The following is a 56,992-nucleotide window of genomic DNA, read 5'->3' on the forward strand; positions in this document are numbered from 1 at the left end:
CCGGAGAGGCGCGAGGGAAACTCGTGGGCCTTCTGCGCGATACCGACCTTCTCCAGCAGCGCGCGGGCCTTTGCCTCGCTGTCTGCGCGGCTCAGTTTGCGCACCACTTGCTGGGCCAGGCAGAGGTTTTCCAGCACGCTCATATGCGGGAACAGGTTGAAATGCTGAAACACCATGCCGACTTCACGGCGGTAGGCGTTGACGTCGGTTTTCGGATTGCTCAGGTCCAGGCCATCGATGCTGACCGAGCCACTATCGAGGATTTCCAGACCATTCAGGCAACGCAGGAAAGTCGATTTACCCGAGCCGGACGGGCCTATCACCACCAGCACTTCGCCCTTGGCCACCTGGGTGCTGACGTCATCCACCGCGCGCACCACTTGCCCGCGGGCATCGAAGACTTTGACCAACTGACGAACTTCAATCACTTTGCGCGAGCCTCCGCTCCAGCCGTCGGGCGATTTGCGACAGCGGCAAATTAATCAGCAGATACAACGCCGCCACACAGAACCAGATCTCGAAAGTCGAGAACGAAGTGGTGATGGCTTCGCGGCCGCTTTTGGTCAGCTCGGTGATGGCGATCACCGAGACCAAGGAGGTGTCCTTAACCAGGCTAATAAACTGCCCGGCCAGCGCCGGCAGCACCCGCTTGAAGGCTTGCGGCAGCACCACATAACGCATCGCCTGCAGGCCATTCAAGCCCAGCGAGCGAGCCGCCTCGGCCTGACCTTTAACCACCGACTGCACGCCGGCGCGGACAATTTCGGCCACATAGGCGCCGGTAAACAGCGCCAGCGCTGCCACTCCGGCGAACTCGCGAGACAGATTGAGCACTGTGCCGATAAAGAAGTAGAAGATGAAAATCTGCACCAGCAGCGGCGTGCCACGCACCAACTCGACATACACGGTCGACAGGTCGCGCAGGGTCGGATTACTCGACAATCGGCACAGGCCGGTGAGCAAGCCAATCACCAGCGCCAGGCCACCGGCGGCCAGGGAAATCCATAGGGTCGTCAGCAAACCCCAGACCAGCGGGCCGGCGGCCCAGTGGCGGGTCACGCCCAATACATCGCCTTCGGCCACGTCATCGCCAACCGCCAGCCGCAGGCTATCGCTGTCCACGGTCAGCAACTGCTCGACAGCAGCGCTGCTGCGCAGGGTCACCTCGGTGAGCGAGCCGTGTGCCGTCAGTGCGGCCACTTGCCCATAATCATCGGCGCGCTGCTGGACTTCGGCCTGGTAGGCGAAGTACTGCGGCAGCCGATTCCAGTGCCACTCGTAAGAAATCAAGGAGGCGGCAAACCAAAGGCTGCCGGCCAACACCAGCAGGATCACTCCAGTCAGCACATGCCAAGGCCATTGGGCTTTATTCTGTTTAGCCACGCCCCGTATCCACCATTAAAAAAACCATAAATTAATCAGCCATAAACGCGAACGCGCAAGCGTCGAGCCTGTTCAAGATCGTTACGAGCGCAGGTCAGGCAAGGCGAAAACAGGCGAGGACGCGGAGTTTACGAGTTGTAAATGAGCAGTCCGAACCTGTTTTCAACACAGCATGGCCAAGCGCAGTAGATATTGAGCAGACTCGCAGCCTGCGCGTCGGGTCAGCAGTCTAGCTAGAGGCAGCCTGCGGCTTACTCCATGTCCTTCAACCAGCTGGTGTCTTTAAACCACTTGGCGTGCAGGCGATCATAGGTGCCGTCGTGGCGGATCTGCTGCAGGTAGTTATTAATCCAGTTAATGCTGTCGTAGTCGCCCTTCTTCAAACCAAAGGCCAGCGGCTCATAGGTGAAGGGTTCTGCGAGATACAGCAGCTTGCCGGCGCCGGCCTTGTTGACCGCCACTACGTTGTAGGGGGCGTCATAGACAAAGGCATCGGCCTTGCCGTTGACCACGTCCATCACTGCTTCTTGCTCGTTGTCATAACCGTGGTACTCGGCCTTGCTGATCAGCTTCTTGGCGATCATTTCGCCGGTGGTGCCGATCTTCGAGGTCAGGCGGTACTTGGGGTCATTGAGGTCTTTATAGGTCTTGATCTGGCCTTGTAGATCCTTGCGAATCAGCAAGGTCTGGCCAACCACGATAAAGGGTTCCGAGAAGTTCAGGCGCAGATTGCGCTCCTGGGTCAGGGTCATGCCGCTGCCGATCATGTCGAACTTGTTGGTCAGCAGTGCCGGGATGATGCCGTCATAACTGGTGGACACCAGCTCCAGCTTGACGCCCATGGCCTTAGCCATGTCTTTGAGCAGATCGACTTCAAAGCCGATGATCTCGCCGCGTTTGTTGGTCATTTCGAACGGCATATAGGTGGGGTCCATACCGACCCGCAGGGTGCCACTTTTAACCGCGTCTTCAATGGCGCCGGCCTGCGCCGCAGCGCCACCGAGGGTGGTGGCTGCCAACAATAATGTGGCGAGAAACTTTTTCATTTTCGCTCCAAACAGGGAATAAATTCAGGGTCGACCGTCAGGCCCAGCAATGACGCTCGTTTAATGTCGCGCATGTTACCCGCTGAGGGCCGCGCTGACGACCGCGACAACAGCTTAAACGTCAGTTTGCCGCGGCCGGGCGGCGATCTGCGGGCTTTAGCTGTGCAGCAAAAAGGTCACCGGGCCGTCGTTGACCAGATGCACCTGCATGTCCGCGCCGAATTCGCCGCAGGCCACCACAGGATGCGCAAGCTGCGCCTGACTAAGCAGATAATCGAACAGTTGCGCGCTCAAGGCAGGCGGCGCGGCGCTGGAGAAGCTTGGCCGCAGGCCGCTGTTGGTGTCGGCCACCAAGGTGAATTGCGAGACCAGCAATAAACCGCCGCCGACATCCCGCAGCGACAGGTTCATCTTGCCGGCGGCATCGCTAAACACCCGGTAGTTGAGCAGTTTCTGCAGCAGTTTGTCGGCGCTGGCGCGGCTGTCGTGCGGCTCGACGCCGACCAGCACCAGCAGGCCTTGCTCGATGGCGCCGACCACCTGGCCGGCAACCTCAACCCGCGCCTGGCTGACGCGTTGTAACAGCGCCTTCATGCCTCGTCGGGGGCCAGGTCGAGCAAACGATGGGCCAGCTGATCGGCGGCGCGCACCAAAGCATCGGTGATACCGACTTCGGAGGCGGCGTGACCGGCATCGCGGATAATCTGCAGCTCGCTGTTGGGCCAGGCCTGGTGCAGCGCATGGGCGTTATCCAGCGGGCAGACCACATCGTAGCGACCGTGAACGATGACGCCCGGCAGGTGGGCAATTTTCGGCATGTCGCGAATCAGCTGATCGGGTTCGAGAAAGGCCTCGTTAACGAAGTAATGACACTCGATCCGCGCAATCGACAGCGCCCGATGGGCATCACTGAACCGCTCGACCACCTGCGGGTTGGGGCGCAAGGTGGCGGTGCGGCCTTCCCAGGTCGACCAGGCCTTGGCCGCATGCATCTGGGCAATCTGGTCTTGGCCAGTCAGCCGCTTGTAAAAGGCCTGCATCAGGTCGCCGCGCTCCTCCGGCGGGATAGGTGCCAGGTAGTCCTCCCAGTAATCGGGGAACATCCGGCTGGCGCCTTCCTGATAGAACCACTGAAAGTCCTGCGGCCGGCAAAGGAAGATGCCGCGCAAGATCAACCCATGCACGCGTTCAGGATGGGTTTGCGCGTAAGCCAGGGCCAGGGTTGAACCCCAGGAGCCACCAAACAGCACCCATTTCTCGATGCCCAGCTGCTGGCGAATATGCTCAAGGTCGTCGACCAGGTCCCAGGTGCTGTTGCTTTCCAAGCTCGCATGGGGCGTCGAGCGACCACAACCGCGCTGATCGAAGGTAACGATGCGATACAGGTTTGGGTCAAAGAAACGCCGACTCAGGGCGTCGCAGCCAGCGCCCGGCCCGCCATGGATAAACACCACCGGCAAACCATCCGCCGAACCGCTCTCGTCAACGTACAACACGTGCGGCTGCGCCACCGGCAACTCATGGCGGGCGTAGGGTTTAATTTCCGGATATAGCGTCTGCATGCTGCACTCCCGAATCTGCGCGCACGGGCCCAGCTGGGCGCCGCTCTGGTACTCTGTCGGTCATCATAACCACGAAAAGGAACTTCGGCATGCCAGTACGGCGATTTACCCTGGCGCTACTGTTAATTGTCCCCCTGCTCAGCAGTTGCGGCCGCAACGATCCGCAGGCAGCGCTCGAGGCGGCGGTGCAACAACTGCAGGACAATATCGAAGCCAAACGCAGCAGCGCGGTGCTGGAACAACTGCATGCGCAGTTCAGCGGCCAACAACAGTACGATCGCGAATGGGCCAAGCGCACCATGCTCCTGCTGTTTATGCGCCACCAGAACGTCAGCGTGATTGCCTTCAGCAAGCGCAGCCAAATCGACCCGACCTACGCAGAGAAAGGCCACACCGAAGCCGAAATCGCCCTCACCGGTGCCGTCGGGTTAGTCCCCGACAACGCCGCGCATTACCGGCTGAAATTAGAGTGGTGGCTGGAAGATGGCGAATGGCAGCTGGCGCGCCTGAACTGGCAGTAGCTCAGGGCAGGAGTATGGCGGGCGTACCGAGCAGTCAGCTGGAGCGCAAACGCTGCCTACTTCAGGCCTTGGCCGGAGAACAACAGCACCTTGTCGCCGGCAAACTGCACGCTGATGGAGGACTTGTCATCACCCCAGGTGCAACTGCTCATGCCCAAGGCGCCGGCGCATTCCGTCGGCGCGCCGAGCAAGGCCTGAACCTCGGCCTTGTCCATGCTGACATTCAGCTTGGCGTAGTTTTCTTCGCTGACCTTACTGCAAGCACCCAGCAGCAAGACCAAGGACAACAGGGCGAATTGACCAGCACGCATGGCTTAACTCCTGATCGATAGTTACCCGCATGCCCGCCATGCCGACGGGCACATGACAGCCGTTTTACCCTTGGTGATAAGCGGTAACGCGCTCGACTTCTTCCTTCGAGCCGAGGAACACCGCCACCCGCTGGTGCAACGAAGTCGGTTGAATATCGAGAATACGCTGGTAACCATTGGTCGCGGCGCCGCCCGCCTGTTCGATGATAAACGACATCGGATTGGCTTCGTACATCAGGCGCAGCTTGCCTGGTTTCTCTGGCTCACGGGAATCGCGCGGGTACATAAACATGCCGCCACGGGTCAGAATCCGGTGCACATCAGCCACCATCGCCGCCACCCAACGCATGTTGTAATCCTTCTCCAGCGGGCCACTTTTACCGGCCAGCAACTCGTCGACATAGCGGGTCACCGGCGCCTCCCAGTGGCGCTGATTGGACATATTGACGGCGAACTCTTTGGTTTGCTCCGGCACCTGGATATTGTCGTGGGTCATGACGAAACTGCCCAACTCACGATCCAGGGTGAAGCCTTTGACGCCATTACCCAAGGTCAACATCAGCATGGTTTGCGGGCCGTAAATCGCGTAGCCGGCAGCCACTTGTTCGGTGCCTGGCTGCAAGAATGCCTCTTCGCCCAGGTCGCCCTCGTCACCGTTACGGTCCGGGCAACGCAGCACCGAGAAGATGGTGCCGACTGAGACGTTTACATCGATATTGGATGAGCCATCCAGCGGATCAAACACCAGCAGATAGGCACCTTTGGGGTACTTGCCGGGGATCTGGTAAGCGTTGTCCATTTCCTCGGAGGCCATGCCGGCCAGGTGACCGCCCCACTCGTTGGCTTCCAGCAGAATGTCGTTGGACAGTACATCGAGCTTTTTCTGCACTTCGCCCTGAATGTTCTCAGTCTCCATGCTGCCCAGTACGCCGCCAAGCGCACCCTTGGAAACCTCGTAGCTGATTTCCTTACAGGCGCGTGCCACTACTTCGATAAGAAAACGTAAATCCGCCGGTGTATTGTTGCTGCGGGTCTGTTCAATCAGATAGCGGCTCAAGGTAATGCGGGACATGGGAGGCACCGAGGTTGGATAAATTGCACGCAGTTTACCCTTTAACGACCGGCAGTGCCTCCCACTGCCGCTGACCGGCGTTACAGCTCCAGCGACAAGGACAGACCAACGCCCTGCTGATCAACACTGGAGGCATGGCTATAACTGTAGGCCGCACGCAGTGAGAGGTCTGCGGTCAATTTCTGGCTCACACCCAAGCTGGCCTGAACCAGGCTGTCATCCGGCGTGTAGCCCTGCAGCGTGAAGTCGATACCCGGCAAGCTGTTGAGCTCGATGCGCACGTCACTGCTGTCATCGGCATACTCGCGATTGCGCACCACCTCGGCAAACAACAGGGTCTGCGGGCTTAGCTGAAAACGTCCCTGCACGCCGGCGCCCAACTGCCGAGACTTACGCACCTGATCGGCATAGTTGAGCGCAGTCGAGGTGCTGCCATTCTCGCTATAGCCATCGACTTCAACCCGAGCATATTCGGCACTCATAAAGGGACTCAGATGCCACTGGCTGCCAGGTTGCGCAATGTCATAGCCAAGGCGGCCACTCAGCGACCACAACTCACCGGTAGTGTCGCCCTTCTCACCCCGAGTGGCCTGACCAATATCGAACTTGCGCTTGAGGTCGTTGTAATCGAGGTAACCGCCGGTTAACGCCAGATCGGCCCACCAGCGATTTTGCTGGTATTGCGCAAAGGCGCTGGCCAAGGTGCTCTGCACTTGATAGTTGGAGCTTTCTTCGTCGGCCTGCAACTTTTGCTCATACAAGCCCAGCGCCAGACCCACTCGCCAGGCGTCGTCAAGCCGGTAGCTGCCGCCCAGGCTCAGACTGTAGCCGTTACCGTCGGCGCGGGCGCCAGCTTCTTGCTTATCGATATCCAACTGTTGCCCGGCGCCCGCCACGAAGCTGCGCCATTGCCCCTCAGACTGCCAAGCATCGGCATCCGCTTGCCATTGGTTGCGCAATTGCCCCTCATGCGCGCGCAGAGTGTCATAGGCCATTTCTGGCAGCAGGGTGATTTCCCAAGGTGCCGCCAGCAAGGATGCCGCATAGTCTGCGAAGGCTTGCTGACCGGCAATGGTCGGGTGCACCGAGTCGTTGAAGAGCAACTTGCTCGGGTCTGGCGTGGTGCCGCTAATGCCATACACCGGGTTGACGTTGGCACAACCGCTGAAGCAGGTGAGTGACAGATCCTGGCCGGAAGCCAGGCCATAAGAAGCCGGACTGGCCAGCACCTCGCGCACCAACAGCGGCACGTTCAGCGGAATGATTTCAGCGTTAACATTAGCCAGCTGGCGAACCAGTTCGGTGTTGAAGGCGCTCGTCAGTGGCGCGATAAAATCCGACAGGCCCGCACCCAAGGCGAAGGGTGTCTGACTGAGATCACCCAACAGTGGCACCATGATGTAGCGCGCCCCCGCCTGCTGCAGCGCGTTGACGCTGTCCATCAGGCGACCCGCCGAGGCGGTGGCGGCGGGAACATTCAGTACCAAAAAATCGAGAAAGTCGTTACCGCCACCGTTGACGTAATACAGGGCATTCGCATCGAGCGCCTGGCCACGGCTGGCCAAATCCACCAGAAAGGCGTCCCGCTGGCGTAGGTTGGTGCCATCAACCAGTTCGACCACCGAACCTTCACCGCTGCCGGTGATCGAGTCCAATACCTGTGAGGTGGTATTACCGCCCACTGCCCAGTTGTTGCCATCCGGCAGCCCGAGCGCGGCATTGACCGGCGAGGTTGAGGCCGTTAGCGAGCCGAGTCCAAGTTTGAGGCTAAGTATCTGCGTGGCATTGAGGGCAAAAACTTCGCCATTGCCACTCAGGTAGGTGGGACCCACTCTGTTGGTAAAACGTCGTGTGGCGCCGTCTGGACCGCCTGGATCCGGAAACTGCCCGGCATCGCTGAGACTATCGCCGAACACATAAAGCCCGCTGTAGGGCGCGGCGACCAAGGAAGGAGCTACAGCCGCCAACAGACAGGCGGCCGCCAACGGAGTGAGCAGACGTTTCATAAGCAGTCCTTATTATTGTATTTGTGACTTACTGCCGGGACTGTAACGCGCTTTTAAAACTTTGACTGCAAGCAAAACTGTTATTCACAGCAACTGACAGACAGCATTCATAGGATTTATTGACCGGCTGATTTGCTCACTATTCAGCCGACCAAAATACTCGGCTCAACCCGATTACGCCCACCACGCTTGGCTTGATAGAGCGCGGTATCGGCGACCTGCAAGAGCTCGTCGAGACTCTGCCCCTGGCTCGGCCACAAGGCCAGACCGATAGACACCGTGAGCAGTTCTGGGTCGTTGCGGGTGGCCAGCGGGGTGCTGGCCAGTTCGCGGCAAATCGACTGCAGGCGACTGAGCGCCACGGCGCCATCCGCACCTGGCATGATCAGTACAAACTCCTCACCACCAATGCGAAACAGCGCATCGGAGCTGCGCAGATGGCTCGACAACTGCGCAGCCAACGCCTTGAGCACGTCATCCCCGACCAAATGGCCGCACCTATCATTCAGCTCCTTGAAGTGATCGAGGTCGAGCATGGCCAAAGCCAAACTCTGCTTTTCCCGTTGCGCACGGGCCTGCTCATAGTGGAAAAACTCACCCAGATAACGGCGGTTATACAGGCCGGTCAAAGGATCACGCAGCGCCTGCTCACGCAATTGCTCATGCAGCGCCGAGATGGTCTGCAGCCGCTCCTCACTCAAGCTCAAGGCCTCGACCAGCTTCAACGCGCTGAGGTGCGACTCGCTGACATCGCGCAAGTAGAGCATCTCGCCGAGTAACATATTGCCGCTACGACGCACTCGTTCAATGCTGCGCCGGCGCACTTCGAGATAACGCGGCGGGTTGCTCAACGTCAGCAACTGCGCCGCACCCAGAGCACTGGGCAGCAACCACAAGTCGCGCAAGGCGCCGCCAAACACCGGCCAATCTTGCAGCTCGCGGCCCTGCCAGTCAGCACTCAAACCGGCCAGTTGCAACGCCGCCGGATTGGCTTCGAGCACGCGCTGCTGCTGATCAATCACCAACACTGGATCAAGCAAGGCCTCGAGCAATAGATGCCGCGCCACCGGCAATAGATCAAACAGCCGCACGCCGACAATCAGCCAGCCGAACGCCAGCAAGGTAAAGGCAAAACTAAAGGGCGTCGGGTCAAAGCCAAACAACATCCAACCAAAACCGACATAGCTTAAATTGGCCGCCCAAGGCACCGCAGTCACCACCACAAAGGCCAGATAGTGCCGTCGATAAAGGCCTTGGCTGTGCAGCGCCGCGCGCAGTACCACCACCAGGCAGAACGCCATAAACAGGTAGACATACGCGGCGGCGGCAAAAAACAACGGGCCGTGCACATAGCGTATCGGCGCACCAACCGCAGCGGAGATTGGCGCACTGCCGGCCGCGTAAAACAAACCATGCCAAGGGTTGCTCAGCGCCAGTAACCAGCTCAGCAGCGTCATCACCGCCAGGCCCAAAACATAACGTCGCGGCAAGGGCTGCCGCTCACTGTTGACGTACTGCCAGAGAAAGATGGCCCAGAAAGTCGGCACGCCAATAATCCCCGGCCAGGCCATCTGGGCCCAAAACATCTTGCCACTGGCGTCCTGCGTCGCCATCTCCAGCCCGGCCACTAACAGCCACCAGAGAATGCCCAGATGCATGACGAAAAAGCTGCTACGACCGGGAAAATAGCGCTGGCGCAAAACCCAGCGCGACAACCAGAGCACACCCAGCCACACCAGCAAGGTCAGCAACACCGGCGCCGACAGGCTCCAGTCTGCGCTAAAGACAGTCATCGACAGCACACCTGCGCCGTCTTTGGCCGCCGTCCTAGCGCTACCGGCTGATTAGAGATTGATCTAGACACAGGCCATCCTGACCGCAAAACACTTAACTTAACTAAGCAGCGTAAAGCGCTGCCGTTACCGTTTGAGCATAATTCAAGGCTTGGCCGGTGCCGCCCGTAGCAGACTCAGCGCCATCAGCACCAAGAGGCCAACCCCCAGCAGCAACACCGCCCACAACCCCAGACGTTTCCAGTCGGGGCCGCTAGCAGCAACCGGCCCGGCAAGCGCCTCTAGCGGCGTCGAGACGGCTACGGCAACTGTCGCCACACCCAGCGTACTCAGACGCGCCGGCTCATAGCCCGGAATCAAAGTGCTCAGCGGCAAATTGACCGCCTTGGCGCCGGTATTACCAAGCGCCAAGGTATAGGGCGGCGTACCGCGAGCGAGAAACACCAACTCGGTGGCGCGCAGGCCGACTTGCAGCTGCGGCGCCTCGGTGCCCAAACCACCGCCGCGCTGATCGACCACCAACTTGAGTTGCTGCACCGGCGCACCGTACAACTCGATTTGTTCCTGCAGCGACTCCTTGCCCGCCTGCGGCAACCGATACAGCAGGCTGCGGCTGAGCAATTGCCACTGCACCTTGCCATCGCGCCGACCATAGAGCTGCACCGGCGCCAGAGTATTGGCCTGCGGCAGACCGATTTTGATCCGCTCCAGCGGCAACGCCAGAGGCAAGTCCCAGGTATATTCGCCCGCCTTAACGCTGCTCGGCGCCATGGCCGCCGACCACGCCATGGGGGCCGGCAGCGTGTCGCTGGCACTGCTGAACAACTCCGCCGCCGTCAGCGCCGGTGCCTGCTGCGGCGCCAACCAGAGCAGGCGCAAATAACGCGCACGCTCGCCAGGCAAGCTGATGCTGCGTTGCTCCAGTTGCTCATCGGCAAACGACAAGCGGGCGATCTGCCCCTCGCCCCAGCTTTGCCAATGCTGCAGATCATCGCTGGCCTCGATGGAGAAGCGCTGAAAGCCCTCGGCATCGCCGCTCCAATTGAGCTGTAGTTTTTCCAGTGGCGCGTCTATCGCGCTGGCGTCCAGCAGCCAGCCGCGCAGTTGTTCCTCGGCCGGCGCGGCACCGGCGGGTGCCGTCACCTCGACCAAGGTGCCGGTGCTGCTGCGTTGCACACGAATGCCCGACGCATCGAGCGGGGCGTCTTTAGGCCCGCGCAAAGGGAACCATTTGACTGCGGTTTGCTGGATGTTTTCCCGCTGCGAGGCACGCCCCAGAGTCAGCGCATAGGCCTGCGGTTGGCCTTCGGCGTTAAACACTCGGGCATCGCGCAAGTCGGCAAACTGCGCGGCAAGGTGCAGCGCCATGGGCAACTCCAGCCGATACCAGGGTCCCTCGCCACTGAGGGTCAGCGGCGCCTGGGTGCGAAAATCCTCCGGCAGATCCTGCGCCAGCGTAACGGGCGCCAGCAGACTGACTGCCAGGCCCAATGCGACGCTCAAGCGTGCCGCCAAACCCTGCTTATTCATAATTTGACCTGCTCTAATTCGGGCTCCGCCCGCCGTGGCGGTAACGGAGCAAAATAGCCAACGATCAGCAGCAATACGCCGACCCCGATAAAGGAAACGATGCGGGCCAGGCCGCCCTGATTGCCCAGTTCGATAAAGAACAGTTTGGCCACCACCAGCGCAATCAACCCCGCGCCGATTAGCCACAGTTCGCGCCGGCCACGCAGATGACCGACGATCATCAACGGCAGTGCAATCAAGGTCCAGACAATCGACAGCCCGGCTTGCACCAGCATCGAGTCGAGCAGCACCGGCAGCTCATAAGGCACCGCGCCCCAGTGATGGGCCGCGCGAAACACCGCCGCGGTAAACAAAGCAAATAGCGAGGTCCCAGCGATTAGCTGCGCCAACCAATCGGCGCGCTGGCCAGTCCAACCGAACTGCGGCAAGCCGCTGCGCAACCACTGACAGGTGCCGAACAAGGCGAACAGCAGGCCCATCTCCAAGGGATTAATCAGCGGCAAATAGGGCAGCGGTTCGGCGGCGCCATCACTGGCGATATTCGCCAGCCAGAACCAGCCGAGCATCAACACTGCCAGCGGTGCCGCCGCCCATAGCCGGTACTCACGCGGGTAGGCGCGCAGCGGCCAAGGCAGTCGATCCAGAGTCGCCGACGGCTGCGCCATGAGTATGAGATAGGCGCTCGGCAGCAGCGCCCAACCCAACCAGCGCCAGGCGTTGTAGTGCTCGGCCAGCAACGCCAGCAAATAACGCAACTCCAGCGCCAACAGGCCAATCAACAGCCAGCAGCCGAGCACATGCATGGCGCTCAGGGCGTTCTTGGGCAGCAACCCCGGCAATTTGCGCAGCACGCCAAAATGCACGGCAAACAGCAGCAGCCAGGCGAGCCAGCCAAAGTTTGCCGCCGGATGCCACTCGCCGGTCCAGGCCAGGGCCAGCAGCAGCCCGGCCACGGGGATCAGCAAGGTCGACAGGCGCGCCAGCGCACGCCAATCGCAGCGCAGCGCCCAGAGCGCCGACAGACCAACAGTGACGGCCGCTGCCAACAGCAGCAAGCTGGTTTGCAGCGCCGCCGGCGCGAAGCGCAGCACTTCGCTGACCCAGGCCAACGTCCACCAACCCGTGCCCCAGACCAGCAGCAATTGCGACAAGCGCTCCAGGCTCAAACGGCCCAAGTCCCCGGCGGCTTCGCGGCGCACCACCTGGTGCAAGCGCCAAGCGCCAACCAGCGCCGCCACGCCCAGCACCAGCGGCGTCCAGAAGCCGGCATGCGCCAACGGCCGCAAACCTTCGCTGGGCAGCGGCCCGAGCAGCAACGGGCTGGCCAGCAGAAAGGCCGCACCGCCAACCACTTGCAACAGCAAGCCGAAGACAAAACTGGCGCGCTGCTGCAGGTGCAAGCTCAGCCAGATGATCAGCAAACCGCTGCCGCCCCAGACCGCGCTAGCCGTCTGCCAGGGCAACACGAACAACACCGCCAGATTGATAAACACCAGACCCACTAGCAGCACCAGTGACAGCCCACGCAGCAATCGGGCATCACTGCGCACCAGCTGATCGCGCGCCGCGAGCAGCATGCCGCCGATTAGCGCCAAGCCAATCAAGGACGCCGTCATCAGCCCGCGCCAGCCAGCGCTGAACACTCCTGCGCCGGAGCCCGCCGAACCCTCCAATTGCGCCAGGAACACCGCACCACCCAGCAGCTGCACGGCGAATGCGGTGAACAGGAAACTGCGTTCCTGCAGGCGCAAGCCAGCAAACAGCGTCGCCAGACCGGCCAGCGACCAGATGATGGCGGTTGCTTCTGCGCCGAAGCACAGTGGCGCGATCAGGTAGAGGGCCGATAGACCCGTGCAGGCCAGCACCGGCAAGAGCCGGCGCTCCCAGGCAGCCGTGGTCCCCACCGGTGCCTGGCGCAACTGCCAGTAGCTGAACAGCAGAGAGCCGAGCATCAAGGCGCCCAGCGGCGGACCGGCTAAAAGACTCTCCCGGCCATGACTCAGCTCGGTGAAGAAGGCCAAGACCGCCGCCGTTTGTAGCAACAAGGCGAAAATCCGCGCCAAGGGCCGCCGCTGATGCAGGCCCAGCCAGTAGATACCCGCACCCTCCACCGCCCAGGCGGCGGAGGTCCAGCCAGCGTTCAGGCCGAGCGGAATGGCCAGGGTGCCGAACACCACGCCCAAGGCGATACAGGTTTCCACCAGCAGCAAGGCACGATCGGCGGTACGCCCAGCCAACAGCCGTGCCAGCCCCATATAGAACAACCCCAGGGCCAGCGCGCTGAAGGCGGCAGCAAATTCCAGGTGCTGAATGACGGCGTACTGCAAAGCAAAACCAATCAACGGCGGGCCGAACAGAACTGTTCCATCGACATAATCGCCCTGACGCGCCGACCAGCGCAGCAGCTCGTCACGCTCGGCTGGCGCGGCCGCCGCCTCGCGCAACTTGCGCCGGGCGAACAGCAGGCCGATGCCGACATACATCAAGAAAAACAACACCAAGAACGGCTCGGTACTCCACAACAGCTCAGGCTTGTAGGAGCGCAGGCCCCAGGCGAAGCCGATGCCGAAGGTGCCGAGAAAACCAATCAGGTTGAGCAGGCGCCAGGCCTTGAACCAGGCGATGGCGAAGATCCCGGTATTCAGCAAGGCAAAATAGCTGAACAACGCCACATGGTTGCCGGCACCGGTGGAGGTCAGAATCGGTGCGGCAAAACCGCCCAACGCCGCCGCTGCCGCCAAGCCCAGGGCATCCTGCGCCACCGCGAGAATCGCCGAACAGAGGGTGATCACCACCAGCAGACTCAGCGCCTCAGTCGACGACAACAGCGGATGCAAACGCATCGCCGCAAACACCGTCAGGTACAGCACCGCGATGCCGGTGCCTTGCAGCATCAGGCCGTAATTGGCGTTGCGCAGGCGCAGCCACCAGCCCAGCCCAAGCAGTGCCACCGCCGTGGCCGCCACGCCGGCGTAACGCACCTGCACCGGCACCACCATGCCTTCGGTGGCGTAGCGCAGCAAAAAGGCCAAGCCGAGAAACAGCAACAGCACACCGACCCGCAGCACGGTATTGCCGCCAAACAGCCAGTTGCGGGCCAGCGCAAAAGCCCGTTCAAACCAGCTGGGCTCAGCGGGTGTAATTATCCGCGGCGCTGGGCGGGCGGCAGCTGCAGGCGCGACTACAGGCGCGGGCTGACGCGACACCGTCGGCGGTAACTCCCAGACCAGCTCGCTGTCATCCGCCGTCGCATTGACCTGCGGCTGCAGCTCAGGCAACTCCCAGACCAGACCATCATCAACTTCAGCGACGCTGCTGGCCGCTGCGGCAACCTTGACCTCAGCCGGCGCTGGCTGCGGCGCTGTTGGGGCAGCAGCCGAGCCGAGACCCGCCTCGACCTTGAGCAAGCGCTGATGAATGGCGCTGGTGCCCTGCTCGAAGCGCTCGGCAAAGGCCTGCAGCTCCTTGCGCAAGACGCTGTTCTGCCACTCGAGTCCGTGCACCTTGATGGCCTGGCCGATGGCCAAGCCGATCAGCCCGCCAAATATCGCGCCGCTGAGCGACTCGTCGGACGCGGCGCCAAGCACCAAGCCTGCCAGCATGAAGATCCATTGCATGCGCTGAGTTCCAAAATCAATGATTGAGAGAAACACCTGCTTCCCTGCTAAGCGGCTCGGTAGCCCGACTGCCCCTAGCAAAACGGCTTGCGAGTATAGGGCCCGTGCGCTTTTGCTGACAAAGACGAATGCACAGTCTGCGCGTGGCACATAAATAAGCTTTTCTGCCTAATTAACCAACAAACCGGCCAGATGGTCATTCACAAAGTCGCAGACATCGTTATCATCGCGCGCCCAGAATGCTCACATCCCGAGCCGCCAACACAGGTGCACAGCGTCATGAGTAAGTTGTTGATCGTCGGTGCCGACCTGGATCGGACGGATACCTGGATCAAATACGAAAGAACCATGTGCAGCAGCTGCGTTTCCAGCTGCTGCACCATGCCGGTGGAAGTGCGCTTCAACGACCTGCTACGCATTGGCCTGGTGCAAGAGTTCGAGCGCAGCGAGCCGCGCAAGAACATTGCCAAGCGCCTGCAAAAGGAAGGCATAGTCGAACGCTACAACCAGAAGCAGGAAATCTTCACCCTGGTGCGCATGGCCAACAACGACTGCCTGTACCTGGACCGTAAAAGCCGCCTGTGCACCATCTACGAGCTGCGCCCGGAAACCTGCCGCAATCACCCCAAAATCGGCCCACGCCCCGGTTTCTGCGCATTTAAGCCCAAGCTTTAAGCGATTGTCGATTTAACCCCGCAGCACAAAAAAAAGCCCCAACCATTTATTGGCCGGGGCTTTTTGCTTTTAGCTGACCACTAGGCTTACTTCAGCGCCAGCTCCGCAGGTTTGGCCGGAGCCGCGACCTTAGGTTTGATCAAACTAAAGTCGATCAAGGATTTCGGCTGATAGGGGTCACCAATCAGCAGTGGCCGCACTTTGAAGTCGGCGCTCACCAGGCTCTTGCTGCGGTCCAGCTCGGCAAAGCTTAAGCCCGCCAAGTCGGCCCAGGTGTGAATCAGATTGGCGCTGCTATAAGGCCGGCTGAGCTGCGCTGAATAATCGGTCGGGCTGCTCCCTGGGTTAGCGGTCTGCCATTGCGCGGAAGTCCAGAGCATAAAGGGAATGGTGTACATCGGCGCCGTCGGCTTGCCTTCGTTGCGCCCCAGCACGCTGCCCTCGGGCGAGTCGAACACCGCCTCGCCATGGTCGGACAAATACAACAAGAAGCCATTGGGCTTAGTCGCGGCAAACTGCTCGATCAGGCTCGACACCACAAAGTCGTTATAGAGCACCGCATTGTCGTAGCTGTTGTAGGTCGGCAGCTGGTCATCGGTGACCCACTCAGGCACGCCCTGGCGATCAGTAAACTGATCAAACTCCGCCGGATAGCGGTACTTGTAGCTCATGTGCGTGCCAAGCAGGTGAATGATGATCAGCTTGCGCGGCGCCGCCTCGGCCAAGACCTTAGTGAAAGGCGCCAACACATCGCCATCGTACTGGCGGGCATCCTGGTTGAGGTTGTTATTCAGGTAGACCTGCTCATCGGCCTGCTTGGAGAAGGTCGTCAGCATGGTGTTGCGCTTGGTCATGGTCTGCTGATTGGTGATCCAGTAGGTCTTGTAACCGGCCTGTTTCATCATGTTCATGATCGACGGCGTGGTCAGGTAGGCGTCTGGATTTTGCTCATCGGCAAAGGTCAGCACCTGCTGCAACGCCTCGATGGTGTAAGGCCGCGGCGTGACCACGTTATCGAACACCGCCAACTGCTCACGCAACTTATCGAGCTTGGGCGTGGTGGTCCGCGGGTAGCCGTAGAGGCTCATGCGCTGACGGTTGGTCGACTCGCCAAGGACCAACACCAGAGTGCTGGGCAGGCCCGCGTGCTGATCACGCATGTTTTGCAGCGGGGGGATTTTGGCGTTGTCGGCCAGCAGCGACTGCATGTCGTTGAGCTGCTCAAGGTATTTGCGATAACCCACCACCAGCTGCCAGGGCACTGCCGGCTCAACCCGCGCCTCGAACTTCTCGAACGCTTGCGCCAAGGTCGGACGCTTGTGAATTTGCTTGGCCAACGGATAAACCAGCACCCCAACAAACAGCGCCAAACTCAACACCAGGGCTTGCTTGCGGCTAAAGCGCAGCGGCCGCACGCGCTTCCACAGCAGCCAGGCGCCGAGGCTGTAAACCAGGTACACCGGCACCATCCACCAGGCAAAGTACTGAGCGAAGTACTCGCTGCTCTCGGCCATGTTGGATTCGAACATGATAAAAATCACGCTCTGGGAGAACTGCTGGCCATAGATGCAGAAGTAACCCAGGCCGATCAGCGAGCACAGCCACAACACCACGCCGATAGTGCCGGCAATCGCCCGCGCTTTGGCCGGGAACAGCAACACCGGAATCAGCCAGATGGCGCTCATCAGCAAGGCTTGGCGGAAATTCTCAAAACCACTGGTGCCGGTCAGCTGGATCAATAAATGGGTGACGCCGGAGAAGTACCAAAAAAACAGAAACAACCAACCGAGTCCCGCCCAATCCATACCTTGTCGGCCTTGGGCCTGTGCTGCTACTTGCATCTACTCAGTCTCCAACCACTAGCCGGGCGCCCCTCTACAGCAGGTAGACGGGCGCGAAACCCAAATAAAACGGGCAATAAAGCCGGCCATATTAACCGCTTGGATGTGAAAACGTCGTCATTCGCCCGGCCAGCGGCAAATCCACGCGCCACCACAACGAAAAAACCCCCGCCATCGAGGATGGCGGGGGCTTTTTTTAAGCGCTTGTAGCGGGTTACTTACTTAGCGCTTTTCTTGCCGGCGCGAGTACGCTCGCTTTCGCCAAGAATTTTCTTACGCAGACGAATCGACTTCGGCGTCACTTCGCAAAGTTCGTCTTCTTGCACGAACTCCAGAGCTTGCTCCAGGGTGAAACGGATTGGCGGAACCAAAGCAATGGTTTCGTCCTTACCGGAAGCACGCATGTTGTCGAGCTTCTTGCCCTTGGTTGGGTTGATGCCCAGGTCGTTGTCGCGGCTGTTGATGCCGACGATTTGACCTTCATAGACATCTTCACCGTGACCGAGGAACAGCTTGCCACGTGCCTGCAGGGTTTCCAGCGAGTAGGTCAGTGCCTTACCGGTAGCCACCGACACCAGTACGCCGTTCTGACGGCCGGACATGTCGCCGGACTTCATCGGAGCGTAACGGTCGAAGATGCTGGTCAGAATGCCGCCACCGCAGGTGATGGTCAGGAACTCGTTACGGAAACCGATCAAGCCACGGGCCGGGATGTTGTACTCAAGGCGCACACGGCCCTTGCCATCCGGAACCATGTTGGTCAGGTCGCCTTTACGCAGACCCATCTGCTCCATCAGTGCGCCTTGGTAGGCTTCTGGCAGGTCGATGGTGACGTTTTCGAACGGTTCGTGCTTAACGCCATCAACCATACGAATGATCACTTCCGGACGACCAACACCCATTTCGAAGCCTTCGCGACGCATGGTTTCGATCAGTACCGACAAGTGCAACTCGCCACGGCCAGACACCTTGAACTTGTCAGCGGTGTCGCCTTCTTCAACGCGCAAAGCCACGTTGAACAGCAGCTCTTTGTCCAGACGCTCACGGATGTTACGGCTGGTGACGAACTTGCCTTCTTTACCGCAGAACGGCGAGTCATTCACCTGGAAGGTCATGCTCACGGTTGGCTCATCAACCGACAGTGGCTTCATAGCTTCGACGTTCAGCGGGTCGCACAGGGTGTCGGAGATGAACAGCTCATCAAAGCCGCTGATGCAGACGATGTCGCCGGCTGCAGCTTCTTCAACGTCGATGCGGTGCAGACCGTGGTGACCCATCAGTTTGAGGATACGACCGTTGCGGCGCTTGCCGTTAACGTCGATAGCCACTACCTGGGTGTTCGGCTTAACGCGACCACGGGCGATCCGGCCAACGCCGATAACACCGAGGAAACTGTTGTAGTCCAGTGCCGAGATTTGCATCTGGAACGGACCATCACGGTCAACTTGCGGCGCTGGAACGTGGTCAACAATGGCCTGATACAGCGGGGTCATGTCTTCAGCCATCTCGGCGTGATCCAGACCGGCAATACCGTTCAGAGCCGAGGCGTAAATGACTTTGAAGTCCAACTGCTCTTCGGTCGCGCCGAGGTTGTCGAACAGATCGAAGATTTGATCCAGAACCCAATCCGGACGTGCGCCCGGACGGTCAACCTTGTTGATCACCACGATCGGACGCAGGCCAGCCTGGAAGGCCTTCTGGGTCACGAAACGGGTCTGCGGCATAGGGCCGTCTTGGGCGTCAACCAGCAGCAGCACCGAGTCAACCATCGACATCACACGCTCAACTTCACCGCCGAAGTCGGCGTGGCCTGGGGTGTCAACGATGTTGATGTGGTAGCCGTTCCAGTTGATGGCGGTGTTCTTCGCCAGAATGGTAATGCCGCGCTCTTTTTCCTGGTCGTTGCTGTCCATCACGCGCTCATCGTTGAGCTCGTTACGCTCAAGAGTGCCGGACTGGCGCAGGAGTTTGTCTACCAGGGTGGTCTTACCGTGGTCAACGTGAGCAATGATGGCGATGTTACGTAGATTTTCGATCACTTGTGTATCTCGATCAGAGGATTCGGTGTGCCGCCTAGTTTAGGCCGCATTTAGCAAAGAGTCTTATGCAACTGTGACAACGGGTCGGTCAGGAGGGCGATGGCGGATGCTGCCACCATTCAGTCCTGGGATTTTATGCCGGACGATAAACGCGCACATTGGCATGCCCCTCGCTCAGCAAGTGGTGGGCATGCAGGCGGCTCATCACCCCCTTATCGCAATACAGCAGGTACTGGCGCCCGGCATCCAGCTCCTTGAAGCGGCTGTTCAAAGCAAAGAACGGCAGCGTTTGAACTTCGATCTCACCCAGTTGCAGCGGCGCATCTTCCTGGGCATCGGGGTGACGGATATCCAGCACGATTTGGCCAGGCAGCGCCTCGGCGACTTCTTCGACCTGAATATCTTCGCCCAATTCATCAATGACTCGATCAATCGACACCAGCCGGGCATTGGCCAGGGCGCGCTCCAGCACCGCCATGTCGATTTGTTCTTCTTCGTACACCACCCGCGGCAACTTGGCGCGCGTGGTCGGGCCGACCGAAATCACCCCGCAATATTCCGGCATGTGCTTGGCGAACTCGGCGGTGCCGATCTCGGTGGCGGTATCGATAATATCTTGCTTGTGGCTGGCGATTAACGGGCGCAGAACCAGTTTGTCGGTCACCGCATCAATCACCGATAAATTGGTCAGGGTCTGGCTCGACACTTGGGAAATTGCCTCGCCGGTCACCAGCGCATCGATTTCTAAGCGATCAGCAATCGAACTGGCGGCGCGCAGCATCATGCGCTTAAGGACCACGCCCATATGGGCGTTATCAACTTTGCCGAGGATTTCGCCGAGCACCTCTTCAAAAGGCACGCTGACAAACAACACCCGATGAGAGCTGCCGTATTTGGCCCACAGGTAATGTGCCACTTCCATCACGCCCAACTCATGGGCGCGACCACCCAAATTGAAGAAGCAGAAGTGGCTGAGCAGGCCGCGGCGCATCATCTGATAGGCCGCCACCGTCGAGTCGAAACCGCCCGACATCAGCACCAGGGTTTGCTCCACCGAGCCCAGCGGAAAACCGCCAAGGCCGTTGTGCTGATGGTGAATGACGAACAAACGCTGGTCGCGAATCTCCATGCGCACCAGCACCTCTGGCGCCTTCAATTCAATCCCCGCAGCCCCGCACTGCTGGCGCAACTGGCTGCCAACATAACGCTCGACTTCCATCGAGGTGAAGCTGTGCTTGCCGCCACGTTTGCAGCGCACGGCAAAAATTTTGCCCGGCAGCAGGTCGGCGTAATGGGTCTTGCACTTGGCCACGATATCGTCGAGATCGCCCAGCGGGTACTCGTTCACTTCCAGGAAGTGCGTGATGCCCGGCGTACAACACAGGCGCTCAATCATCGCTGCCAGGGTCTTCGGCTCGCTCACCTGGGTTTGCAACTCAAGATTGTCCCATTCGCCGCTCACCGCCACAGCCGGATCCAGGTCACGCAAAACCGAGCGAATATTCTTCGCTAACTGGCGGATGAACTGCTTGCGCACCGGCCGGCTTTTAATGGTGATTTCTGGAAAGACTTTTACGATAAGTTTCATGGCGGTAGCGCGTGGCAAGGCGACCAAAAAAGAGGGGCGCGGATTATAGCGGAAATCGCTCAAGCTTTAACCAATTATATGCACGACACCCAGAAACGCTCTTTATTGGTGCGTCGTGGCGCGTGGCGCACCAATAAAGAGCGCCTAATTGTTCGCAATCCGCCCAAGGACATTCTACAACTCAGCTTTTGGGCGTTTTCCCCCAGTAAAAAAGCACTGGCATATATATTGCTCCCTTGTGAGAGAGGCTGCCTTGTGGCGTATTATCGCCCCCGGCACCAAACGTATTCGCGGGCTCACTGAATTCAGCCCTCATTCACCTGGAGGACACCATGTCGAAGGCGCTTCAATTAATCAAAGATCACGACGTGAAGTGGGTTGACCTGCGCTTCACCGACACCAAGGGCAAGCAACATCACGTGACCATGCCGGCTCGCGACGCCTTCGAAGAAGACTTCTTTGAAGTTGGCAAGATGTTCGACGGCTCCTCCATTCATGGCTGGAAAGGCATCGAAGCCTCCGACATGATTCTGCTGCCTGTCGACAGCACTGCAGTGATCGATCCGTTCACTGAAGACCCAACGCTGATTCTGGTCTGCAACATCATCGAACCGACCACCATGCAGGGCTATGATCGCGACCCGCGCTCGATCGCCACCCGCGCCGAGGAATACCTGAAGACCACCGGTATCGGCGACACCGTATTCGTGGGCCCAGAGCCTGAGTTCTTCATCTTCGACGAAGTGAAGTTCAAGTCCGACATCTCCGGCTCGATGTTCAAGATTTTCTCCGAGCAGGCTTCGTGGAACACCGACGCCGACATCGAAGGCGGCAACAAGGGCCACCGCCCTTGCGTTAAAGGTGGCTACTTCCCAGTTCCGCCATGCGACCACGACCACGAAATCCGTACTGCCATGTGCAACGCCATGGAAGAAATGGGTCTGGTTATCGAAGTTCACCACCACGAAGTGGCGACTGCTGGTCAGAACGAAATCGGCGTGAAGTTCAACACCTTGGTTGCCAAGGCTGATGAAGTTCAAACCCTCAAGTACTGCGTGCATAACGTTGCTGATGCCTACGGCAAAACCGCAACCTTTATGCCTAAGCCACTCTACGGCGACAACGGCTCGGGCATGCACGTGCACATGTCGATCGCTAAAGACGGCAAGAACACCTTCGCTGGCGAAGGCTATGCCGGCCTGTCCGACACCGCCCTGTACTTCATCGGCGGCATCATCAAGCACGGTAAGGCCCTGAACGGCTTCACCAACCCGGCAACCAACTCCTACAAGCGTTTGGTTCCAGGCTTCGAAGCTCCAGTAATGCTGGCTTACTCGGCACGTAACCGTTCGGCTTCGATCCGCATTCCATACGTTTCCAGCCCACGCGGCCGTCGTATCGAAGCACGCTTCCCGGATCCAGCGGCTAACCCGTACCTGTGCTTCGCGGCACTGTTGATGGCTGGCCTGGACGGCATCCAGAACAAGATCCACCCAGGCGACGCAGCCGACAAAAACCTTTACGACCTGCCACCAGAAGAAGCCAAGTTGATCCCGCAAGTGTGCGGCAGCTTGAAAGAAGCCCTGGAAGAGCTGGATAAAGGCCGTGCGTTCCTGACTAAGGGCGGCGTATTCAGCGACGACTTCATCGATGCTTACATCGAGCTGAAGAGCGCCGAAGAAATCCAAGTGCGCACCTTCGTGCACCCACTGGAATATGACCTGTACTACAGCGTCTAAACCAGTCGTAGCTATTTAGGTAGCTGCCTAGAGGCCTCCTTCGGGAGGCCTTTTTTGTGGGCGCTGTACTCGTTACGTGTTGCGCCAATTGCAGCTTTTGTAGGATGGGTTGAGCTTGGCGATACCCATCAATCATCCAACGGCAATCAGTCCAGTCATCCCCCGTACGCAGCAGCGGACGCGAGCCCATGGACTTCGCACGCCACGTGGTGATGGGTATCGCTGCGCCCAACCGCATCCTACGGTCTGCCTGCAACAGACAGCTGGGACATAGCCTTTTTTATAGGCGCAGAGCACAGCGCTAAAGCGCAAAACTTGCCAGTTGCCACCAGCAGTGCAAGGCTTAGGCACCTAAGCCCATTCGGGAGATCAGCCATGCGCCCTTTACTTGCTTGCCTGCTATTGGCCTTGAGCCTGCCAGCAGCGGCCGAGATTTATAGCTACACCGATGCCAACGGCAATAAAGTATTCACCAACGAGCCACCACAAGGCAGCAATGCCGAGCTCGTGCAGCTGCCACCCACCAACAGCGTGGCAGCGCAGCCGACAACCACCAACAACAATGCCACTCCAAATTCCAGCAGCACGGATGCACCCTTCTCGGTGCTGCAACTGACTAATCTGCCCACCGACGAGGCCATGCGCGCCAACAACGGCACCTTCAGCGTCGGCGTTAACAGCGTGCCCCACCTCGCCGCCAGCCAACAAGTGCAGCTAGTCCTCGACGGCCAACCCTATGGCGCGGTGAGCAGCAATCCCCCGCTGCAACTGAGCAACATCGAGCGCGGCGACCATACGCTCGCCGTGCAGGTGCTTAGCGGCGGCCGCGTCGTGCAACAGAGCGACGCCGTGACCTTTAGCGTACAGCGAGTCAATACCAGCAGCCCAGCGTTGCGCCCTAAACCTGTCCCGCCGCCCACGCCAAAACCAAAGCCAACACCAAAGCCAGCGGGCTAAATCATGCGTCTGATTCTGTTTTGCTTACTTCTGATCGGTCTACCCGTTGCCGCCGAGGTTTATACCTATACCGATGCCGACGGCAATCGGGTGTTTACCGACCAGCCCAAACCCGGCAATGCCAAGCGCCTGCAGATGGCGCCGACCAACTCCATGGGCCAGCCCAACGCCTCGCGCGCGCCGGCGGCCTTGGTGGAAACACCGATCAAGCCGCCGGACTACCAGATGCTGCGGATCTTGGTACCCGAGCCCGACGCGGTGATTAACGACGGCACCGGCGACATAGTGGTCAGCGCCAGCAGCGATCCCGCCTTGCTGCCCACCCACAACTATCGCCTGATTGTCGATGGCCAGCCGAGCGCCGAACCCGGTCGCAGCCCGGTCTTCCCGGTGCAGGGCCTGGGCCGTGGCACCCATCAATTGGCGGTGGAGATTCTGGACGCCGAAGGCCGCATGCTGGAGCGCACCCCCAGCCAGCCGCTGCATATCCGCCTTACCTCGCTGGATCAAAAGCGCAAAGCCAGGCCCTGCAAGAGACGTGACTACGGCGTGCGTCCAGAGTGCCCGCTAAAAGACAAACCACCGGCCAAGCCGGACATTCCCTTCGTGCCCTTCATCTAGCAGCCTGCCGCCGCAAGCGCACCGCATTGGTGCGCAAGCCTGCTACCCTGCCTAGACAGTCCCCATTTTGGTTCGCCGCGCCCTGCCTGCCTGCGCTAACCAGGCCTATTCACTCTCACTGCAGGCCGGTTGCGGGCATTTAGTGGGCGTTGGTTTGCTTCTTGCATTTTGCCTCGCATACCTGGGATCGCAGAGCCTTATATGACCATTGATGACGCACTGCACCGCTTACTGCTGGACAACCTGACCACTGCAACCATTTTGCTGAATGCCGACCTGTGCCTTGAGTACATGAATCCGGCGGCGGAGATGTTGCTGGCCGTCAGCGCCCTGCGTAACCACGGCCAATTTATCAGCGAGCTGTTTACCGAGTCGCCGGCGGCGCTGAGTTCGCTGCGCCAAGCCGTGCAGAACGCCCATCCCTTCACCAAACGTGAGGCGGTGCTCACCGCGCTGACTGGGCAAACCCTGACCGTCGACTACGCCGTCACCCCCATTCTGCATCGCGGCGCCACGGTGCTGCTGCTGGAGGTGCACCCACGCGACCGGCTGCTGCGCATCAGCAAAGAAGAAGCGCAGCTGTCCAAGCAAGAGTCGACCAAGATGCTGGTGCGCGGCCTCGCCCATGAGATCAAAAACCCCCTGGGCGGCATTCGCGGCGCCGCACAGTTACTGGCCCGCGAACTGCCCAGCGAAGAGTTAAAGGACTACACCAACGTCATCATCGAAGAAGCCGACCGCCTGCGTAATCTGGTCGACCGCATGCTCGGTTCCAACAAGCTACCGTCGCTGGCCATGACCAACGTGCATGAAGTGCTGGAGCGCGTCTGCAGCCTGGTGGCCGCCGAAAGCCAAGGCTGCATCACTTTGGTGCGCGACTACGACCCAAGCATCCCGGACCTATTGATTGACCGCGAGCAAATGATCCAGGCGGTGCTCAATATCGTGCGTAACGCCATGCAGGCGATTGGCATCCACAACGAGCTGCGGCTCGGGCGCATCACCCTGCGCACCCGCACCTTGCGCCAGTTCACCATCGGCCAACAACGCCATCGGCTGGTCACCAAGGTCGAGATTATCGACAACGGCCCAGGGATTCCGGCCGAGCTGCAAGACACCATTTTCTATCCCATGGTCAGCGGGCGTGCCGACGGCACCGGCCTGGGTCTGGCCATCACCCAAAACATTATCAGCCAGCACCAAGGGCTGATCGAGTGCGAGAGCCATCCCGGCCACACCGTATTCTCGATTTTCCTGCCGCTGGAACAAGGAGTTGTGTCGTCATGAGTCGCACTGAAACCGTCTGGATCGTCGACGACGACCGTTCCATCCGCTGGGTGTTGGAAAAAGCCCTGCAACAAGAAGGCATGACCACCGTCAGCTTCGAAAACGCCGACAGCGTGCTGACTCGTCTGGGCCGCGAACAACCGGACGTGATCATCTCCGACATCCGCATGCCCGGCAGCAGCGGCCTCGACCTGCTGGCCAAGCTGCGCGAGCTGTATCCGCGTTTGCCGGTGATCATCATGACCGCCCACTCAGACCTGGACAGCGCCGTCGCCTCCTACCAAGGCGGCGCCTTCGAATACCTGCCCAAGCCGTTCGACATTGACGAGGCGGTGTCCCTGGTCAAGCGCGCCTTCCAGCACGCCCAAGAACAGCAAGGCATTCTACAAGCGCCGGCAGAAGTCGCCCGCACCCCAGAGATCATCGGCGAAGCGCCGGCCATGCAAGAGGTGTTTCGCGCCATCGGCCGGCTGTCCCACTCCAATATCACTGTGCTGATTAATGGCGAGTCCGGCACCGGCAAAGAGCTGGTCGCCCACGCCCTGCACCGTCACAGCCCGCGCGCCGCCTCGCCGTTTATTGCGCTGAACATGGCCGCCATTCCGAAAGACCTGATGGAATCCGAGCTGTTCGGCCATGAGAAAGGCGCCTTCACCGGCGCGGTCAACCTGCGCCGTGGCCGCTTCGAGCAAGCCGACGGCGGCACCTTGTTTCTCGATGAAATTGGCGACATGCCGGCCGACACCCAAACCCGTTTGCTGCGCGTTTTGGCCGACAGCGAATTTTACCGGGTCGGCGGCCACACCCCGGTCAAGGTCAATGTGCGGATCATCGCCGCCACTCACCAGAATCTGGAAACCCTGGTGCAGGAAGGCAAGTTTCGTGAAGACTTGTTCCACCGCCTCAACGTGATCCGCATCCATATCCCACGCTTGTCTGACCGCCGTGAAGACATCCCGACTCTGGCCCGGCACTTCTTGAGCAGCGCCGCCCTGGAACTGGCCGTCGAGCCCAAGCTGCTGAAAAACGAAACCGAGACCTTCCTGCAGAACCTGCCGTGGCCCGGCAACGTGCGCCAGCTGGAGAACACCTGCCGCTGGATCACCGTGATGGCCTCGGGGCGCGAAGTGCATGTCGACGACCTGCCGCCGGAGCTACTGACCCAACCCCAGGACAACTCACCGGTCAGCAACTGGGAACAGGCCCTGCGCCAATGGGCCGATCAATCCCTGGCACGCGGCCAGAGCAACCTGCTCGACAGCGCCGTGCCAACCTTCGAGCGGATCATGATCGAGACCGCCCTCAAACACACCGCTGGCCGGCGCCGCGACGCCGCCCTGCTGCTGGGCTGGGGCCGCAACACCCTGACCCGCAAGATCAAAGAGCTGGGCATGAAGGTTGACGGCGATGATGGAGAAGACGAATAAGGCCTGAAGCCAACCCCGCAGCACCCAACGGCCCCCAATCGGGGCCGTTGGCGCATCCAGCGCCCCAATGCGGCGCCAAGCGCGCCCTCAGCAACCCCACGCAGCAGCCGCTGCAGCGCTACAAGCGCCTATTTATGCGGCCTCGCAGCCCATAACGCGAAAAACTGAAAACTGGCACAGCCCCTGCAATAGGTCTGATAACTCCAGTTTTGGGGGCCCTGGTACAGGCAGGCCAGGGAATCCCCTCTTTTACCCCCCCAACCAAAAGGCCACCCGACAGGATGGCCTTTTGGTTTATCGGTCATCCATCAACCTGGCTAGCGATACAGTTCCCGGCGGAAGATCAGCGGCGTAGCGCCTTTGTAGATACCGAAGGTCGCCAGACCGCTGGCGGGTTCCAGCGAGCCATTGCCATCCCAGTCGAACTGCAACCAGGTCGGCGTGGTGTAGGTCAGGCGCACACTGCCATCGTTACCCACGCCCGGCGCGGAGAGCAGATAGCCACCCGCCAGACTGCTGCCCGCCTGCACATTGACTGGCGGAGCAGCCACCAGGCCTGCCGCATTCAGGTAGCTCAAGGCGGTTTCACCGGCAGCCAACTGCCCTTGATAACCACCCAAGCCGGCCGGATCAAACGCGGTGCAGCTGTCCAGCGGGTTCGCCACATAGCCGCTGCCATTGAAGTAACCCGCCGTAAACGGCAGCCGCAAAGCCTGCAGCTCCGAGCCGTGGGCATTGCCGATATGCGCCTGACCGAGGCGAAAATCCAAAGCGGCGGTTTGCGTCGAGGTGCCAGTCACACCATCGCTGTCGCTTGCAGTGGCCATCAGACTGACCAGATAGGCATCCCGTGGGGCGTTGAATTGATAGGTTGCAGCGCCGCTCAGGGTAATGGCTGAAACGCCGCCGTCGAACGACAGCGTGTTGTCGATCAGCGCCACGCCATCCACTGCCGCAACCGGAGTTGCCGGCAATACCGGCGGGGCACCAACATAATCAGCGATGCTGGCGGTGCCACCCTGCAGGCGCGCGTAGCTGGCCAAATCCTTGTCGTAGTTGCTGGTAATGCCTCCCGTGGCGTTAAGGGCGGTGACACTGCCCGCGAATAGGAAGGGCTGGCCAATCTTGACCAGATTCGGATCGGCATCGTTCAGACCGGCATAAGTCGAGGCGCCGGCCGCACAAGCCGGGGCGTACTGACTGATTTGCACGTCGAAATGGTCTGGAGTGAAGCGCCCAACTGCCGCACTGCTGCTACTGGCCAGCGCCAAGCCCTGATAGGTCGTGAGCGCACTGCCGAGGGTGAACTGAAAGCGCCCCACCTCGCTCACCGCCTGACTGATGGTGACATCCGCAGCCGTCGAGAAGTCCACTGCGCCAACCGCCAAAACCCCGTTGGCGCCACCATCGAGCATGCTCGCACTCAGCGGCAGGTTGCCGCTGGTCTGGCGGAAATTAGCGGTATCGAGGTTGTCGCACAGCTCCGTATCACTCTCCCCATCGGCCCAAGCCTTGGCCCGCAACCGCATAGGGAACACCAGGCCGGCCTTCTGGTACACCGTGCAGGCCGAGTTAGCGCAGGCCGGCAGCGCCGTCGTCGGCGCGCTCAGCGGCGTCAGCGCCTCCACACAAAAGCCGGCCGGGCTGCTGATAAACGGGTCGCTGCCGATCATCACCAGCCCATTTTCATCGCCACTGGTCGGTGCGTAACGGGCATTCAGGGTCATCAGTCCGGCATCGTCATAACGCACGTTCAGCGGTGCGCTGGCCGCGGCGTCAAAGTCCAGCGCCACATTGGTCAGGGCTGCCGTGACGGCTGTGCCATTGACCACCACCGGCTGCGTTCCAGTGTTTGGGCTGACGTAGGCCGAGCTGAACTGCACGGTGCGCGCGCCGCTGGGAAAGCCCGGCACGCAGGCTTGCGTGGCATCATTTTTTTTGACCGCACGGATACTGCCAGTGGTGAGTTTGGCCGCCAGCATGTCGGGCACAGTGACGATAAACCCGCTGTCGGCGAATGGCACCGTACAACTGCTCGACAAGGCGCCGCCTGACGAACAAAGCGTCTGACTAAAAGGCTTCAGGCTCGGCGTAGAACCGCTGACCCCAAGGGTCACGGTGCTGGCGGTATTGTTGCGCAATTGCAGGGTTTTACTGCCACCGCTAAAGGTCTGACTGTTGCCACCCACCCAGCCGCTCGGGGTTAAATTAACCGTTACGCTGCCGGTGTAGGGCGTTGCACAACTGGCATCCAGGCACGCCCGAACCAACACATCCAATGGATTGCAGGTCAGCGCGTTGCCGGCATGCACCAACTCAAAATGGTCGATCTGCTGCTCAATCGGATTAATCTGCGAGGCGCACACCTGCAGATCATCCAACTCATGGGTATTGGTAGAGCCGCCAGATGAGCCGGTAAACGACAGGTAAAAATTCGCCGGTAACGGCGCCTGCCCGGCGGCCGCGGCCACGTTAAGCCCACCGAGCCCACTGAGAGCCACAAAGCCGGCGCCGCTATCGCGCTCGACCGTGACCAGTGCGCTGCCCGACACCCGCCCGTCCATGGTAATTCTATAGGTGTGCCCAGGCCCGGCAGTACTGCCGGCCACATCAATACCGGGGCTCAGGTTGGCCGCAGTGCCGGCGATATAGCTGTAGCCAGAGGTGCGCGAAGGGGCACCGGAACCGCGCAACGCCACCGAATCTAGCCGCCGACCGGGGCCATTGGCGGTGGCGCCACCCCCTTCGGTGGAGAAGTTACCGTACTCATCGACCCCCACCCCCAGCCAGCCGCCAGCAAAGCCTGGAGTGGTGACGGTACCGCGCGTGCCGTAACCCAAGGGCCCGCCATAGCTGCCGGCTTGGGGGGTAACGCTGGCGTCCGAGAGCACCACGGCCACACCGTCGGCCCCGCTGCCGTTGTAGGCGTAATGCTTAAACTGCATCTGCACATAGTTGCCCGCGGCGGGAAATAAGCGCTGCAGCGTACTGGAGGTGGCGACGTTATTGCTGCTGTTCGTCAGGCGCATGCGGTCGCTGACGATTACCGGCACGCCGAACGAGCCGCCGCTGGTCGTGACCGCCCAATCAGCGCCCAGACCAGACCGATTGAAGTTATCGTTGACGCACTGCAGCGCCAGCGGACAACTGTGCCGCGCCTGAACCAAGGCGCTGATCTGCGCGGTACTCAAGGCCACAGCATAAATACGCAGTTCATCCAGCGCGCCATTGAAATAGCGCCCGGCAAAGCCCTGGTCATTACCCAACTGCAAAGGATCGGTGTTGGCCACGGGCGTGCCGCTGAAGCTGGCACTGCCCGCCAGCGCGCCATTGATATAGATGCGTTGATCGCCTGGGGCGTAGCGGATCAGCACATGGCTCCACTGCCCCACCGGCACGCTGGCAGTGCTATCGAGCTGATTAGTGCCCCCGGCGGTGGTTTGCCACCACCAGTTGATCTTGCCGTCTGGCTTAAGGTGAAACTCGTAGTTCTCGTCTTTCGACAAAATCGTCATCAAGCCGCTGGCCGGCAAACTACTGGGCTTAACCCACAGCCCGATACTGAAGCTGCCCTGCAGGTCCAGCAGAGCGTTATCGGCATGCTGCACATACTGCTGACTGCTACTGGTAAAGCCGCCATAGCGACAGGTGCCATCGCCATTCACCGTCGGCAATGCCGGTGCCGTATTGCTGGTTTGCGCGGTGTTGACCACAGTGCCAGCCAGGCCATTGCCCGAAGCATCCAGCACCTCGCCGGCGGCACCGGTCCAAGTCGCTTCGTCGAGGCTCCAGCTCAATACCGGCAGCACACTGGGCGCAAGCACCACAGTCGCCGCCAGCCAAGCAGCGCTGCTGCCGCCGGCAGTGGCAGTGGCATCACCGGACTGCCCCACGGCGGTCTGGATAGCACTGGACGCGCTCGCGGCGACACCGTTGGGGACTGCGCCCGTGGCCGGGCTGTAGTGCTGGGTGGCCGGGCCGCTGAGCGTATTGTTGCCACGCCCAAAAGCGAAATAGCGCACCGCCAGGCTGTTGGCAGTGGTGACGTTGGCCGCCAACGCCGTCAGCGTCGAACTCGAACCATTGTTGCCTTGGCTATGGGCGATAGGCGTGGCACCCGTAGTGTCCACCCCGCGCAACACCAACAAGCCACCACTGGCACGCGCACTGGCGAAGCTAAAGCTGTAGCTCCCCGCCTCGCTAGCGCCGGCAATTCGATAGAACAGTTGCTGAGTGACACCCGTGCCAGTGTCGAACCAGAACGAACTCCAACCACTGGGCGCGGTGATGGTGGCGCCACTGGCACCCACAACAAGCTGCGCCAGCAGTACGTCGCCGCTTTGACTGCCGGGGTTGCTCAGGCTCAGGCTGCTAACCGCCGAGCTAACGCCATTCCCGACCGAGCTACTGGCCGCTACGCTGATGGCCGCAATGGCGGCGGGTGCGGCGCCCAGAGCCAGCCACAGGCCCAACAGCAGACGTATAAATGCAGTTAAACGACCACTGGTCATCGCTTGCTCCCGTACTTGCCGCCGCGCTGAGTCATTCAATTCTCCACCGTCGCACTCAAGCTGCGATAGGCGTAATCGGGACGGTTACCGGGTACGCCGTTTTGCGCGGTGGCGGTTAGCCTGTAGATGCAGCGCGGATTACCATCCTCAAGATAAGACGCCAGCGTAAAGCTCACGACTACCAGGTTATTAAACTCCGCCAGATTCGAGCCTGCCTCCATGGTTAGTGCAGTGTTGGCCGGAGCGGCCGGACATGGGGCAGTAACAACCCGCGCGGGAACTGCCACGCGGCTAATGCCCCAATCCAACCCGGCGCGGGCCGCTTGATAAGCCCGTGCCTGCTGAATGGCCAGGCTGTTGGTGCCGTGCTGATTACCGGCCAGGCGCATCATCGCCAGCACCACCATGGCGATAATGATCATTACAAACATCGCCGCCACCAGGGCAAAGCCGGTTTGCCGGGGCGCGCGTTGGCGCGAAAGATCAGGGCGCATGCGTTTAAGGTGCATTGTCGACGTGCACTTGCTGGAACAGCTCAATGCTTTCGCCCTCCAAGGTCAGTGTCAGGCCCAGGGTTACCAGCCCGGCGCGTTGGCTGCTGCCGGGCTGGTAGCTCATGCTGCAGCCAGTCACATTATTGGCCTGTACCGCCCCAGCGCCAGAAAACCACGGGGCGCCCGAGTCGGTGCGGGTAAAACGCAGCAACTGCCCACCAGTGCAGCGATAGCCAAGAATCTGATCAGCCAGATAAAACCGCCGCTGCGGCGAGGCATAGGCGAAGCTGAAGCTGCCAGCCGGCGGCGTTAGCGTCAGCAAGGTTTCCCCCGCTGGAGCGCCGCCGGCTATAGCGAAGCCAGTGCCATCCGGGGTGATAACGCCGGGATTGGCCGGCGCCCAAACATTCGAGCCGGGCAACGGAGCACCGCCGCCCTCAGCACCGATGTTGTAAACCACCAACCAACGCGCACCGGCCACCAGCAGGCCAGGATCGAGCACCTGAAAGCTGTTGCAACTACCGTCCACTGTGCTGCTGTTACAGGTCCCGGCAGCGCCGCTAGTAAATCTCAGCCCATCTCCACCGAGACGATTGGGCCGGTAGCGCCCCGCGTCCAGCACATTGAACATCTCGATGGTGGTACCTCCGGCGTTCAAGTGCACCGAATTAGGCACCGCCAAGCGAATATCGCGGGCCATGCGATTCAAGGCGCCAGCGGCCAGATCGACCAACTCGGCGCGACGGCTCTGGGCAATAAAACCCTCGAGCGGCCGCGACAAGGCGCTGGAGATCATCACCGCCACCGCGCCGGCCAGGGCGATTACCATCACCAGTTCGATCAGGGTAAAGCCGCGTTGCAGCCGAGGTACAGGTAGGGTGGGCGTAGGGTGGGAAACCCGCACAGCGGTTTCCCACCGGCCAAGACGCGAGCCAAGGCGGTGGAAAAGGCCTGCGGCCGTTTTACACCCTACGCATTCGATTAGCCTGCGCATCAGCGCGTCCGGTAGCCGCCAAGGACTAAGTCCTGGCCGGCGGGGTCGGTTACCGTGACTTGGATATAGAACACATCGGCGCTCGGCAGTAGGTTCCAGGTCGGCGCTGGCGGTGACGCCACGGTCACCCTCACGCCATAGCCGGCCAGCGCCGCTATGGCCAGACCGCTGGCAGCCACCGCCCCGACATCGACCAGCCCACGGTAATCGCAGACATCATCAAACAGCGCACGGTTAGCGGGAATCGCCTGACAGGCGAGCTGCGTGCTTGGGTCGAGAAACGCCTGCAGCTCGATCTCCTCCAGATAGGCCTCGGCAATCGACAGGCTTTGCTGGCGCAACATCGGGTCGGCCGAACGGCCGGTAATCGAGGCCATCGCCGAATACAGCGCCGCCGAGGCGATGCCGATAATGACGATGGCGATAACTAACTCAATCAGGGTCATGCCGCGCTGACGCGTGCTGGCGCCAGCCCGTAGGATGGGTTGAGCGCAGCGATACCCATCACTCATTGCACCAACCCGGTTTCGGCAGCCACGTTGAGGGTGAAGCCGCCAATGCTGGCGCTCGCCGCAGCGGCAGGCCGCCCCAGCGAGTCAAACACCAACGGAAAATTATTGGCCGGTAACACGATGCCAGCCGGCACCGCCCCGGCATAGGGCGTCTGGCCATCTGGACCGATGACCTCAAGCACGTAAGCGCCACCGTTACAGTTGGCGGCCTGGCGCAGCTGATAACCCGCGTTACTCAGACTTACCTGGGTCAAGCAACCACTGGCCAACGCCAGCTTTTGTGCATAACGCACCGCACCGATGCTTTCCTCGAAGAACATCCGCTCATCGAACACCTGCCGCTCAAAAAAACGCGGCCCCACCACGGCGGCGAGGATGCCGGTGATGACAATCACCATTATCAGCTCGACCATGGTGAAGCCGCGCTGGTGTATCACGGATCACAGCCACCATCAGCGTTCTGACCGGTAATAGCCGCAACGACGCCAACAACACCTGGGCCTGTCGGCTCGGTATAGGTGAACGAGCATGCACCAAGCGTGACCGTCGCCACTCCAGCAGCATCCGTAACGACAAAGTCGCCTTCAAACTGTGCAGCAGCCCCAACTGCGGCGGCGGTACCAGCCATGTAACCTTCCACCGTAGCCACGCTAACACCACCCTCGACATTGACATTCCCGGCCCCGACGGCCTGATTACGCGCCAGAGCGGTCGAGTGCACAATTCCGTTAGCAGAGAGCAACGCGCCACGAGCACCGTCGAGACTAGCCATACGCGCATCGCCACTTAAATCCGCAAACCTCGGCACTGCAAACGCCGCCAAAATCCCAATAATCACAATCACCATAATCAGCTCGATCAGGGTAAAACCGCTTTGTTGATTTTTCATCATTATTTCCTCTAACTGCTTTGAAAATTATGGGTTGTATACGGTTGTAACTGCGCCGGTGCTGGAGTCGTAGACAATTGTGTCGTTCGGCACGCCGGTAGCAGAGGGGTCTCTCTGGTAGGTGTAGGTGCACACTTGGCCGACGATGGTCGCTAAATAATCACTGCCGGCGGCCGTCGCCACTGTTGGCGCAGAGCCTTGCAGCACGCTAGTCCATACGCCTACGCAGTCCAACGCAGCGCCCGTCCCCAGCGGCCATCCCGAGGCATTCACATCAACCAGACCATCACCAAAGCCGGTGACATCCGTATTGGGCGTGGTGTCCGAGCCATTACGATTGACCTCCCACTGCGAACGCACCAGCAACACGGCGGATGCCAAGGCCCCGCCAGCGCCTTTAACCGCCGACTCGTGGGCGTCCTTGGTAACGTTAATAAAGCGTGGCAACGCCACCGCAGCCAGGATGCCGAGGATGACGATCACCACCACCAATTCGATCAGGGTAAAACCTTTACTGCGTTGCATAAATGCCACTCCAGTTACTGATAGGTATCGGCCAGCGCAGTGACTTCTGCAGTGGGCACCTGGTTTAGCTCCAAGCCGATTAAAGCGTCCTTTGATTCTGTGCCGCCGAGCGGTGGTTTGGGAACTGCCTGCAGCTGAAAAACCCGCAGTTCTGCGACTATTCCTTGCTCTGGATCAGTAAAGCGGCTGCGATGCAGCAGCCAGCCACGGGCCGGCAGGTAATGCCAGCAGCCCGCTTGTGGCAACTGCAACTCTTGCAGCTCGCCGCAATAGTCACTGCTTTCCCAGCGCAGCAGCTGAAACGGGTTGCGCCGCAGCCAACTGGCATCCGCCGCCCTCCCTTGGGCCACTCGTTCGGCAGCCAAGGCGGTGAGGCTGGCCATCAGGTTTTCGCGGGTGGCGTCGACCGCCCGCGCCTCGCTGACCCGTAAAATTTTACTGCCCATGGCCCAGACCAAACCCAACGCAATCAGCCCGCACAGACCCCAGCCAAACAGCCGCGCACGGCGCACGGTGCGGCCGCTGTCGTAGTCGGCTTTCATCCGTGGCCCTTGGCCGCCGAGGCCAGTTCCCACATCGGCAAGAACACCCCGAGGGCAAGAATTAGCACCATGATGCCCATGGCCACGATCAAAATCGGCTCAATAGCACTGGCCAGCTGGCCGAGGTCGTAATCGACCTCTTGCTCGTAAAAGTCTGCCACTTCGATAAACAGGTCATCGATGGCGCCGGTCTCTTCGCCGACGGCCATCATCTGCAGCACCAGTGGGGTAAACAAACCGCTGGCGGAGGCGCTGCGGGTCAGTGCTTCGCCGCGCTCAACGCCCTCACGCATGCCCAGAATCGCCTGGCCGATGTACTTGTTGCCGACGCTGGCGCTGTTGATCGACAGGGTTTGCAGCAGCGGTACACCGGCCTTGTACATCATCGCGAAGGTACGGGTGAAACGGGCCAGGGCAATGCGCTCGAAGATGCCGCCGACTATCGGTAAGCGCAGTTTGATCTGGTCCCACTTCAGCGCGCCCGGCTCGGTCTCCAGCCACTTGAAAAAACCGTAGATGCCGCCACCCAGCAGCAAGGCCAGCAGCCACCAGAAGTCCTGGAAGAACTGCGAGGTACCGATCAGAAACCGGGTCGGCCACGGCAGTTGCGCGTGAAACTGGGCAAACACCTTGGCAAAAGCGGGGATCACAAACAGGTTAATCACCGTCATCGCCACGACCATGGCGCTGAGCACGAACAAGGGATAGCGGGTGGCTTGTTTAATGCGCTTGCGGGTCTCGCGCTCCAGGTCCAGATAGCTGCCCAACTGGCGGAAAGCCTGGTCGAGTTGGCCGGTGTTTTCACCGACGCTGATCATGCTGACGAACAGGGTGCCGAACACTTTCGGGTGGGCGTTCAGGGCCACGGCCATGCTCACGCCGCCCTCCAGATCGCTGCGCACCTTTTGCAGCACCTCACGGAAATAACGGTTGCGATTAGACTCGCCCAGACCGGCAATCGCCCGAATGATCGGCACGCCGGCCTTGGCCAGGCTGTACATCTGCCGGCAGAAAATAATCAGCTCATCGAGATCGACTTTCTTGCTGCGCAGCATTTCATTGATGGCGGCAAATACGTCGGCATCGGCGCTGTCTTGCTGCTCGATGGTCAGCGGCGTCACGCTCTTGGCCAGTAACTCGGCGGCCACCGCATCGGCACTGTTGGCGTCGATAATGCCCGCCACCTTGCCGCCCTCGGCATTGCGCCCGCTGTAGCGAAAAGAGGCCATTAGCCAAGGCTCCGGCTAATAGGCAAACGTAGGATGGGTTGAGCGCAGCGATACCCATCGTTTCGCGCATTGATGGGTATCGCTACGCTCAACCGCATCCTACAAAAACCAGCACAACGGCGACTCACACCACCACCTCATCGGTCAGGGTGGCGCAGACTTTCAGCACTTCCTCGACGCTGGTCACCCCGGCCAGGGCGTAGTCCAGGGCGCAGGCGGCCAGTGGGCGGTAATGCGGGTTGGCCTTGGCGGCCTCGGCGAAGCCTTGCGGGTCGCTACGGCGCAGGGCGGCGACCATCGGCTCGTCCATCTCCAGCAACTCATAAACGCCGACGCGCCCGGAGTAGCCGCTGTTATGGCACTGGTGGCAACCGCTGCCACGCTTGAAGATGCGGCCGGCCAGTGAACTGCCATAGAGGTTTTCCAGCCAGGCCAGTTCGCGCGGCTCAGGCGAGTGCTCGCCCATGCAGTTCTCGCAGACTTTACGCACCAAACGCTGAGCCAGTACGGCGTTCAGCGCGGTGGCCACCAGAAACGGCTCGGCGCCCATGTCGATCAGGCGCATGGCCGAGGTCATGGCGTCATTGGTGTGCAAGGTCGAGAGCACCAGGTGGCCGGTAAGCGCGGCGCGCAGGCCGATTTCGGCAGTCTCCTGGTCACGCATTTCGCCGACCAGCACGATGTCCGGGTCTTGCCGTAACGCGGCGCGCAGCACGCGGCCAAAGGTCAGGTCGATCTTGGTATTGACCTGCACCTGATTAACGCGCGGCAAGCGGTACTCCACCGGATCTTCGACGGTGATGATCTTTTTCTCCGGGCTGTTGAGCTCCGACAGCCCGGCATACAGGGTGGTGGTTTTACCCGAACCGGTCGGCCCGGTAACCAGCACCATGCCGAAGGGGCGGTGCAATAGCCGGCGAAAACGCACCAGCAAATCGGCCGGCATGCCGGTGCCGTCGAGCTGAAACATCGCGCCGCTTTGGTCGAGTAGCCGCATCACCACCGACTCGCCGAACTGCACCGGCATGGTCGAGACCCGCACATCGATATTGCGACCCTTGACCCGAATATTGAAGCGGCCGTCTTGCGGCAGGCGTTTCTCGGAAATATCCAGACCGGACATGATTTTCAGGCGCATCACCAGCGCCGAGGCGATGCGATGCTCCTTCATCACCTGCTCGCTAAGCACGCCGTCGATGCGCTGACGAATGCGCACCAAGCCCTCATCGGGTTCGATATGGATGTCCGAGGCTTTCATCTGCACCGCTTCTTCAAACAGCGTTTGCAGCAGGCGCACCACCGGCGCCTCGGTATTGCTGTCGGCACCGAGCTTGGACAGGTCGAAGTCGCTTTCCTGCAGATCGCCTTCCAGCTCGCCGGCAATCGAGGCGATTTCGCTGGTGCGCCGGTACACGGTGTCCAAGGTCGCCAGCAACTCGGCCTCACGCACCACCGCAGGTGACACGCGGGTTTTCAGCAGCCGCTCCATCTCATCGAGGGCAAACAGGTCGAGCGGATCGGACATGCCGACCAGCAAACCGCCGCCTTCACGGGTCAGGATAATCGCGCGAAAACGCCGAGCCATGGCTTCCGGTAGCAACTGCACCAGCGGGTTATCGAACTTGAAGTGGCGCAGTTCGATAAAGGGGATTTTCATCTGCTCGGACAAGGCCGTGAGCAGCTTAGCCTCGGCGACAAAGCCCAGATCGATCACCGCGCGACCGAGCTTGGAGCCGCTGCGTTTTTGCTCTTGCAGGGCCAGTTGCAGCTGAGTGTCGGTGAGCAAGCCGGCTTGAATCAGCAAATCACCGAGGCGAATTTTGCGCTGGCGCGGATCGTCCTGACTCATGGCCACTCCTTCAAGGGCGTCGCGCGCTCAACCGTCTTGGTGGCCAAGCTGCGCGTTGACCACCCTACGAACCCACTCTGACTCATAGGGACTCCTTCAGGGCCGTGGCCCGCTCAGCCGCAAAGCTGCGTGAGCTGGCATCCAAGCCTTGGCCTTCAAGGGCCAAGCTGTAGTGTTTAGCGGCGTCGCCTGGGCGTTCGAGTTGCTCCAGCGCAATCGCCAGACCCAGCTGCCAAGTGGCCTGGGAGGGTCGCCCGTTAACCAGCTGCTGATAGAGCGCGGCGCTTTGCGGCCATTGCTGGGTTTGCTGATAACTGGCGGCCAGCAAGGCGTGGTAGCCCGGCTCTGTGGCCAGCGGCGGCGAATTTTGCTGCAGGGTCGCCACCGCCGCCGGCATAGCGCCGGTTTGTAATTGGGCGCGCGCCAGCAACATGCGCAGCTCGCTGTCGCGTGGATTAGCCTGCAGCTGCGCCGGCAACCAACTGAGCAGTTGCGCCGGCTGACCATTGGCCAGATACGCCTGGGCGAGCAAGCGCGCGACCTCGCTATTACTGCTTGGGCGGCGATGCAAAGCCTCTAGCTGGGCAATCGCACTCGGGTAATTTTGCTCAAGCAGCGCCTGCCGGGCCTGGCTCAAGGCGTCCGGTTGGTGGCTGGTGATCTGCACCTGGGGCGGGCCTGTCGGGGCTGCGGTAATCGGCTGCGGGCGGACCGGAACTGCAGCAGGCACAGGCGCTTCGCTATTCGTCGCCGGCACCGGGCGAGTGCTCCAATCGGGCAACTCAGGCTCGGCGGCAACTGCGGTGCTGGCCGCTGGAAACTCTTCAACTGCGCCGACATTGGCCGCTGGAGCGTTCTGCAGCGGCACTTCCAGCCACAGCAGCCAGCGATCACCGGCCGCCTCCAGGCGATCGTGCACTTGCAGCTGATCGCCCAAACCGACCAGCAACACCTGCACCCCGCCACCGCGTGCCTCGACCCGCCACGACAAGCTGCGGCCGGCGCCTTGCACCCGACCCTGATGCGGCTCACCGCGCAGCTGTACGCCCGGTAAAAACAGGCTCACCGCACCATTCTCTTCGGTGCGCTGGTAGGCCACCGAGCTGTCCAGCAACAACTGCAGCAGCAAGCGCTGACCATCATTTTGCGGCAATACATCCAGCAACTGCGGCAACGGCGCGGCGGCAACGGCCACCACTGGCGGTGTTACCGGTGCCGGCGTTATCGGTGCAGGCTCAGGCACTGCGGCTGGCACCTGGTGTTGCGCGGCGAACGGCGACACGGGGTCGCCATTCACCACTCGGCCAATCATCAAACCGACCATGATGGCCAACAGCATGACCGCGCCAAACCAAATCGAGCCACGGCGCAGCACCTCGATTTTATCGCGGCGCGCCGCCGCCTCCTCGTTGACCGGCTGCAAGGCATCGCGCAGCGGCCATTCACCCGGCGCGGCGCGGCGGGCATCCAGATCGCGCAGCAGGTCATTGACCAGGCTCATAACCAAACCTCCCGCAAGCTCTGCAGCCAGGGCCAGGTGCTGACCAGCAGCACCGAGCACACGCCGGCCGCCAAACTCCACGCCAGCCAACGCGGCACGCGGCACGCGGCCTGCACTCCATCGGTATCGGCCAGCGCGCGGCGCACCTGGGCGGCGCCGACTTGCCGGCGGCCCTCGCCGTAGGTGGCCATCAGGGCTTTGTTGCCAAGAATATTCAGCAAGCGCGGAATCCCGCCGCTGCCACGCACCAACAAACGCACCGCCGCATTGCTGAATAACGGCTCACCACGGTAACCGGCAACACTCAGACGCTCCTGCAGATAACGGCCGGTGTCGGTGACATCCAGCGGGCGCAAACGATAAGAAAAGGTAATCCGCTGCAACAGTTGGCGAAACTCATGGCGGGCCAGAGTGGCATCCAACTCCGGCTGGCCGAACAACACCACTTGCAGCAATTTGTTCTGCTCGGTTTCCAGATTGGTCAGCAAGCGCAACGCTTCGAGGGTTTTATCCGGGAGCGCTTGGGCCTCATCAATCAGCAGCACTGTGCTTTTACCCTGCGCTGCCAACTCGATCAGGCGATGGTGCAGGGCATCCAGCAGGCTCATGGCGTCGTGGCTTTCGACATCGGCAATCCGTAGCTCACGGGCCAGCGCTTGGCGCAAATCCAACGGCGACAAACAGGGATTGGGCAAGTAAGCCAGCTGGTACTTTTCTGTATCCAGCAAGTTCAGCAGTGCGCGACAGAGCAAGGTTTTGCCGGTGCCGACTTCGCCAGTCACCTTGATAAACCCCTCGCCTTCGGCCAGCGCCACCCGCAGCAGATTCAGGCAGGCCTGATAGGGCGCCAGCTGCACCAAAAACTCGGTGTTGGGCGTCAGCGCGAAAGGCTTGGCGCGCAGCCCAAAAAATGCCTGATACATGCGCTATCTCAACTCTTTAAAGGCTTCGGCGCTTTTTTGGATCTCATTTAGCCAGGTGTCGTCACTGATCACCTGAGGGCGCATCAGAATCACCAACTCGCTCTTGCCGAGGTTCTTGCGCTGCTGCTGAAACAACCAACCCAACAGCGGCACCTTCGACAACCAGGGCACATCGGCATCGACGTTTTCGTTGTCGTTCTGCAGCAGGCCGCCGATTACCACCACCTGGCCACTGCGGGCGCGGACGATGGAGTCGGACTGGCGCGAAGTGGTGCGCGCGGTCGGCAGGTTGAGGGTGCCAAAGGTATCGCCGAGATTGATCTCAGTATCGTCGGCGGTAACCTTGCTCACCGACGGCCGCACATGCAGGGTCACGTCGCCGCGGCCATCAATTTGTGGAGTCACATCCAGCGAGATGCCGGAGAAAAACGGCGTCAGGGTAATGTCCGGCGTCGAGGCACCGTCGCCGTTAGTGCTGGTGGTGGTGCTGGCCGACACGTCGGTGACGAAGTACTCGTCGGTGCCGACCTTGATCACCGCTTTTTGGTTATTCAGGGTCGAGATCCGTGGGGTCGAGAGCACCCGCACATCACCTTGGGTCTCGAGTAATTGCAGCGTGCCGCTGAAGTCACCCATGGTCACCGCCGCACTGAACACCCCGCCGATGGTTTGCGCCCCCGTTAGCGCCGCACCGGCGACCTTGGTGCTGCCATCGCTACCCAGTTGTTCCCAGTCCACCCCGGCCTGAAAACGGTCAAACAGATTCACTTCGAGGATCTTGGTTTCTAGAATCACTTGCCGCTGCAGGTTGGTGTGGGCCTGCCTTAGAAAACCCTCAACGCTTTGTTGATCCGCCGCCGAGGCGCGCACCACCATCAAACCGGCCTGGGGGTTGACCACCACCTTATTACCCTCCTCGCTGCCAACGATCATGCTCACCACCGTATTCACTTCCTTCCAGAAGTCGACATTGCTGGTGGTAATCAGCTGGCTGGCCGGCCGGGTGCTCGAGGTGGTGCTGGTGGTGGTCGCGCCATTGCTGCTGTCACTGTTGTCGCTGGTATTGACCTGGCCGGAGCTGACTTCGGTGTCGGTAACGCCCTGACGCTGCAGATTCAGGTAGTTGATGTTGTAGGTGCGGGTAATCGCCTGGTTGGGGAAAATCTGATAGCCGTAGCTGGTGCGACCAAAGTCATAGCCGTAGCTGTCACGCACCGCCGCCAAGACCTCTTCCAGGGTGACATTGCGCAGGCTGAAGGTGATGTTGCCGGTCACCTCGGGGTGCACCACGATGTTTTGCCCGGCGCCATTCATCAGGCTCAGAAAGAACTCGTTGGCCGGCATGTCTTTGGCCGCCACATCGAAGCGCGGCCCGCTGCGGGCCATGGCCGTCTGCAGCATAGGTGCCTGCGCTAACGGCGAAAGCAGCGCCGCCTGCACCGCCAAGGGCGGGGCGACCTTGGCGCGGCTTTGCGCCAAACTCTCAGCCAGCAGTTTGTTGCTTTGCTCATAGAGTTGCTGGTCGCCATCCTTAAAGGTCTGACAGGCCGCCAGCAGGCTCAGCGCCGTCAGCAGCGCGAGGCGCGATTGGCGATGCAGCAGACGAAAACGAAAAGCAGATTTTGGCAGCATGGCGTTATCGACTCGGTTTCAGTATGGGTTCGACCAGACGCAAGACCTGTTGCTGGCCTTGGCGCTCAAGCACGACAGAGTGTGGGTAAATCGCCAGCAGCTTGGCGCCGCCTAATTCGTCGCCAACCTGCAGTAACTGGCCATTAATTACCGCCTGCGACTGCCGCCCACCGCGCACTATCGACTGCAGCACCAAGGCGGTTTCGGCCGTGCCGGCGGTTGCCGCAGTGGCAGCCGAAGCTGCCGGCTGAGTGGGGTCGAGGGCGGCATTGGCATGGCTGCAAAGGCCAATTAACAGCACCAGATAAGCGGATCGAACAGGCTGTTGAAAAATGTAGCGAGCGAAGGTTAGACAAGGCGAAATCCGCCGAAAAAGCGCAGTGTACAAGCCGTACATGAGCATTTTGAGGCGGATTTCAACGCCGTATAACCGAGCGCAGTAATTTTTCAGCGGCCTGTTAAACACCGATCCACCCCGCTTCGCGACTCAAGGTATAGAGCACCAGATTAATTTTCGCCTGGGCCGGGCCGTCCGCGCCAACTTGATAATCCAGACTGTCCCAATGCAGGCGCCAGCCGCTGGCTTGAATCGCCTGCAGGTAAGCGAGCAAATCGAAATAGCCGCCTTGCAGGCTGATCTTTAACCCATGGCGGTACAGGGTAACCGGTGCTTTCAGTTCGATGGCCGCGCTCTTCTCGAGCGCCCCGCTCGGCTGCGGCGCCGTTTGGGCCAACTGCAAGGGTTCGGAAAAACTCTGCAGGCTAAGCAAGCGCAGCTTGGGTTGGGCGCGTAACAGCTCTTGCAGCACCGCGCGCATTTTCTCGGGCGGCAGCAGGCCGGCGGTGTCTTGGTCGACTTCGCCGATCAGTTGCTCGCCACTGGCTTTGGCGGTCAGCAGGGCGCTGCGATAGGGCACGTTCGGGTCGACGGCGAGCTTGGCTTGTAAGTCCGCCAGCCCCAACTGCGCCTCTTGCAGGCTGAGCACTGCGGCTTTGTTCAGCGCCGTTTGCTTGACGACCCGCTGCGTCAAAGGGTCGCCCAACAGCAGCATGTAGAGCATGCCGACCACTGCCAACGCGACCCCATAGCTCAGCCATTGCTCACGGGGCGCCAGCAGTAACCAGCGTTGCAGCAACTTATTCATGGGCCTTGCCCTCGTCATCTAAACGCGAAGACAGCCGAAACCCCAGCAGCCCATCCGCGTTGCGCTGTAACTCGAAACGGGCAAAAGCCCGCCCGCGAAATACCGGGCTAACCCCCAGGCTTTGCAGGTACAGGGGCAATAATTGCTGGTCTTGGCTGAAACCCTGCAAGCTTAAGCTGCTGCCGCCATCGCGCAGGGCAATCTCACTGAGCCACAAGCCCGCCGGTGGATGGCGCTCCGACAAGGCCGCCAGCGGTGCCACAAAGCCGGCGCTTTGTTGTTGCGCCAACAATTGCAAATGGGCGACCAAGCGCTGCAGCTGCAGATTGCTCTGCTCTTGTTGCGCCAATTGCGCCGGCAGCAGCGGGTCCAGTTGCGGCGCCTGAAAACTGGCCGTGGCGGTACTGAATTCGGCCTGCAGCGCCTGGGCACGACTTTGCGTGGCATTCGCTAACGTGGTGGCTTGCTGCAACTGCCACGCCTGCCAAGCTCCATGCGAGATGATCACGGCAAACAACAACAGCCAACCCAGCAGCATCTGCTTGGGACGTGGGCCATGACCGCGCTTTGGTTGGCGCTGATAGAGGTTGATGTTTTGCATCAAACCTCCTGGCGCAGGGCGGCGCCAACCACGGAGAAGCAGTAAGCCTGTTGCTGCTCATCAAGCTCCGCGGCCGGCTGCCCGGCAAATAGATCGCGCAAATTAAGCGCCTGCAGATTGACCGCCAAACCATCGCTCAAGGCTTTTAACACCTGGGCGCCATCACGCTTCATCGGCATCAGCAGCAGCCGGCTGATATAGCCCTTGCCCAGCTGGCTCTCGAAGTAATCCAGCGAACGCTGAATTTCCAGGGTAACCCCGGCGAAGTCCTGACTGGCTTGCTCCAGGCCCTGCTCGATACGGCGCGCCATATACAGGTCTTCGCCCTGCTGGACAGAAATCAGCCCTTCGCTGGAGCGCAGTCGCAGCAAGGCCAAGTTCAAGCCCTCAGCGCCGGCCAGCAGGCCCAGATTACGAAAGGCCATCTCGGTGATATCGATGCTCTGCAAGCTCAAGCCGGCGTGCTTGAGCATGTGCAGCCATTGATCAACATGGGCTTTCGCCAGCACTGCGCAATAGGCCATGCGCGAACGGCCACGATAGGCATCGGTAGGCAAGGCAAAGGCATCCACCAGCACCTGCTCAAGGGGCTCGCTAATCTGTTCTTTGACTTTCCAGCGCATGGCATCGCGCAACTCGTTAGCCGGCACATCGGGGCAGTCGAGCAGCAGCAACTGATAGAGCGCCGGGTGCAGCAGCAGGTTGACCGGCATACCGGCCAAGCCAAACTCAGCCACCATGCTTTTCAGCTCAGCTGGCTGATCCGCCGGCGCAACCGGGCGAAACACGCAGCGCTGCAATTGCACCGGCTGGCCCGGGGTGCGCAGCACATGGGCCAGAGCAATACCTTCTGGGCCGGTTTCGATGCCGAGCAAGCCATTTGCCGTTTTCTTATTCTTATTCAGCCATGCCAACAAGGGCGTCCCCTTAAACTCTTGATCTGCGCTCAATCACTGCAGGTTACGAAAACTCGGGTGCAGCACACTGTAGAATGCTTTTTTTGACTCAACCTTGAGCCTGATCATGTTCCACGTCGTGCTGTTTCAGCCAGAAATCCCGCCCAACACCGGCAATATTATCCGCCTATGCGCCAACAGTGGCTGTCAGCTGCATCTAATCGATCCGCTCGGTTTCGAGCTGGACGACAAACGCTTGCGACGCGCCGGCTTGGACTATCACGAATACTCAAGATTAAAGCGACATCAAACACTTAGCGAATGTATAGCAGAAATCGCTGGAGGTCGGATATTCGCTTTTACTACCAAAGGCAGCCACAACTACGCCGAGAGCCAATTTGTGCCTGGCGACATCTTTCTGTTTGGCCCGGAAAGCCGTGGCCTGCCGGCGGAGATCCTCGACAGCCTGCCGGCCGAGCAGCGTTTGCGCCTACCCATGCAGCCCGGCAATCGCAGCCTGAACCTGTCGAACACCGTCGCCATCGCCGTGTACGAAGCCTGGCGCCAGCAGGGTTTTGCTCAAACCGAATAAACCCAGTGATAAAAAAACGCCCCGAAGGGCGTTTTCTGTACAGCTCGGCCTGTTAAGCGTTGCCGGCGGTTTGCATCCGTTCCAGCTGCTGGGCATAGAGCGCATCGAAGTTCACCGGCGCCAGCATCAAGGCCGGGAAGGAACCGCGCACCACCAGGTTATCCAGCGCTTCGCGAGCGTAAGGGAACAACAGGTTCGGGCAGAAGGCGCCGAGGGTGTGGCTCATGGCCGCAGCATCGAGGCCAGCAATCAGGAATATCCCGGCTTGCTGAACTTCGGCAATAAAGGCAGTTTCGCCGCCAGTCTTGACGGTCACCGACAAGGTCAGCACCACTTCGTGGAAGTCACCTTCCAGCGGCTTTTGGCGGGTGTTCAGGTCCAGCTCAACACTTGGCGCCCACTCTTGGCGGAAAATCTCTGGGCTCTTTGGCGCTTCGAACGACAGGTCGCGCACGTAAATGCGCTGCAGCGAGAACTGTGGACCTTGGTCTTCTTGAGGTGCGCCGGTGCTTACTTGTTCAGTCATGACAGAGCCTTATTGTTAGTAATTACGAGTAATGGTTAATAACGTCGCCGGGGGATTTAGGCGTTCAGCAGCGCGTCGAGCTTACCGGCACGCTCCAGCGCATACAAATCATCGCAGCCGCCGACATGACTGCTGCCGATCCAGATTTGTGGCACCGAGGTGCGCCCCGCCTTGCGGACCATCTCGGCGCGCGCTGCCGGTTGACCATCGATGCTGATCCGGGTGAACGCCACCGCTTTATTCTTCAGCAGCTGCTCGGCGCGCCGGCAATAGGGGCAGTAGTCACTGGAATAGACAACGACTGCGGCCATCTCACTTCACCAGCGGCAAATTGTCGCCACGCCAGCTGGCGATCCCGCCACCGAGCTTGGCCGCGGTATAGCCGGCTTTCTCCAGCTCACGGCACAGGGTGCCCGCGTGCTGACCCAAGGCATCGACCAGAATGATGGTTTTGCCCTTGTACTTTTCCAGCTCGACCATCCGCTCGGCCAGCTTCTCGTAAGGAATGTTCAGAGCATCAACGATATGCCCGGTGGCGAAGTCCTTGTGCGAACGCACGTCGACAATCACGCCTTGCTCGCCATTGACCAGCGCAGTCAGCTCGCGGCAACTAAGGCTTTTGCCGCCACGCTGCAGTTCGGAGTAGATCAGCAGCGCCAAGGCCGCGGCGGCACCGCTGCTCAACAGATAGTGGTTAGTGGCGAATTCAAGCAGTTGAGCAAGCATCAATAGATTCCAGAGCGCTAAGAAGAAGTCGGCTAGGGGCGGGCTAGAGCCTGCCCCCGCACAACACGAAGCATGTCGTGTCGCACAATGGCGGCCAGTATACACAGCCCCCCTATTGCGCCAAACCCGTCCGGCGGTGACGTGAGCCGCGCTTGGGCTTAATATTCGCGCTCATTTTTATCTTGCTTGCATCGGGTGCTCTCATGCCAACCACAGCAAAACCGCTAGTGCTGATCATTTTGGACGGCTTCGGTCACAGTGACAGCCCCGAGTCCAACGCCATTTACGCCGCCAACACCCCGGTTTATGACCATTTACGCGCCACTCAGCCGCACAGTTTGATCTCCGGCTCCGGCATGGATGTCGGCCTGCCCGACGGCCAGATGGGCAACTCGGAAGTCGGCCATATGAACCTCGGCGCCGGCCGCGTGGTGTATCAAGACTTCACCCGGGTGACCAAGGCCATTCGCGACGGCGAGTTTTCCCACAATCCAACCCTCTGCGCCGCGGTCGATAGCGCCGTCGGTGCCGGCAAGGCCGTGCATATTCTCGGATTGCTGTCGGATGGCGGCGTGCACAGCCATCAAGACCATCTGGTGGCCATGGTCGAACTGGCCGCCCAGCGCGGCGCCGAGAACATCTACCTGCACGCCTTTCTCGACGGTCGCGACACCCCGCCGAAAAGCGCCACGCCATCGATTGCACTGCTCGAAGCCACTTTCGCCAAACTCGGCAAGGGCCGCATCGCCAGCATTATCGGCCGCTATTTTGCGATGGATCGCGACAACCGTTGGGACCGCGTCGCTCAGGCCTACAACCTGATAGTCGAGGGTCAGGCCGAGTTCACTGCCGCCAGCGCGGCCGCAGGCCTGGAAGCCGCCTACGCCCGCAGTGAAAACGACGAGTTCGTCAAAGCCACCGGCATCGGCGCGCCAGTGCAGGTCGAAGATGGCGACGCTGTGGTGTTTATGAACTTTCGCGCCGACCGCGCCCGCGAGTTGACCCGCACCTTTGTCGAGCCCGACTTCAGCGACTTCTCCCGCGCCCGCGTGCCACAGACCAGTTTTGTGATGCTCACCCAGTACGCCGCCAGCATTGACGCCCCCAGCGCCTTCGCCCCCGGCTCGCTGGACAACGTGCTGGGTGATTACCTGGCAAAAAACGGCAAGACTCAGCTGCGCATCGCCGAGACCGAGAAATACGCCCACGTCACCTTCTTCTTCTCCGGCGGCCGTGAAGAACCCTTCCCGGGCGAGGAGCGCATCCTGATCCCCTCGCCGAACGTCGCCACCTACGACCTGCAGCCGGAGATGAATGCCCCGCTGGTCACCGACAAGCTGGTCGAAGCCATCGAGCAGCAGCGCTATGACGTGATCATCGTCAACTACGCCAATGGCGACATGGTCGGTCATACCGGGGTGTTTGCCGCGGCGGTCAAGGCGGTGGAATGCCTGGACGCCTGCGTCGGCCGCATAGTCGCGGCGCTGGCCAAGGTTGGCGGCGAAGCCCTGATCACCGCCGACCACGGCAACGTCGAGCAAATGCAAGACGCCATCAGCGGTCAGGCCCACACCGCCCACACCTGCGAGCCGGTGCCGTTTATCTATGTCGGCCAGCGCCCGCTCAGCTTGCGTGATGGCGGCGTATTGGCCGACGTGGCACCGACCATGTTGCGCTTGCTGGGCCTGCCACAGCCGGCGGAGATGACCGGCAAATCGATCATCCGCTTTACCGAGTAAGTGGGGAATGGGGAGTAGGAAGTGGGGTGCCGACGCCCCACTTTCCACTCCCCGCCCCACCCACTTCCCACTCCCAACTTCCCACTTATATCGGCATACTAAGCCCTCGTCCTCTGCCGGTTTCGTCCCGCCCATGCTCCGCTCCCTAGTCATAGTTTTACTCGCTTGCCTGCTCAGCCCCGCCATGGCCGATTCCCGTAGCGATGCCCAGCAGCAACTGGATGCCGCGCAAAAAGACGTGGTCGAACTGAAAAAACTGCTCGATCAGCTGCAAAAGGACAAATCCGGTGTTCAGCAAGAGCTGAAAAAAACCGAAAGTGAAATGGGCCAGCTGGAAAACCAGGTCAAGGGCCTGCAAAACGAGCTGAATAAAAGCGACGAGCAAATCCAGCAACTCAATCAGCAGAAAAAAAAACTCCAAGAGTCACGCCTTGAGCAGCAACGCCTGATCGGCATTCAAGCCCGCGCCGCTTACCAGAGCGGCCATCAGGAGTACGTCAAGCTGCTGCTCAACCAGCAAAACCCGGAAAAATTCTCCCGCACCCTCACCTACTACGACTACTTGAGTAAGGCGCGCCTCGAACAACTGGCCACCTTCAATGAAACCCTGCGCCAGCTGGCCAATGTCGAGCAGGACATAGTCAATCAACAAACCCAGCTGGCCGAGCAGAAGAGCGCCCTCGATGGCCGCCGCGAACTCCTGGCGCAAGCGCGCAAAGAGCGCCAGTTGGTGCTGGCCAAGCTGAACAAAGAGTCCAGCGCGCGCAGCCAAAAGCTTAAAGCCCGCGAGCAAGAGCAAGTGGCGCTGGGCAACGTGCTAAAAACCATCGAAGAAACCCTTGCCCGTCAGGCCCGCGAAGCCGAGGCAGCGCGTAAATTGGCGGCCGCCGCAGCCGCGGCAGAAGCCGCCGAGCAAGCCCGGCTGGCCAGCCTGCCGGCCACCGGCCAACCGGCAACCGCGAAAAAACCCGCTGCCGGCGCCCTGGTGTCCAGTACTGGCAGCAGCTACGGCGGGGCCTTTAGCAGTGCCAAGGGCAAACTGCCGTGGCCGGTCAATGGCCGGCTGCTAGCAGGTTTCGGCACGCCTCGCGGCGACGATGCGCGGACCAAATGGGACGGCGTACTGATCAGCGCAGCGCTGGGCAGCCAGGTACGCGCCGTGCATGGCGGCCGCGTGGTGTTCGCCGACTGGTTGCGCGGCGCCGGGCTTCTGGTCATTCTCGACCATGGCAATGGCTACCTGAGCCTCTACGGTCACAATCAAAGTTTATTGAAAGACGCCGGCGACATCGTTAAAGCCGGCGAAGCCATAGGGACAGTCGGTAGCAGCGGCGGCCAAGAGGTGCCGGCCCTGTATTTCGCCATTCGCCAGCAAGGCCGCCCCAGCAACCCGGTACAATGGTGCCGCGCCCAAGGATAGGCACCTCTTTTAGGAGTTATGTTGTCATGTTGCATTTGTCCCGCCCAACCTCCCTGGCCTTAGCGATTGCCCTGCTGATCGCCACTCCCGCACTGCAGGCCAGCGGCAAGGCGGCGGAGAAAATCCCCGCGCCCGTCCTCAGCAGTGATGCCAACGCACCGCTGCCGCTGGAGGAGCTGCGTACTTTTGCCGAGATCATGGACCGCATCAAAGCCGCCTATGTTGAGCCGGTAGACGACAAGACCCTGCTGGAGAACGCCATCAAGGGCATGCTCAGCAACCTCGACCCGCACTCGGCCTACCTCGATCCGGCCGAGTTTGCCGAACTGCAGCAAAGCACCAGCGGCGAGTTTGGCGGTTTGGGCATCGAAGTCGGCCAGGAAGAAGGCTTTCTGAAAGTCATCTCGCCGATTGACGACACCCCTGCCTCAAAAGCCGGCATTCAGCCCGGCGACCTGATCATCAAGATCGACGGCCAGCCGACCAAAGGGCTGAATATGAGCGAGTCGGTCGACAAAATGCGCGGCAAGATCGGCAGCAAAATTGTCCTAACCATCGTCCGCGAAGGCGCCCAGCCGTTCGATGTCGAGCTGGCGCGCGCGATCATCAAGGTCAAGAGCGTGAAGAGCCAGCTGCTCGACGAGCATTACGGCTACCTGCGCATCTCGCAATTTCAGGTCAACAGCGGCGAAGAAGTCGGCAAGGCCCTGGCGCTGCTGAAAAAACAGAACGACGGCAACAAGCTGCGCGGGATCGTTCTAGATCTGCGCAACAACCCGGGCGGCGTGTTGCAAGCCGCCGTCGAGGTCACCGATCACTTCCTCACCAAGGGTTTGATCGTCTACACCAAGGGCCGCATCGCCAACTCCGAGCTGCGTTTCTCCGCCGACGCCGAGGATGCCAGCGACGCTGTACCGTTGGTGGTGCTGATTAACGGCGGCAGCGCCTCGGCCTCGGAAATCGTCGCCGGCGCCCTGCAAGATCACAAACGCGCGGTACTGATGGGCACCGACAGCTTCGGCAAAGGCTCGGTGCAAACCGTGCTGCCACTCAACAATGAGCGCGGCCTGAAACTGACCACGGCGCTGTACTACACCCCTAACGGCCGCTCGATTCAGGCCCAGGGCATAGTGCCTGACATAGTGGTGCGCCGCGCCAAGATCACCAGCGAGCAAGACAGCGAAAACTTCAAGGAAGCCGACCTCGCCGGTCACCTGGGCAATGGCAATGGCGGCGCCGACAAACCTTCGAACGGCAAAGGCAAAGGCCCAGCGCCACTGCCGCGCCCGCAAGACGATGACTTCCAACTCAGCCAGGCCCTGAGCCTACTCAAAGGCCTGAGCGTGACCCGCGGCGACTAAGCTCTGCTTAAGCGACAGCGCATAAAAAACCCGGATTTTTCCGGGTTTTTTATGCGCTGTACCAGTTACGTGCTGCACGGGGCCCTCTCGCGAGAGAGGGCAGCCTTAATACTTGCGTTGTCTGCACCGGCCAATCGCGGATAAATCCGCTCCTACAGGGAGGCAGCCGATGCAGTTATTGCAGGTGCCGGGCTTGTGTAGGAGCGGATTCATCCGCGAAGCAAGCGTGAGCACGCCGATAATCCTGCAGGGCCACAACTGTTCTTTCCCCCACATTCATCTGGATCACAAACCAGAGGCTACGGGACTGCTCCTTGCAACGCATAACTGGGGCATAGCCTTTTTATACGGCAAACAGCCTACTGATAGCTGTTAAGGATGTCGTCGACATAGCCTTCGGCCCGCATCTTGTCGAGGGCGGCCTGCAGCTTCTGCACGACCTCGTCCGGGATCTCCCGGTTCAGCGCCAGAAACAGTTCGCCACTGTGAATGCGCAGTATCGTCTTCAAGCCCGAGACACCCTCCAGCTTGGCAAGATAACGCCCAGAGGTGTCGCCAGTAGCCCACAGGTCGATATTGCCATCCTGCAATTTCTTAATGTTCTCTTGGTCACGCAACGACAGCAGCGGCTCTAGCGTCTGCTCGACGAGGTACTCGGCGATAGCATCACCCTTGTAAGCACCAACCTTAAACTTCTTAGCCTCTTCCAGCTTGCTCAGGCTGATCTTGCTGTCGCCTTTAGCCAGCAGTACCCAGTTGTTTGGGCCAATCGGGCCAACCCATTTGAACAACGCTTCACGCGCCGGCGTACGGGTGGTGGAGAACACCCCGTAACCGGGTTTCTCCAACGCCAGATTGTAAATACGATCCCACGGGAAGCGCAGGCTCAGCACGTACTTGACCCCGGCACGCTTGAACATCTCGCGGACGATGTCGGCGGCGATGCCATCAATGTTTTCATCCGGGGCGAAGTTTTTGCCATTGATCGCCATGTTGTACGGCGGGTAATTCTCGGTGAGTAGAACGACGCTGTAGTTCTCGTCAATAGCGGCAAAAGCATTGCTAGCCAGCAGTAAGAAGCTGCCAACCAGCCCAAGCAATAGGTGTTTAAACATAGCGGTTCTCTTTTTATAGGTAGGCGAACCGCCTCAGCATACTCAACCACGCTGCCGGCGCCCAGCAGCGCTCGAACAAATGCGACCAGCTAGTCAGATACGCACTAACCCGCGGCTGTCGCACCAACCTCAAAGCGGCCCGGCAGTTACAATTTACAGATAACGCTTCAGCACCTCGACGGCAAAACCGTCGGCGCGCATTTGCTCAAGCGCTGCTTGCAGCTTTTGCACCACGGCATCCGGGGTCTCTTTGTTCAACGCCAGATAAAGCTGGGCGGTATTAAAGCGCAGCACGCTTTTCAAGCCGCTGACGCCCTCTTGCCGGGCTAAGTACAGGCCGGCCGGATCGCCGGTGGCCCACAGGTCGATATCGCCGCGCTGCAGTTTTTTGACGTTTTCCTGATCGCGCAAGGCGGTCAGCGGCTGCAAGCCTTGCTGGGTTAAATGCTCGGCAATAGCGTCGCCTTGGTAGGCGCCGATCTTGTACTGCTTAGCCTCTTCCAGGCTGTTGAGGCTGATCGAACTGTCCGCCTTGGCCAACAACACCCAGTCATCCGGGCCGAGCGGGCCGACCCATTTGAAATCCTTCTCGCGCTCCGGCAGACGTGCGGCCACGAATACGCCGTAACCCGGCTTTTCCAGCGCCATCTTGTAAATTCGATCCCAGGGGAAACGCAAGCTCAGCTGGTACTTAACGTCAGCGCGCTTGAACATCTCACGCACCAGATCGACGGCAATGCCGTTGATATTTTCATCGCGGGCAAAGTTCTTGCCGTTGACTGCCATGTTGTAGGGCGGGAAGTTTTCCGTCAGCAACACCACCTCCGGGCTTGTCAGCTCCCCGGCGTGCGCGACGGTGGCGAACAACAAAGCAGCGGTGGCCAGGGCCAAGAACAGACGTTGCAACATGGGTAAGTACCTGCAAGTACAGCAACTAAAAAAGTGACGGCGGGCTAGCGTCTAGCGCACCACAATACCGCGACTGGCCAGATAGGCCTTGGCCTCGGGCACGGTGTATTCGCCAAAGTGGAAGATGCTGGCAGCCAGTACGGCCGAGGCCTTGCCTTCCAGAATGCCGGCGGCCAAGTGCTCCAGATTGCCGACGCCGCCCGAGGCGATTACCGGAATCCCCAAGGCTTCGCTAATGGCGCGGGTCACGCCGAGGTCGTAGCCGCTTTTAACGCCGTCCTGATCCATGCTGGTCAGCAGAATCTCGCCGGCGCCCAAGTCTTCCATTTTTTTCGCCCAGAGCACTGCGTCCAGCCCGGTGGGTTTGCGCCCGCCGTGGGTGAAGATTTCCCAGCGCGGCGTCTCGCCAGGCTTGGAGACCTTCTTGGCATCGATGGCGACCACTATGCACTGCGAGCCAAAACGCGAGGCTGCCTCGCCGACAAACTCGGGGTTGAACACTGCGGCTGTATTGATCGAAACCTTGTCGGCGCCGGCATTCAGCAGGTTACGAATATCCTGCACGGTGCGCACGCCACCACCGACGGTGAGCGGGATAAACACCTGGCTGGCCATCCGCTCCACCGTGTGCAGCGTGGTGTCGCGGCCGTCGACACTGGCGGTGATATCGAGAAAGGTAATCTCGTCGGCGCCCTGCTCGTCGTAACGGCGGGCGATCTCCACCGGATCACCGGCGTCACGGATGTTCTCGAACTTGACGCCCTTGACCACGCGACCGTTGTCGACGTCGAGGCAGGGGATGATTCTCTTGGCCAAGGCCATAACGGTACTCCCGTAGGATGGGTTGAGCGCAGCGATACCCATCAATCTGGTGGTTGGCGATGGGTTACACCGCTGCGCGGCTAACCCATCCTACGGTTTAGCCCTTGTAGGCGTCGCAGAACGCCTGCGCTTCGGCCACATCCAGGGTGCCTTCGTAGATCGCCCGACCGGTGATGGCGCCGATGATGCCCGGCGCATTGGCCGCCAGCAGGGCGCGAATATCACCCAGATTATGGATGCCGCCGGAGGCGATCACCGGAATCTTGGTGGCGGCGGCCAAAGCAGCGGTGAAGCTCACATTGCAGCCCTGCATCATGCCGTCTTTAGCGATATCGGTATAAACGATGGCCGACACGCCGTCCGCCTCGAAGCGCTTGGCCAGATCAACCACCTGTACCGTGCTGATTTCGGCCCAGCCGTCGGTGGCGACGAAACCGTCTTTGGCATCCAGACCGACAATCACCTTGCCCGGAAACGCCTTGCAGGCGTCTGTCACAAACTGTGGATCTTTGACCGCCTTGGTGCCGATGATCACGTAGCTGACCCCGGCCTTAACATAAGCCTCGATGGTCTCCAGCGAACGGATGCCGCCACCGATCTGGATCGGCAGCTGCGGGTAGCGCTTGGCAATCGCGGTGACCACTTCGCCATTGACTGGCTGGCCTTCGAAGGCGCCATTCAGGTCGACTAGATGCAAACGCCGGCAACCGCCCTCGACCCATTTGGCGGCCATGCTTACTGGGTCATCGGAAAACACCGTGGAGTCTTCCATGCGGCCCTGACGCAGACGCACACAGGCGCCGTCCTTGAGATCGATAGCGGGGATAATCAGCATCGCTTGAACCTGCTTAAGTCACAAAAGTTAAAAAATAGAAGGCGACAATCAGTCGCTAATGGCTCAGCTCTTTTCCAACGCCCAGAGGTCGCTTTCAATGCTCTCGAAGCGCTCTTTAAGCACGCCCTGCACATCCAGTACCGCCTGGTTATAGATCAGCGGGCCACATTCTTTGATAAAGAAATCCAGCAATTCCTCGGCCTCGAAGCCGCCCATCTCCAACTCGAAGCGCTCGGCCATCAAGCCTTTAATGGCCTGCCCAAGCACGCCGCGCTGCTGGGCGCTGAACTGAAAAACCGGCTCGACCGGCTTCTTGACCCGACTCATTACCAGCGACCATCCCAGGCGGCAAAGTTCTGCAGCAACTGCAGGCCGTGGGTGTGGCTTTTTTCCGGGTGAAACTGCACGGCAAAGCGCGAGCCTTCGGCCAGGGCGGCGGCAAAGTCTTTGCCGTAATGGCCGCGACCGACCACCTGCTGAGGCTTGCCGGCATCGATGTAATAACTGTGCACGAAGTAGAAACGCGCCAGGTCCGGGATGTTGTGCCAGAGCGGATGGTTGACCGACTGCGCCACTTCATTCCAGCCCATATGCGGGACTTTCAGCTGCTCGCCGTCCTCGACCATGCCCTTGCCGAAGAAACGCACTTGCCCTGGGAACAGGCCGATGCAATCGACGCCGTCGTTCTCTTCGCTGCGCTCCAGCAATGCCTGCATGCCGACGCAGATGCCGAGAAACGGCCGGTCGGCGCTGACTTCACGCACCAGCTCATCGAAGCCCAGTCGCTTGATCTCGGCCATGCAATCGCGAATCGCGCCGACGCCGGGAAATACCACCCGATCGGCCTCACGAATCACATTGGCATCGCTGGTCACCAGCACTTTACCGGCACCGACGTGTTCGAGGGCCTTGGCGACCGAGTGCAGGTTGCCCATGCCATAGTCGATTACTGCAACCGTCTGCATTTACAGGCAACCCTTGGTCGATGGCATTTGCCCGGCCATCCGTGGGTCCAGCTCGCAGGCCATGCGCAGGGCGCGGCCAAAGGCTTTAAACACGGTTTCGATCTGATGGTGGGTGTTGGTGCCACGCAGGTTGTCGATGTGCAGGCTGACCAGTGCGTGATTCACAAAACCTTGGAAGAACTCCTGGAACAGATCCACATCGAAACCACCGACCACCGCACGGGTGAAGGGCACGTGCATCTGCAGGCCCGGACGGCCGGAGAAATCGATCACGACCCGCGACAGCGCTTCGTCCAGCGGCACATAGGAATGGCCGTAACGGACCAGGCCCTTCTTGTCGCCGACCGCCTTGGCAAAGGCTTGGCCGAGGGTGATACCGACGTCTTCGACGGTGTGGTGATCGTCGATATGCAGGTCGCCATTGCACTCGATATCGAGGTCGAACAACCCGTGACGGGCGATCTGGTCGAGCATGTGCTCAAGGAAGGGCACACCAATGGCGAAGCGCGCCTTGCCGGTGCCATCCAAGTTGATCGAGACCTTAACCTGGGTCTCCAGCGTGTTGCGCTCGACGCATGCGGTACGTTCGGCCATCACCAGCTCCAAAATTAGCTTGCGCAAAAGGCAGCCATTATAGGCGGGCCGAGCCTTTGACGGCTACCAGCGGCTGTCACCCAGGTTTACACTCGCCGCCCCACGAGCATGGTGAAAATTACTGCGCTTG

Annotated in this window: 52 protein-coding genes (1 of these 52 running past the window's edge); 11 read left to right on the plus strand and 41 right to left on the minus strand. The window is 60.4% G+C overall.

All coding sequences use genetic code 11. The annotated features are described in order from the left end of the window. The 5 genes from Q8R10_RS04925 to pip all read right to left on the minus strand — a co-directional run. Positions 1-428, minus strand: partial view of an amino acid ABC transporter ATP-binding protein gene (locus Q8R10_RS04925; protein ID WP_305651567.1) — the 5' portion only. The gene continues 307 nt to the left of window position 1, outside the view; only the first 428 of its 735 coding nucleotides appear in the window; the start codon lies at positions 426-428; the stop codon falls past the left edge of the window. Beyond that, the gene (locus Q8R10_RS04930) at positions 421-1,383 is read right to left on the minus strand and encodes an amino acid ABC transporter permease (protein WP_305651568.1); all 963 of its coding nucleotides are present in this window, start codon (positions 1,381-1,383) and stop codon (positions 421-423) included. The genes Q8R10_RS04925 and Q8R10_RS04930 overlap by 8 nt, the downstream gene beginning before the upstream one ends. Before the next feature lie 251 nt (positions 1,384-1,634). Then, entirely contained in the window at positions 1,635-2,429 is a 795-nt protein-coding gene (locus tag Q8R10_RS04935) for a transporter substrate-binding domain-containing protein (RefSeq protein WP_305651569.1), read from the minus strand. 156 nt (positions 2,430-2,585) lie between these two features. Then, a complete protein-coding gene (dtd, locus tag Q8R10_RS04940) occupies positions 2,586-3,023 on the minus strand; it encodes a D-aminoacyl-tRNA deacylase (protein ID WP_305651570.1) in 438 nt (145 codons plus the stop codon). Then, on the minus strand, positions 3,020-3,991 hold the full coding sequence (gene pip / locus Q8R10_RS04945; RefSeq protein ID WP_305651571.1) for a prolyl aminopeptidase: 972 nt from the start codon (positions 3,989-3,991) through the stop codon (positions 3,020-3,022). The genes dtd and pip overlap by 4 nt, the downstream gene beginning before the upstream one ends. An 89-nt stretch (positions 3,992-4,080) precedes the next feature. Between pip and Q8R10_RS04950 the strand changes: the two genes are divergently transcribed. Further along, entirely contained in the window at positions 4,081-4,512 is a 432-nt protein-coding gene (locus Q8R10_RS04950) for a hypothetical protein (protein WP_305651573.1), read from the plus strand. Positions 4,513-4,568: 56 nt separating this feature from the next. On the opposite strand, the gene Q8R10_RS04955 is transcribed toward Q8R10_RS04950, so the two are convergent. The 6 genes from Q8R10_RS04955 to Q8R10_RS04980 form a co-directional block, all read right to left on the minus strand. Then, positions 4,569-4,823: a hypothetical protein gene (locus tag Q8R10_RS04955; RefSeq protein ID WP_305651575.1), complete on the minus strand. Its 255-nt coding sequence runs from the start codon at positions 4,821-4,823 to the stop codon at positions 4,569-4,571. 64 nt (positions 4,824-4,887) lie between these two features. Then, positions 4,888-5,895 carry a class 1 fructose-bisphosphatase gene (locus tag Q8R10_RS04960; RefSeq protein WP_305651577.1) on the minus strand — a complete coding sequence of 336 codons (1,008 nt, stop codon included), beginning with the start codon at positions 5,893-5,895 and terminating at the stop codon, positions 4,888-4,890. A gap of 80 nt (positions 5,896-5,975) precedes the next feature. Further along, the gene (locus Q8R10_RS04965; RefSeq protein WP_305651579.1) at positions 5,976-7,901 is read right to left on the minus strand and encodes an autotransporter domain-containing SGNH/GDSL hydrolase family protein; all 1,926 of its coding nucleotides are present in this window, start codon (positions 7,899-7,901) and stop codon (positions 5,976-5,978) included. 143 nt (positions 7,902-8,044) lie between these two features. Next, positions 8,045-9,694, minus strand: a complete 1,650-nt coding sequence (locus Q8R10_RS04970) for a histidine kinase N-terminal 7TM domain-containing protein (RefSeq protein WP_305651581.1) — start codon at positions 9,692-9,694, stop codon at positions 8,045-8,047. A gap of 144 nt (positions 9,695-9,838) precedes the next feature. Continuing rightward, the gene (locus Q8R10_RS04975) at positions 9,839-11,224 is read right to left on the minus strand and encodes a DUF3999 domain-containing protein (RefSeq protein ID WP_305651583.1); all 1,386 of its coding nucleotides are present in this window, start codon (positions 11,222-11,224) and stop codon (positions 9,839-9,841) included. Next, positions 11,221-14,841 (minus strand): DUF2339 domain-containing protein, encoded by a 3,621-nt coding sequence (locus Q8R10_RS04980; RefSeq protein ID WP_305651585.1) that lies wholly within the window; start codon positions 14,839-14,841, stop codon positions 11,221-11,223. Before Q8R10_RS04980 ends, Q8R10_RS04975 begins: the two co-directional genes overlap by 4 nt. A gap of 279 nt (positions 14,842-15,120) precedes the next feature. Here Q8R10_RS04980 and Q8R10_RS04985 point away from each other — a divergent pair, with 279 nt between their 5' ends. Then, positions 15,121-15,516, plus strand: coding sequence for a YkgJ family cysteine cluster protein (locus Q8R10_RS04985; RefSeq protein ID WP_305651587.1), 396 nt, complete (start codon positions 15,121-15,123; stop codon positions 15,514-15,516). A gap of 86 nt (positions 15,517-15,602) precedes the next feature. On the opposite strand, the gene cptA is transcribed toward Q8R10_RS04985, so the two are convergent. The 3 genes from cptA to thiI form a co-directional block, all read right to left on the minus strand. Next, positions 15,603-17,357 (minus strand): phosphoethanolamine transferase CptA, encoded by a 1,755-nt coding sequence (gene cptA / locus Q8R10_RS04990; protein ID WP_305651589.1) that lies wholly within the window; start codon positions 17,355-17,357, stop codon positions 15,603-15,605. 218 nt (positions 17,358-17,575) lie between these two features. After that, positions 17,576-19,396, minus strand: coding sequence for a translational GTPase TypA (gene typA, locus Q8R10_RS04995; RefSeq protein WP_305651591.1), 1,821 nt, complete (start codon positions 19,394-19,396; stop codon positions 17,576-17,578). Positions 19,397-19,529: 133 nt separating this feature from the next. Further along, positions 19,530-20,984 carry a tRNA uracil 4-sulfurtransferase ThiI gene (gene thiI / locus Q8R10_RS05000; RefSeq protein ID WP_305651593.1) on the minus strand — a complete coding sequence of 485 codons (1,455 nt, stop codon included), beginning with the start codon at positions 20,982-20,984 and terminating at the stop codon, positions 19,530-19,532. 332 nt (positions 20,985-21,316) lie between these two features. Here thiI and glnA point away from each other — a divergent pair, with 332 nt between their 5' ends. From glnA to ntrC, 5 genes are all read left to right on the plus strand, one after another. Beyond that, positions 21,317-22,723 carry a glutamate--ammonia ligase gene (gene glnA, locus Q8R10_RS05005; protein WP_305651595.1) on the plus strand — a complete coding sequence of 469 codons (1,407 nt, stop codon included), beginning with the start codon at positions 21,317-21,319 and terminating at the stop codon, positions 22,721-22,723. Between the two features lie 375 nt (positions 22,724-23,098). Beyond that, positions 23,099-23,680, plus strand: coding sequence for a DUF4124 domain-containing protein (locus tag Q8R10_RS05010; RefSeq protein WP_305651597.1), 582 nt, complete (start codon positions 23,099-23,101; stop codon positions 23,678-23,680). Between the two features lie 3 nt (positions 23,681-23,683). Further along, positions 23,684-24,301, plus strand: coding sequence for a DUF4124 domain-containing protein (locus Q8R10_RS05015; RefSeq protein ID WP_305651599.1), 618 nt, complete (start codon positions 23,684-23,686; stop codon positions 24,299-24,301). Between the two features lie 201 nt (positions 24,302-24,502). Then, the gene (gene glnL / locus Q8R10_RS05020) at positions 24,503-25,588 is read left to right on the plus strand and encodes a nitrogen regulation protein NR(II) (protein ID WP_305651601.1); all 1,086 of its coding nucleotides are present in this window, start codon (positions 24,503-24,505) and stop codon (positions 25,586-25,588) included. Then, entirely contained in the window at positions 25,585-27,015 is a 1,431-nt protein-coding gene (gene ntrC, locus Q8R10_RS05025) for a nitrogen regulation protein NR(I) (RefSeq protein WP_305651603.1), read from the plus strand. The genes glnL and ntrC overlap by 4 nt, the downstream gene beginning before the upstream one ends. A gap of 317 nt (positions 27,016-27,332) precedes the next feature. Here the strand turns inward: ntrC and Q8R10_RS05030 are convergent, their stop codons facing one another. The 17 genes from Q8R10_RS05030 to Q8R10_RS05110 form a co-directional block, all read right to left on the minus strand. Beyond that, the gene (locus Q8R10_RS05030) at positions 27,333-31,526 is read right to left on the minus strand and encodes a DUF6701 domain-containing protein (RefSeq protein ID WP_305651605.1); all 4,194 of its coding nucleotides are present in this window, start codon (positions 31,524-31,526) and stop codon (positions 27,333-27,335) included. Positions 31,527-31,561: 35 nt separating this feature from the next. After that, positions 31,562-32,020: a hypothetical protein gene (locus Q8R10_RS05035; RefSeq protein WP_305651607.1), complete on the minus strand. Its 459-nt coding sequence runs from the start codon at positions 32,018-32,020 to the stop codon at positions 31,562-31,564. A 4-nt stretch (positions 32,021-32,024) separates the two neighbouring features. Next, positions 32,025-32,924, minus strand: a complete 900-nt coding sequence (locus Q8R10_RS05040; RefSeq protein WP_305651608.1) for a type II secretion system protein J — start codon at positions 32,922-32,924, stop codon at positions 32,025-32,027. Between the two features lie 89 nt (positions 32,925-33,013). Further along, positions 33,014-33,526, minus strand: coding sequence for a prepilin-type N-terminal cleavage/methylation domain-containing protein (locus Q8R10_RS05045; RefSeq protein ID WP_305651609.1), 513 nt, complete (start codon positions 33,524-33,526; stop codon positions 33,014-33,016). Next, on the minus strand, positions 33,523-33,963 hold the full coding sequence (locus Q8R10_RS05050; RefSeq protein ID WP_305651610.1) for a Tfp pilus assembly protein FimT/FimU: 441 nt from the start codon (positions 33,961-33,963) through the stop codon (positions 33,523-33,525). Before Q8R10_RS05050 ends, Q8R10_RS05045 begins: the two co-directional genes overlap by 4 nt. Next, entirely contained in the window at positions 33,960-34,415 is a 456-nt protein-coding gene (locus Q8R10_RS05055; protein ID WP_305651612.1) for a Tfp pilus assembly protein FimT/FimU, read from the minus strand. The genes Q8R10_RS05050 and Q8R10_RS05055 overlap by 4 nt, the downstream gene beginning before the upstream one ends. A gap of 27 nt (positions 34,416-34,442) precedes the next feature. Continuing rightward, the gene (locus tag Q8R10_RS05060) at positions 34,443-34,940 is read right to left on the minus strand and encodes a type II secretion system protein (protein WP_305651613.1); all 498 of its coding nucleotides are present in this window, start codon (positions 34,938-34,940) and stop codon (positions 34,443-34,445) included. A 14-nt stretch (positions 34,941-34,954) separates the two neighbouring features. Then, positions 34,955-35,482: a hypothetical protein gene (locus tag Q8R10_RS05065; protein WP_305651614.1), complete on the minus strand. Its 528-nt coding sequence runs from the start codon at positions 35,480-35,482 to the stop codon at positions 34,955-34,957. After that, on the minus strand, positions 35,479-36,711 hold the full coding sequence (locus Q8R10_RS05070) for a type II secretion system F family protein (protein ID WP_305651616.1): 1,233 nt from the start codon (positions 36,709-36,711) through the stop codon (positions 35,479-35,481). Before Q8R10_RS05070 ends, Q8R10_RS05065 begins: the two co-directional genes overlap by 4 nt. Positions 36,712-36,835: 124 nt before the next feature. Then, positions 36,836-38,560 carry a GspE/PulE family protein gene (locus tag Q8R10_RS05075; RefSeq protein ID WP_305651618.1) on the minus strand — a complete coding sequence of 575 codons (1,725 nt, stop codon included), beginning with the start codon at positions 38,558-38,560 and terminating at the stop codon, positions 36,836-36,838. An 82-nt stretch (positions 38,561-38,642) separates the two neighbouring features. After that, entirely contained in the window at positions 38,643-40,061 is a 1,419-nt protein-coding gene (locus Q8R10_RS05080) for a lipopolysaccharide assembly protein LapB (RefSeq protein ID WP_305651620.1), read from the minus strand. Next, on the minus strand, positions 40,058-40,984 hold the full coding sequence (locus tag Q8R10_RS05085; protein ID WP_305651622.1) for an ExeA family protein: 927 nt from the start codon (positions 40,982-40,984) through the stop codon (positions 40,058-40,060). Before Q8R10_RS05085 ends, Q8R10_RS05080 begins: the two co-directional genes overlap by 4 nt. 3 nt (positions 40,985-40,987) lie before the next feature. Then, positions 40,988-42,616, minus strand: a complete 1,629-nt coding sequence (gene mshL, locus Q8R10_RS05090) for a pilus (MSHA type) biogenesis protein MshL (RefSeq protein ID WP_305651624.1) — start codon at positions 42,614-42,616, stop codon at positions 40,988-40,990. Positions 42,617-42,620: 4 nt separating this feature from the next. Beyond that, entirely contained in the window at positions 42,621-42,917 is a 297-nt protein-coding gene (locus Q8R10_RS05095) for a type II secretion system protein N (protein WP_305651626.1), read from the minus strand. A gap of 157 nt (positions 42,918-43,074) precedes the next feature. Next, positions 43,075-43,761 carry an MSHA biogenesis protein MshJ gene (locus Q8R10_RS05100; RefSeq protein WP_305651627.1) on the minus strand — a complete coding sequence of 229 codons (687 nt, stop codon included), beginning with the start codon at positions 43,759-43,761 and terminating at the stop codon, positions 43,075-43,077. After that, positions 43,754-44,362 carry a PilN domain-containing protein gene (locus tag Q8R10_RS05105; protein ID WP_305651629.1) on the minus strand — a complete coding sequence of 203 codons (609 nt, stop codon included), beginning with the start codon at positions 44,360-44,362 and terminating at the stop codon, positions 43,754-43,756. The genes Q8R10_RS05100 and Q8R10_RS05105 overlap by 8 nt, the downstream gene beginning before the upstream one ends. Continuing rightward, positions 44,362-45,279: an MSHA biogenesis protein MshI gene (locus tag Q8R10_RS05110; protein ID WP_305651631.1), complete on the minus strand. Its 918-nt coding sequence runs from the start codon at positions 45,277-45,279 to the stop codon at positions 44,362-44,364. Before Q8R10_RS05110 ends, Q8R10_RS05105 begins: the two co-directional genes overlap by 1 nt. 106 nt (positions 45,280-45,385) lie before the next feature. Between Q8R10_RS05110 and trmL the strand changes: the two genes are divergently transcribed. After that, complete coding sequence (gene trmL / locus Q8R10_RS05115) at positions 45,386-45,850, plus strand: tRNA (uridine(34)/cytosine(34)/5-carboxymethylaminomethyluridine(34)-2'-O)-methyltransferase TrmL (protein ID WP_305651633.1); 465 nt, start codon at positions 45,386-45,388, stop codon at positions 45,848-45,850. Between the two features lie 52 nt (positions 45,851-45,902). Here the strand turns inward: trmL and secB are convergent, their stop codons facing one another. From secB to Q8R10_RS05130, 3 genes are read right to left on the minus strand one after another with little or no spacing between them, the layout of a single operon-like run. Beyond that, positions 45,903-46,376: a protein-export chaperone SecB gene (gene secB, locus Q8R10_RS05120; protein ID WP_305651635.1), complete on the minus strand. Its 474-nt coding sequence runs from the start codon at positions 46,374-46,376 to the stop codon at positions 45,903-45,905. Positions 46,377-46,432: 56 nt separating this feature from the next. After that, on the minus strand, positions 46,433-46,687 hold the full coding sequence (gene grxC / locus Q8R10_RS05125) for a glutaredoxin 3 (RefSeq protein WP_305651637.1): 255 nt from the start codon (positions 46,685-46,687) through the stop codon (positions 46,433-46,435). A gap of 1 nt (position 46,688) precedes the next feature. Beyond that, positions 46,689-47,102, minus strand: coding sequence for a rhodanese-like domain-containing protein (locus Q8R10_RS05130; protein ID WP_305651639.1), 414 nt, complete (start codon positions 47,100-47,102; stop codon positions 46,689-46,691). 203 nt (positions 47,103-47,305) lie between these two features. On the opposite strand from Q8R10_RS05130, the gene gpmI reads away from it, so the two are divergent. From gpmI to Q8R10_RS05145, 3 genes are all read left to right on the plus strand, one after another. Continuing rightward, positions 47,306-48,841 carry a 2,3-bisphosphoglycerate-independent phosphoglycerate mutase gene (gene gpmI / locus Q8R10_RS05135; protein ID WP_305651641.1) on the plus strand — a complete coding sequence of 512 codons (1,536 nt, stop codon included), beginning with the start codon at positions 47,306-47,308 and terminating at the stop codon, positions 48,839-48,841. 133 nt (positions 48,842-48,974) lie between these two features. Continuing rightward, a complete protein-coding gene (locus Q8R10_RS05140) occupies positions 48,975-50,261 on the plus strand; it encodes a murein hydrolase activator EnvC (RefSeq protein WP_305651643.1) in 1,287 nt (428 codons plus the stop codon). A gap of 26 nt (positions 50,262-50,287) precedes the next feature. Further along, entirely contained in the window at positions 50,288-51,622 is a 1,335-nt protein-coding gene (locus Q8R10_RS05145) for a S41 family peptidase (protein WP_305651644.1), read from the plus strand. A 359-nt stretch (positions 51,623-51,981) separates the two neighbouring features. On the opposite strand, the gene Q8R10_RS05150 is transcribed toward Q8R10_RS05145, so the two are convergent. From Q8R10_RS05150 to hisB, 7 genes are all read right to left on the minus strand, one after another. After that, on the minus strand, positions 51,982-52,737 hold the full coding sequence (locus Q8R10_RS05150; protein WP_305651645.1) for an ABC transporter substrate-binding protein: 756 nt from the start codon (positions 52,735-52,737) through the stop codon (positions 51,982-51,984). 153 nt (positions 52,738-52,890) lie between these two features. Continuing rightward, positions 52,891-53,646 (minus strand): ABC transporter substrate-binding protein, encoded by a 756-nt coding sequence (locus Q8R10_RS05155; RefSeq protein WP_305651646.1) that lies wholly within the window; start codon positions 53,644-53,646, stop codon positions 52,891-52,893. A gap of 51 nt (positions 53,647-53,697) precedes the next feature. Next, positions 53,698-54,468 (minus strand): imidazole glycerol phosphate synthase subunit HisF, encoded by a 771-nt coding sequence (hisF, locus tag Q8R10_RS05160; protein WP_305651648.1) that lies wholly within the window; start codon positions 54,466-54,468, stop codon positions 53,698-53,700. A gap of 97 nt (positions 54,469-54,565) precedes the next feature. Beyond that, positions 54,566-55,303 (minus strand): 1-(5-phosphoribosyl)-5-[(5-phosphoribosylamino)methylideneamino]imidazole-4-carboxamide isomerase, encoded by a 738-nt coding sequence (hisA, locus tag Q8R10_RS05165; RefSeq protein WP_305651650.1) that lies wholly within the window; start codon positions 55,301-55,303, stop codon positions 54,566-54,568. Between the two features lie 63 nt (positions 55,304-55,366). After that, positions 55,367-55,630, minus strand: coding sequence for a DUF2164 domain-containing protein (locus tag Q8R10_RS05170; RefSeq protein ID WP_305651652.1), 264 nt, complete (start codon positions 55,628-55,630; stop codon positions 55,367-55,369). After that, the gene (gene hisH / locus Q8R10_RS05175) at positions 55,630-56,268 is read right to left on the minus strand and encodes an imidazole glycerol phosphate synthase subunit HisH (RefSeq protein WP_305651654.1); all 639 of its coding nucleotides are present in this window, start codon (positions 56,266-56,268) and stop codon (positions 55,630-55,632) included. The genes Q8R10_RS05170 and hisH overlap by 1 nt, the downstream gene beginning before the upstream one ends. Beyond that, positions 56,269-56,862 carry an imidazoleglycerol-phosphate dehydratase HisB gene (gene hisB / locus Q8R10_RS05180; protein WP_305651656.1) on the minus strand — a complete coding sequence of 198 codons (594 nt, stop codon included), beginning with the start codon at positions 56,860-56,862 and terminating at the stop codon, positions 56,269-56,271. Positions 56,863-56,992: the final 130 nt, after the last annotated feature.

The organism is Pseudomonas sp., assembly GCF_030698175.1.
GTDB lineage: Bacteria > Pseudomonadota > Gammaproteobacteria > Pseudomonadales > Pseudomonadaceae > Aquipseudomonas.

Coding starts and splice junctions, on each gene's coding strand:
- Q8R10_RS04935 (WP_305651569.1), bottom strand. CDS start 2,429: ATGAAAAAGTTTCTCGCCACATTATTGTTGGCAGCCACCACCCTCGGT.
- dtd (WP_305651570.1), bottom strand. CDS start 3,023: ATGAAGGCGCTGTTACAACGCGTCAGCCAGGCGCGGGTTGAGGTTGCC.
- pip (WP_305651571.1), bottom strand. CDS start 3,991: ATGCAGACGCTATATCCGGAAATTAAACCCTACGCCCGCCATGAGTTG.
- Q8R10_RS04950 (WP_305651573.1), top strand. CDS start 4,081: ATGCCAGTACGGCGATTTACCCTGGCGCTACTGTTAATTGTCCCCCTG.
- Q8R10_RS04955 (WP_305651575.1), bottom strand. CDS start 4,823: ATGCGTGCTGGTCAATTCGCCCTGTTGTCCTTGGTCTTGCTGCTGGGT.
- Q8R10_RS04960 (WP_305651577.1), bottom strand. CDS start 5,895: ATGTCCCGCATTACCTTGAGCCGCTATCTGATTGAACAGACCCGCAGC.
- Q8R10_RS04965 (WP_305651579.1), bottom strand. CDS start 7,901: ATGAAACGTCTGCTCACTCCGTTGGCGGCCGCCTGTCTGTTGGCGGCT.
- Q8R10_RS04970 (WP_305651581.1), bottom strand. CDS start 9,694: ATGACTGTCTTTAGCGCAGACTGGAGCCTGTCGGCGCCGGTGTTGCTG.
- Q8R10_RS04975 (WP_305651583.1), bottom strand. CDS start 11,224: ATGAATAAGCAGGGTTTGGCGGCACGCTTGAGCGTCGCATTGGGCCTG.
- Q8R10_RS04980 (WP_305651585.1), bottom strand. CDS start 14,841: ATGCAATGGATCTTCATGCTGGCAGGCTTGGTGCTTGGCGCCGCGTCC.
- Q8R10_RS04985 (WP_305651587.1), top strand. CDS start 15,121: ATGAGTAAGTTGTTGATCGTCGGTGCCGACCTGGATCGGACGGATACC.
- cptA (WP_305651589.1), bottom strand. CDS start 17,357: ATGCAAGTAGCAGCACAGGCCCAAGGCCGACAAGGTATGGATTGGGCG.
- thiI (WP_305651593.1), bottom strand. CDS start 20,984: ATGAAACTTATCGTAAAAGTCTTTCCAGAAATCACCATTAAAAGCCGG.
- glnA (WP_305651595.1), top strand. CDS start 21,317: ATGTCGAAGGCGCTTCAATTAATCAAAGATCACGACGTGAAGTGGGTT.
- Q8R10_RS05010 (WP_305651597.1), top strand. CDS start 23,099: ATGCGCCCTTTACTTGCTTGCCTGCTATTGGCCTTGAGCCTGCCAGCA.
- Q8R10_RS05015 (WP_305651599.1), top strand. CDS start 23,684: ATGCGTCTGATTCTGTTTTGCTTACTTCTGATCGGTCTACCCGTTGCC.
- glnL (WP_305651601.1), top strand. CDS start 24,503: ATGACCATTGATGACGCACTGCACCGCTTACTGCTGGACAACCTGACC.
- ntrC (WP_305651603.1), top strand. CDS start 25,585: ATGAGTCGCACTGAAACCGTCTGGATCGTCGACGACGACCGTTCCATC.
- Q8R10_RS05030 (WP_305651605.1), bottom strand. CDS start 31,526: ATGACCAGTGGTCGTTTAACTGCATTTATACGTCTGCTGTTGGGCCTG.
- Q8R10_RS05035 (WP_305651607.1), bottom strand. CDS start 32,020: ATGCGCCCTGATCTTTCGCGCCAACGCGCGCCCCGGCAAACCGGCTTT.
- Q8R10_RS05045 (WP_305651609.1), bottom strand. CDS start 33,526: ATGAGTGATGGGTATCGCTGCGCTCAACCCATCCTACGGGCTGGCGCC.
- Q8R10_RS05055 (WP_305651612.1), bottom strand. CDS start 34,415: ATGAAAAATCAACAAAGCGGTTTTACCCTGATCGAGCTGATTATGGTG.
- Q8R10_RS05060 (WP_305651613.1), bottom strand. CDS start 34,940: ATGCAACGCAGTAAAGGTTTTACCCTGATCGAATTGGTGGTGGTGATC.
- Q8R10_RS05065 (WP_305651614.1), bottom strand. CDS start 35,482: ATGAAAGCCGACTACGACAGCGGCCGCACCGTGCGCCGTGCGCGGCTG.
- Q8R10_RS05070 (WP_305651616.1), bottom strand. CDS start 36,711: ATGGCCTCTTTTCGCTACAGCGGGCGCAATGCCGAGGGCGGCAAGGTG.
- Q8R10_RS05075 (WP_305651618.1), bottom strand. CDS start 38,560: ATGAGTCAGGACGATCCGCGCCAGCGCAAAATTCGCCTCGGTGATTTG.
- Q8R10_RS05080 (WP_305651620.1), bottom strand. CDS start 40,061: ATGAGCCTGGTCAATGACCTGCTGCGCGATCTGGATGCCCGCCGCGCC.
- Q8R10_RS05085 (WP_305651622.1), bottom strand. CDS start 40,984: ATGTATCAGGCATTTTTTGGGCTGCGCGCCAAGCCTTTCGCGCTGACG.
- mshL (WP_305651624.1), bottom strand. CDS start 42,616: ATGCTGCCAAAATCTGCTTTTCGTTTTCGTCTGCTGCATCGCCAATCG.
- Q8R10_RS05100 (WP_305651627.1), bottom strand. CDS start 43,761: ATGAATAAGTTGCTGCAACGCTGGTTACTGCTGGCGCCCCGTGAGCAA.
- Q8R10_RS05105 (WP_305651629.1), bottom strand. CDS start 44,362: ATGCAAAACATCAACCTCTATCAGCGCCAACCAAAGCGCGGTCATGGC.
- trmL (WP_305651633.1), top strand. CDS start 45,386: ATGTTCCACGTCGTGCTGTTTCAGCCAGAAATCCCGCCCAACACCGGC.
- secB (WP_305651635.1), bottom strand. CDS start 46,376: ATGACTGAACAAGTAAGCACCGGCGCACCTCAAGAAGACCAAGGTCCA.
- grxC (WP_305651637.1), bottom strand. CDS start 46,687: ATGGCCGCAGTCGTTGTCTATTCCAGTGACTACTGCCCCTATTGCCGG.
- Q8R10_RS05130 (WP_305651639.1), bottom strand. CDS start 47,102: ATGCTTGCTCAACTGCTTGAATTCGCCACTAACCACTATCTGTTGAGC.
- gpmI (WP_305651641.1), top strand. CDS start 47,306: ATGCCAACCACAGCAAAACCGCTAGTGCTGATCATTTTGGACGGCTTC.
- Q8R10_RS05140 (WP_305651643.1), top strand. CDS start 48,975: ATGCTCCGCTCCCTAGTCATAGTTTTACTCGCTTGCCTGCTCAGCCCC.
- Q8R10_RS05145 (WP_305651644.1), top strand. CDS start 50,288: ATGTTGCATTTGTCCCGCCCAACCTCCCTGGCCTTAGCGATTGCCCTG.
- Q8R10_RS05150 (WP_305651645.1), bottom strand. CDS start 52,737: ATGTTTAAACACCTATTGCTTGGGCTGGTTGGCAGCTTCTTACTGCTG.
- Q8R10_RS05155 (WP_305651646.1), bottom strand. CDS start 53,646: ATGTTGCAACGTCTGTTCTTGGCCCTGGCCACCGCTGCTTTGTTGTTC.
- hisF (WP_305651648.1), bottom strand. CDS start 54,468: ATGGCCTTGGCCAAGAGAATCATCCCCTGCCTCGACGTCGACAACGGT.
- hisA (WP_305651650.1), bottom strand. CDS start 55,303: ATGCTGATTATCCCCGCTATCGATCTCAAGGACGGCGCCTGTGTGCGT.
- Q8R10_RS05170 (WP_305651652.1), bottom strand. CDS start 55,630: ATGAGTCGGGTCAAGAAGCCGGTCGAGCCGGTTTTTCAGTTCAGCGCC.
- hisH (WP_305651654.1), bottom strand. CDS start 56,268: ATGCAGACGGTTGCAGTAATCGACTATGGCATGGGCAACCTGCACTCG.
- hisB (WP_305651656.1), bottom strand. CDS start 56,862: ATGGCCGAACGTACCGCATGCGTCGAGCGCAACACGCTGGAGACCCAG.